This window comes from Bradyrhizobium sp. 153, from assembly GCF_023073835.1.
In the GTDB taxonomy this organism is placed as follows: domain Bacteria; phylum Pseudomonadota; class Alphaproteobacteria; order Rhizobiales; family Xanthobacteraceae; genus Bradyrhizobium.
The window spans coordinates 1-51,871 of sequence record NZ_JADPKH010000005.1; the positions used below are offsets into that span (position 1 = coordinate 1).

The following is a 51,871-nucleotide window of genomic DNA, read 5'->3' on the forward strand; positions in this document are numbered from 1 at the left end:
CTTTTGGGCCGTCAAAGCCCGAAAGTTTGCAATCCCCAAGACCTTCTCGCCCCGAAAACTGATTCTTGATCAACCGCTTGGAGGTTCTTCACGGACGACTATTTTGACCATGCGCTGGCCGCAGCGAGAACATCGCTGCGGCCTTCGTCTTTTCTAGACGACTTCACAGAGCGCTTGCCGCATGGGCTTGAAGGCATGATCTCCAAACATCGCGATCGGCCGCTCGCGGCGGGCGTCAGAAACATTGGCGAAGGTGAAGAACCCGAGCCACCCCGCGATGGAACGCGAGCTATGAAAGCAAAAGACCCCAGCCCGGGGCTGGACCGGCTGAGGCCTTGCGAGGAGCGCACTCAGCACGGCGCCTCATTGTCATCTCAGCGTCGCAAGACAACGCGTCTTAATTTAGAGGAGCAGGTGTCCTGCGACCGCACCCCCAAACTGATATCGCTTATAATTCGGACCTTGCCGCTTTCAACGCGGATTCGAGCGAACCGCCCGGTCGAGTTCCAGATTTCTCAAGTGGCAGACCACCCCAATTTGCGATTCAGAATTGAGGCATTCCCCGCCCCGCTGCGTGAGCCTGCGCCATGATGGATTGTTGGACAGTAGCCCACAAAAGGGCGGCCTCAGCGCTGGGCGTAGCTGAGGCCGCTAGGGTCTGCTCCGGAGCTCTTGGGGGCACCGGAGCAGAGACCCCAATTTGCGAAATTGCCACTTGTTCCCGACTCGTAAAAAGCTCCGAAATTCCTTATCTTTCGCCCATGCGGATGACTTACGAGCTCTGCCTGGCGACCGCTGGCAAGCAGGTCCCCTCAGGGCCGGACTGGTTCCACGAAGTAAAGCACGATGGCTACCGAATGCTGGTCATTCGGGAGGACAAGCGCGTTCGTCTACTCTCCCGCAACGGGACCGACTGGACCAAGCGCTATCCTTGGATTGCCGAGGCGGCGCTGAAGAACCGAGAGAAGCACTTCGTCGTCGATGGTGAAGCCATGATCCTCGGCATCGACGGCATCTCTGATTTCAATGCCCTGCACTCGCGCAAGCACAACCATGAAGTCCAGCTCTACGCTTTCGAAGTGCTGGCTGTAGGTGGCGACGACCTACGCGATTTGCCGCTGCATTTGCGGAAGACAAAACTGGAGCGGCTACTGGCGCGACGACCGGACGGCATCACCGGGGCGCCTTTCGAGCGTGGCGAGATCGGACCTGACTTGTACCGCGCCGCGTGCCGTATGGGCCTTGAGGGGCTAGTCTCCAAGCACCGCGATCGGCCCTACCGTGGCGGTCGGCAGAAGCACTGGATCAAGGTGAAGAACAAGCAGCATCCAGCTATCGACCGGGAGCTATGAGCCGCCTAGAGCCGTCCGCGAACTTTCGCTGTTCTTCTGACTGATCCTCTCCGCCGTCGGTGCGCCGTGGCAATCCTTCGTTGCTCAGCTTCGAGCACGCGGTTGCGAAGGACTTCGAGTTCGGAAAGTTCACAAATGAGTGCGTCGAGATACTGGCGCAGGACATCGGCGCGAGCATAGTTACGCATGGAACGCCCCTGAAATAATCACACATAAAAACAAGGCCGCTAACACGGTAGAATGTGACCAGTACAGCGTTTGCATTTTATGGCGTCAAGATGCTTCTATCGGTTGCCGCGGGCGACTTTTCGCTCAAATGAAAGCCCGCCAGCGCGAACCGGCACGTCGCGATTCATTTTGCGATATTTTGGACCAAAGCAGAGTTAGCTCAACGGCTTAGGCCGCGATTCCGCGACGCTCAACGCGGGGGCGTGCCCACGCAGAGGCGGCCTTTATCGTGTGTTATGGTGCGCACTTAGAAACTGGTCGACGTTGTGAGCGTTCAGAGAACTCCCATGGACGATTCCAAACGACAGCCCCGGCAAGATGTGAAGGCCGCCATTCTCAAGACTAGGGCGGAAGTCGAACTGCTGAAGTCCACCATTGACTGTCATTCGGCGCACTGTTTGACCCCGATCGGCGCCGAAGGTTGACCCCGGTCAACGTCGACCTATTCCTTGAACCGTCACCAGAATGTTCGTCACGCATGGGGTCAGTGTTGGAAGCCGATGGGGGTCAAAGTTCGGCGCTTATTTACACACCACGGCATCGAGCGCCTTGCGGATCTGCGCCGAGGTGGTTCGATCCCAGCTCGTGCCGACCTTGCCCATATAGACGAGATCCTTGCCTTCCCTCTTGCCCAGATACAGCGCGGCGACGCCGGAATCCTTGACGAAGCCGACCACCTGAAACTTGCCCTTCTGAACGACCTTGATCTTTTGCCAGGCTTCGACCCGGTCCGATCTGTATGGCGCATCCACGCGCTTGGAGACGATGCCCTCATAGTTCAGCTTGCTGGCAGCGACGAACAGCGCTTGGCCGAGGGCGCGAAGGTCAGCTACGAGATTGTCAGTGATCGCGGCAAGCAGTCAGCCGGCAATCTGCGGATTGGTTAGGTCTTCCGCGAGGGCTGGCGTGCCCTCGTGCTATGATCCGCCCGGCCCGGTCGATGAGCCGATCGTAATCTACAGTCCAAACTTTCCCGCCGGCTCTGAGCTCATGCCGATGGACTATGTAGCTGCTATGATACGCAATTTGCTGCTCGTGGCGGCTTGGACTGCACTCATCGCGATCATTTTTATGAGCTTGTCGCCTATCGGTCTCCGACCAGAGACTGGCCATGCGGGGCCCGAACGGTTTGTGGCCTACAGCGTGTTAGGCACACTCTTTATGAGCGCTTACCCTCGACACTTTACGGGGATCATGATCTTCGTCTTAACTGTCGCCGTTTCGCTCGAACTTGCGCAACACCTAACCCCCGATCGGCATGGCCACCTTGCCGACGTCTTGGAAAAGTTCGGCGGCGGAGTAGCAGGCTGTAGCCTCACTCGGCTTGTCCAGATCCTGCGACGCCCCTGATAAGAAGCGGACAGAAGCCCGTGAGGGGCTGGACGTAGTTCAATACCGATCGACTATGTAGCTGCTGCTTGGTGTGGCGGCTTGGACCTGCGGGGGGCTTTCACAACCGCCTTGGTGGCGCGCTGGGTGGTTTTTTGCTCATGATCAACGTCAAAGTAGCCGTAGGCTCGCCGGATGATCTTCGTTCACCGGTTTTAAGGCGAGGAAGTCTATTTTGGAGCATTGAGGTGGCTCAATACTCTCAAAGTTAGCTTAAGCCCTTTCAATGCCGCGAGATATCCGACGCAAAGAACTCGTTTCGCAAGTGTCGCTTGATGTTCTCGGGTTGACGCTCCCCCTGGGCAGCGAGCTTAAGCACGCGCTCGGCGACCTCTATGGCGGATCGCTGCCGCTGAAGGGTGAATGACGGGCTGGAGAGAACTTCGTCGAGAACGTCGCGAAGCATCTGTACGGTGGCTGCGTCGTAAGCCATGAGCCAAGTCCCAATATACTAAAAAAAGGTCCACGCCCGAATATGCGTCGGGAGCGCCTATTTTCCACCTGAGCACTGAAATCTCAGTTGGCAGTTATGATGCAACGCCTAGGCCACAGCCTTATGACGGCTCGATCGTTCTGCCTGTGGCGCGCGGCTAGTGGCTCAGCTTGAGCTTATTTCCCTTCCGCCTTCAGCCCGATCTCGCGAGGCGGCGGATGGCTTCGGGTCGGCCGGGAGGGTCTTCCTGCTGGCGACGCCAATCATCTAATATTTTCAGCGCGTCAGCCGTCATGCGGACGTTCACCGCCTCGCTGTCTATTGGCGGCCGCCCATCCTTTTCGGCTTTTTAGCAGAAAGAGCCGGATGAACACTTCGGGCAGGGTCCGTTGCTCGATTATCTGAGGAATCTGCGCGAGTCGATTGCCAGGTTCAAAGCCCCCTGACAACTGGCCTCCGGGATCGGGGACCGGCAGGGACAAGATTGCCAAAGCCCGGTCTAGTGGCCCGGGCATTTCTCCATGGGCGCCGACAACGCAAGCCGGTTCTGCATGCACTGGAGGCCCACGTTCGTGAGGATGGTGAGCGAATCGCCCAAACCGCCCGTAGAGCGGAGATCGACGCCGCCGCGTGATGAGAGGCGGGATTGCGACGGGAGCCCGCCGGTTCACGCTGCCGGGCATTCTTTTGAGTTGTGCACACTAGTGAACATTAAACGCAGTGATAATTCTGTCACGATATCTCGCGTACTTTAAATCGTTTTATTGGGTTGAGGGATAATGTTGAGTACCTTTGATCAAGTTGTTTTCCATCGCGCCATTTCACTGCAGAAGCGATTTGCGTTTCTCGAAGGTCAGATGGCCGAATTGGCCAACCTGCGGAATCGACTGGCGCACGCTGAGTTGCGGCGCTTTCGGTTGAGGGCGAGCCGGTCGGCTTTCAAGAAGGTGGCCCGACGCCGCACCTGTAGATAACCTTCCTGCTCAACCTACGAGGAATTGCCAGGCTCCCGCTTCTAAGCCCAAGCTATTGGAAAGCGTGGGTCGGGTGATTCATGGAGCGGAAGCCGTTTGAGAGCATGTCTCTCGAAGAGCTGTGGCAACTGCACACGATCGTCAATGATATTCTCGCCGAAAGACTCGTCGCGAAGAAAGCAGAGCTCGAACGACGACTGGAGCTGCTTAACCGGCAAGACAAGGCTCCCCATTAAGCTGCCTCGGTGGTCGACCGGTTCACGCTGGCAGGCCCTTTGCTGCCGACCATGACGTAGAAGCCCATCACTGCGACGACAAGGAAGGCTCTATCCTGTCCATGGATTTCGCGTCCCTCGCGAACGTCTGAACGGCCGCCTCATACTGGTGGCGCTCAAAGACGAATTCCATGAAGGCGCCGGCGTTGCCCGTGACGTCTTCAACGATTTTGCCATTGCCTTGCTGCTCCTCGCTGAGGATGTCCTGAAGTGGTCGGTGCATGTTCCGAACATTATGAGCGTATCGGTTCCTCACTCTGGCGACGCCTTCGATAAATCGGACCTGATCCGGTCGGAGCAAGCCCAACCCTTTCGCTAGTGCCACTTTGCCAGTACGTCCTTCCACCGGGGGGCTTACCTCTCATCGGCTGTTACACGGGAACAGGATTGCTCCCGTGGAACTCATCGAGGCATTCGGGCAGTAACGTAATTGCCCAGGATCCGCTGCCTGGTCATCAATGCCGCCGCAGAACAACGAGAGTAATCGTAAGCGGGTCTGGGCCTAACCTGGAGCGCTACGCTCCTGCTTTTCTAGCTTTAGGAAGTTAGGGATGACGGCTTCATCCGGTTGGCAGTGCTCACCGCGCCTCAGATCGCTCGTCAACATCCTTGCAATTCGCAGAATTCGATCTGCTCCGCTGCTTGTCTCCGGCCGGTGCGCCACATTTATCCGAGTCATTTGCAAGCTTTTAAGGCTCTCGTTGATACGCTTTTCGTTATCCACGTCCAAATGGGCCGTGCCCTCGTCCAGAAACAGAATGCTAGGCTGTCGATAAAGCGCCCGCGCGAGCATTAGTCGTTGTTTTTGTCCACCTGATAATGAGCTACCCATGTCTCCGATTAGACTGTTGTAGGTCATCGCCATCGCCATGATTTCTTCGTGTATACCCGCCAGCTGCGCGCATTGAATCATCCGCTCTTCGTCGAAAGTGGCGTCAAAAAAGCAAATATTATCGGCAATAGAGCCTGAGAGTAGTTGATCCTCCTGCATCACTGCGGCGACGTGCTCACGATAGGCTCTTCCACCAATCGTCGAGAGAGGAACATTGTCGATCAGCACTTCCCCGCCTGTCGGTTCCAGCAACCCGAGCATGACCTTGACTAGGGTCGTCTTGCCTCCGCCTGAAGGACCCATAATCGTGATAAATTCCCCTGGTTCAATGATAAAGCTGATGTCTTCAAGTACAAAAGGATCCGTTTCAGCATATCGAAAAGAGACCTTTCGCAATTCGATCCGGCCCTGAACGCGCGGGGTATAGGCCAACGGCCGATCATGGCCCCGCTCAAGGGGGTTTAGGGCAATATCAGCCAAGCGCTCCAGATGCAGTTCGATAATTCGGAAATCAAGAACCTTTTCGACGAACTGAACGGCCTTCTCGATAAACTGCTGTTTATAGCTAATGAAGGCGAAGATCATGCCGATCGTCAAGTGATTGCCTAGAGCCAGTTGGACGGCGAGGTAAATGCTGAGAATGTTCTCAAGTCCAAACAGCGTGTCGTTGATACCTGTGAAAGTTATTCTGATGTGACCCAGCCGAACATTGGCGCTTACTACATCCGCATAACGGTTAAGCCACTGGGTCTCGCGGTCTGTCTCACGATTGAAAATCTTCAGGCTTTGGATCGCGCGCAGGGTCTCGATGAACGTCGAGTTTTCATGAGCCTTGGCTTCTATCACGGCTAAGTTGCGCTCTCGCAGCACGCGATAGAGACTTAGACGCACTGCCGCATAACTTGCAAATGTAACAAGAACGACGACCGCGAGTTGAGTGCTATAGACAAAAATCATTGCCAGCGTTGCAACCGCCATTACGCCATCAATGGCGGCAGTTATCACGCCTTCTGCGAGTGCCGTGCGAATTGGCTCAATGGACGTGAAACGCGAGAGGACATCGCCGATGTGCCGCTTTTCGAAATAGGCGATCGGTAATCTGATCAGGTGGTGAAACAGACGAGCGCCGATTTGGAAGTGCAACGCGTTCTGGACAACTAGAATGATCGAGGAGCGGATAATAGTGGAAACAACTTTGATGGCAGTTAGGAGAGCAAATCCAAGAGCCAGGACCGTCATCAGATCGGCATCGCCCCTGGCGCTGACCTCATCGACACTGAGCTGAAGGTAGAAAGGGCTTGCAATCACAAATGCTTCAAGAACTATTGAAAGCACCAAAACCTGAGCCAGTGCATGTGCGTTACCGCGCAGCTGGCTCCAGAAGGTTGAAAATGGAAGGCACGCTCGCTCGTCTTTAGGAAGAAATGCCTCGGTTGGGGATAGCTCAAGAGCAACGCCGGTCAGATGCTTGGAGGCTTCGACAGTCGGAAAGAACCTCTCTCCCAAAGCCGGGTCATGCACCACAATACCTCGCCTCGTGGTCGACTTCAGGACTACGAAATGGTTCATGTCCCAGTGCACGATCGCGGGCAGGTGCAGGTCCCTGATCTTATCAAGCTCATAGCGCAGAGGACGACTAGCTAGTTGCATCTGGCAGGCCACCTGAATTACGGCTCTTAGCGTCACACCCTTTAGCGAGACGGGATAGCGTCGCCGCAACGTGTTCAGATCAATTTGGTGGCCATGATATGAACTTATCATAGCAATGCACGCGAGACCGCATTCCGCTGCTTCTGTTTGTCGGATTACCGGTAGGTGATGCCTACGGTTTAGTACATGCACCATGATTGCATCCTGAGATTGACATTCTGACGCTGAGCAATGGATCGAGCAACCATCTGATCAGAGATCGTCTTTCAAGAATGATGTCTGCTTTCAAAAGCATGTCGGCCTGAAGCCGTATACGCTTGCCATACGCGTCAATGTCTGGGCGATCGAGTCTCGCCGTGACCCTGTAGGCAGGCTCCTTGAGCTCAATGGGTGCGGAGGTCTCAGCGCGCGTCAACATCGTCTGTGAGACTTCACTTACGCGGCCGCGATATGTACCGAACTGCTGATAGGGGAACGGCTCGTATAGTATTCTGACGTCCTGCCCCGGCTGAACAAAGCCTATGGCCTTGGCCGGAACAAACAGGTTTGCTTGCAGCTCACTGTGGTCAGGGACGATCTGCATTTGCGGTCTTTGCGGATCTGCGAATTGACCAACAGTCGCTTGCAGAATTGAGATGCGTCCCGCCGCTGGCGCTCGCACCTCGTACGCCCGGCGTCCACTAATTTCGGCTATGCGCTGTTCTGTCGTGGCAAGTGCGCTGCGCAGGTTCTGGATCTTTCCTTCCGTGATAGTCGGCAGCTGTTCGAGGGAAGAACGGGCTTCGGTAAGCTCATTCTGCCGAGCGGCTGCCTGCTGCTTCAAGGAGTCGAGCTTCTGCTTCTGCTCGAGCGCGGCGATTTCCCGCTTTTTATATTCCACGTCTGAGACTATCCCTCTGGCCGCCAGGCTCGTTACAGACGAAACGAGTTCGCTGGACAACCGAATTTGTTCGCGCTGGTTCTCTATCTGAGCGTCGAACCGCGATACTTCAGTTTCGAGACTTGCAATTTTGGCTGATAGGCGCGCTTCCTCGGAGTTAATGCGGTCCTGTTCCGCACAGATTTGATTTCTTAGTGATACTTGCTCCGCCCCGAGTGTGCCGAGCATCACATCGTTCACGTCCTGCCCATTTGCCGCAATCTGAGTAGTTTCGATGGTTAAAAGCCTCTGCCCTCTTTTGACCTCCTGACCCTCTTTGACATGGACCTCTTTGATTGTTCCCGACTTGGAGGCGAAAATCTTCGCCGTGCCGGCGACCGGCGTCAGGTAGCCCGCCACGGTCTCCTTTCGAGCATATTGTCCGAGAAATAGGAATGCGGCCGTAAGTGCGACTACCGCCGCAATCAGCCAGCTTATAACCTTCGTCGATCTCGTCTGGAGCAACGCGACCCGGCCCCACTGCCGATGGTCGTGTTGGAACTCAACTGCTTCCTGGCGAAATAACAGAAGCTGCGATGACACGGCTCCAGAACCCAATTGCTATGTACCTCGGGACACGTCTCCGTCCATCAGAGGCTATGTTGGTGAACTGAAACCCACTACCTACTGGGCTTGCCGATCGACATAGCGTCAATGATGGTCCTGTTATTCGTTATTACGTCGAGTTGGCTCCCGCCAGTTTGGGTGATGGTTCGATCTGACGATCTCACAACGATCGCGATGTGGATGCTCTGACCCGCAGAGACCATGTCAATGTCGCGCTCGTCCAACTCATAAAGCGCGCGCTTATAAGCCATTGGGATTCTCCTGTTGAAGAGCCCGCTCCTCCGCAAGTTCGATCGGGACGAGCGGGCAATCACTTACCCGACTTGAATACCAGTATTGTTGTTGTTGGACTGGTAGATCAAGACGTCCTTGCTCTTGTTCACCACAGCAACGTTTTTCTGGAAGGCCCAAATGTCTCCCGTTCTGAAGCCGCCCCCGCCACACACTGCATCCAGTTCCTTGTCGGCCAACTCACGCATTCCATTGTTGCTAGTCATGGTCATTGCAGCCTCCTGTTTCAGTCGGTCTGACGCAATAGATTGCCCGTGTCGGCAGTCTTCTTGCGACACAAAATTGTACGTAGATTTCAGTGTTGCGCAACGCTGCATGAGGCGTACGACATTTGAATCGTCCAATGGGCAATATCGTCGTGTACGACCGTTGCCCCGAGAACGGCGATACGACCTTTGACTTAAAACCATTTTCCTTCTGTTGCGATGCGCGTTCGGATGATGACCCTCCGAGCAATTGGACGCTGGCCGCCGCGCTGCGCCGCATCGTGCGATCGATGGCTCCGATGCGCATCGACCTGAACGCGCCCGCCGTTCGCTGGCCTCATACCTGATCTGGCTCCCCTGATACGTGATCTGAGGGCGCGTCTCGCCTCGCGGCCGCGTTCACCATTCTATTGATGGGAGCTTCATGTCTGATGGGGCTTCATATCCCATCCCCCTCTGAGGTGATGGACTCTACCCATTTTGAAGGGGATTGCGGGACTCGGGCCAACTGAGTTATCTGAATTACAAATCGCAATGTAAGTGTGTGGGGCGCAGACGCATGAGTTGCGGAATGTCTATCCCTCACGGGAAACCGCTAGTTGCGATTATAGACTCAAAAAGCCTGCGACGCGCGAGCTTGATAAGCTTCTTTCAGCATTGGGCAAACTCGGAAGATCTGAGGTTGACATCTTTCGATGTCGATCAGGCCTGCGAAGCACTTCACGCACAAACAGACATTCGGATGCTGATTGTCAACGTGGGCGGCGACTCCGTCGCTGAGCCGGGAAACTTGCAAACATTTATGATGCTGCGTGGGCAATCAGGTGATGTACCCTTAATCATTATCTCGGATAGAGATGATCCTCAAGAGATCGCTGCCGCAGTCGCCGCTGAGATAACAGGCTTTGTCCCTACCGGTATAGACGCCAATCTCGCATGCGAGGCATTATCATTTATCCTACATGGTGGTTCGTATTATCCACAAGCCGCTATTCGTCAGCTTCAGCGGCAATCAGCGCAAAACCAATCACAGGAAGAGAGACCGCGATCACACTACTGCAGCGCTGGCTCCGCACTGAAATCCGATCAGAATGGGCGCAGGAGGAAAAGCAAGCTGACGGGACGAGAAGGAGAGGTGCTTGAGCGTGTCCGCCTCGGAGACTCTAACAAGATGATCGCGCGGGAGCTCGGGATGACGGAAGCAACTGTGAAGGTATACGTAGGCCAATTGATGAGGAAATTTGGTGCAGCAAACAGGACGCAATTGGCTCTCGTTGGAAATCAGGGTATCGCGCTTGATTGTACTGGGTTGGCTGAAGTCCCGGTCGCAGAGGACTGTGCTAACGCGGCTGACGTCGAAGAACGGAGTGTCGAACCAATGTTGTGTTTTGATAACATCCTGACGAGGTAGACGAAACGAGCTGATCGACGAACGACAGGCTGTAGTCGATATCGCATTCGAGCGGCTTCCTCGCTGTATGGCCGCAACGCTTGAGGGACGCCGAGAAGAGCGGCCAACATGGTCTAAGTGGGCGCAACAAGGTACCTATTGCGCATTCCAGCGAAGCAAGGCCTTTCGTTCGCAGAAGCGGAGCTCCCGTTGGGGCGGCGCAACGACTAGGCACCTTCTGTAACCTGGTGTCGCATTGCCGACGATCGTTTCGCCGTTAGGACTTTTGAGCGGATCGCTCGCGATCTCCGGATGATGTGTGTGATGGAGTAGGTCCTGCCCTGAGCCATCCCGAACCATGAGCACATCACCTTCAATCGCCAACGGATGCATCCCGGCTCAACGGTCTATCGTGCACGACCCTAACCCAAAAGGATAGACAAGGGTCGGCCATCCGAGGAACAGAAAAGGTGCTGCCCCTCCTCCATGCGAGGAATGGCGGCGCAAAGCTGCGAAGAGTATCGTTGGGCATCGCAGTTGGGGCGGTTCGCCATGCGGAAGTTGATTAGGTATGCTCCGGAAAAAGAGCAGAATGATCTTCTTAAAGACGCAAACGCTTGCGCAGCATCGCGTGACTCCGCCGAGTCACATATTCTTCTTGCACAACCGCCGGCGCGCCAGGTTTTCCCTCATGGGCGAGCGGTGGTCCTCATTGCTGTAAGCGTCCTGGCGGCCACATCAGGGGCGGAAACGCGCGCGTCTTCGGAGTCCCCGCAGGTACAAGGGCCCGCCTCCGCCGGTTCGCGATCGTCCAATGTCGGCAACGCTTCGACCCGGCTTATGCAAGCGGCGGCAAACAATCCAATCTCGCGACAGGCGCCGGAAGAACACCACGGAGCAGAGCTCCTGCCGCCTGAGTTGGTCACCGCAAAGGACTCTTATCTCTCCAGTCGGGCCAGCAGCGAAAAAGTAATGCATATTTCGCAAGCGGCCGTCGGCGATATAGGACAATCTCCGGAACGCCGCTCGGCGGAGAGACGGTCCTGCGAACTCACCGTTGGAACGCGCGCTCTTGGATTGCTGCAGCCTCTCGAGCCGAAGCATCAGCGGGCTGATTCGCTGGACCAGGAGTTCACCGGAAATCTGCGCGAAAGTGAGGCCCAAACAGCACTAGCAGCCAAGAGAGAAGAGAGCGCGGCGCCACCGCACGTCACGGACAGTGGCGCGGCCGAGTTGCGAAAGTTGCTGCAGCAGGAACGCGAACGAGCGTCGCAGCTCGAACAGGATTTGGCATCGGCCAAGCGCGATGTCGAGACGCAAGCGGCCTTGGCAACTAAGGCAAACGAGGAAACCAGCCGATTAAGGCACGCTGCAGAGAGTGATGCGACGCAGGTGAAGCGATCGCTACAGCAGGAGCATGACAAAGCGGAGGCGCTGGCAAAAGAGCTTTCAACCGCGCGCACGCGGACATACGCATACGAGGCGCAGGCCCGTAAAACCGATGAGCAACTGCAAGACCTCAAGAAGAGGGTATCGGACAGTGGCGCAGCCGGGTTGCGAGCATCCCTGCAGCAGGAACGCGAACGAGCCTCGCGGCTCGAACAGGATCTGGCATCGGCCAAGCTCGCCCTCGAGACGCAAACGGCGTTGGTAACTAAGGCTCAGGACGAAACCAGCCGACTGAAGCATGCAGAGAGTGACGCGGCGCAGTTGAAGCAATCGCTCCAGCAGGAGCATGACAAGGCGGAGGCGCTGGCGAAGGAGCTTTCAACCGCGCGCACCCAGACATATGCCTACGAGGCGCAGGCACGTAAAACCGATGAGCAATTGGAGGACCTCAAGAAGAGGGCAGCGGACAATGGCGCAGCCGAGTTGCGAACATCCCTGCAGCAGGAACGCGAACGAGCCTCGTGGCTCGAACAGGAGCTGACATCGGCCAAGCGCGACGTCGAGACGCAAACGGCCTTGGTAACTAAGGCTCAGGACGAAACCAGCCGACTGAAGCATGCAGAGAGTGACGCGGCGCAGTTGAAGCAATCGCTCCAGCAGGAGCATGACAAGGCGGAGGCGCTGGCGAAGGAGCTTTCAACAGCGCGCACCCAGACATATGCCTACGAGGCGCAGGCACGTAAAATCGATGAGCAATTGGAAGACCTCAAGAAGAGGGCAGCGGACAATGGCGCAGCCGAGTTGCGAGCATCCCTGCAGCAGGAACGCGAACGAGCCTCGCGGCTCGAACAGGAGCTGGCATCGGCCAAGCGCGACGTCGAGACGCAAACGGCCTTGCTAACTAAGGCACAGGACGAAACCAGCCGACTGAAGCAGGCTGCAGAGAGTGATGCGACGCAGTTGAAGCGATCGCTACAGCAGGAGCATGACAAGGCGGAGGCGCTGGCGAAAGAGTTCCAGGCGGCGCACGCCGCGAGAGATGAATACGACTCCCGAGCTCGCAATGAGAGCGGGCAAGTTGAGCAGCTAAAGAAAGTGGCGGAAACGGAGACTACGGAGCCGCACAAGTCGCTGCAACAAGAACAAGCAAGCGTGAAGCAAGTCGATCCTGCGTCCGAGCGCAGGAACAACCACGCGCTTACAGCCGCAGTGGTCGCCAGCGCGCGGCCGATTCCAAGCGCTAGTAATGAGCTTGAGGCTGACAGGGCAAAACCCCTCGAAGCAGACCAGATCAAGTCAGCACGTGTCGGAAACGAGCGGCCCCACAGCGCCGATGAGGGCGCGGCCGCGGGAAGATTGGTCGCACGCGCGAGGATGTTGCTTGAGCAGGGCGATATAGGCGCCGCTCGGATTGTGCTTGAGCGCGCGGCTGAAATAGGAAACGCACAGGCAGCCTTCGCACTAGCGGAGACCTACGACCCCCACGTTCTTCCCAAATGGTCAACAGTTGGCACCCTTGGGGACGTGTCAAAGGCGCGAGAGCTTTACGCAAGGGCGGAGGCGGTCGGCAACACGCAAGCGAAACAGCGATTGGAAGCGCTTCGGTAGAGGAGCTGCGGCGCTGGTCATTCTCTCACGAAAAGGAGTACCACATGCTAAAGTTCTTTCGACCACAATTATTGCTCGCTGCTCTCGCTCCTTTGTTCCTGCTGCAGCCCTCCGGCCTGGATGCGCGAACGAAAGGTGCCAAGATGGACACTGCTGCGTCAGCGCAGACACCCACTCGTCCGGAACCGAGAGTGACGATGAATGCCTGGACCGTCGGCCTTGCCGGAGGCCTCCTCGAGGGCGCGCCTATCCGTCTTGCTGCAGAGATCGCTCGTGTTGCTGACGACGGCGACAATCTTCATGTATTGCCTATCGTGACGCGAGGAGCCGCCGAAAACGTCAACTCACTGCTCTATTTGCATGGCATCGATGCGGCCATCATCAATGCCGACGTGCTCGACGAGTACAAGAGGCAAGTGCCGGACATTCAGCATCGCCTCGCCTACGTGCTGAATCTCTTTCCCTCCGAACTGCATATTTTCGTTCGGCCGGAGATTCACAGTCTGACAGACCTGGTCGGGAAGAAGGTAAATTTCAACAATCAAGGTACTGCCGCAGCCTATTCTGGGCCGCTGATCTTCAGCCGTCTCGGACTTGACGTGCAACAGACCTTCATTCCGCATCAGGTCGCGTTGGAACAAATGCGCAAGGGTGATATTGTTGCGGTCGTGTTCATCACGTCCAAGCCGGTCGAGCCCTTCGTGCGTGGACGCTGGGACCCTGGATTCAAGTTCCTGCCGGTACCGTACGAAAGCAGGCTGGAAGATTACTATCTTCCTGCATCTCTCGAAGCATCCGATTATCCCGGCCTTATTAAAGAAGGCGAACACGTCGACACGATCGCCGTGCCGACTGCGTTGGTCGCCTACAATTGGCGAAATAACACGTATCGCTATGAGCGTGTCGCTCGCTTTGTCGATCATCTGTTCTCCCGCGTCGACAGACTGCAGGAGCCCGGATTTGATCGAAAATGGAAATCGATCAATCTAGGTGCGACGGTGCCCGGGCTTACCCGCTTTCCAGCGGCGCAGGTGTGGCTGGATAACCATTCTCGCGCTACGCAGGCATCGAAATGAATCGCGCGATCTTTACCGCGGCTTCCGCGCTCGCTTTCGTTACAGGAGTGGCACCCGCGCAGAGCGCCGAGAATCCGCTGGCGCAACTTCGTACCTGTAGTCTGATGCAGCGCGAGGAGCGGGTGGAATGTCTGGACAAGCTCGCGCGAAGCATCGGGCCGCCGGCCGGGCCCACAGTGGCGGTAAGCGAGTGGGTCGTCAGTCAGACGATTTCGCCTGTGGATTACACGCCCATCGCCACCGCGACGACCTCGTCGCGCGAGGTCGCAGGCGGCTCACCGCTGCAGCTGACCATGCGTTGCCGGGGTGAACGGAGCGAACTCGCTGTCTCCGGCCCCGCGATCTCCGGGCGGGCTGAGGATTACGTCGTCTCCTACAGCACCAAGGGTGGCCAGCCCGTCCAAATCGCTGCGGCCACTCCTGCATTCGGGACCGGTATTGCGTTCAAGGCCGATCCGAGGGCCTTATTTCAGTCGCTCCCAAACGATGGCGAACTGGTCGTGTACATTGCTTCCCGCCTGGGGGCCTCTCAACATGGAACGTTCTCCTTGGTCGGACTTGAGGCGGTGCGCACCAAGATTGCCACGGCATGCAAATGGCCTGCCGCCATCGCAAAGCCGAACAGCTAATATTGGCACAAGGAAAGCTAATGGGAGGTGGTTATGTTACCGCAAATTGCGCTAAATGGAACAACAAGCCTGGCGATGCTTCTTGTGGCGGTATCTTTGTCTACGGCGCAGGAAGCTGCGCGACCTGGCGACCGGGCGCCGGAGCCCCTTCTGCGAAAACAAAAAGCGGTGGTTGCGACGAAAAATGACGTGCGCCGCTTATCGAGCTCAGAGAATCGATCGACGGCTAAGAACAAAGAACATCGCCTCATCTTGCAGGTGAATAGTAACGATGCGGCGGCGATGAATCTGACCCTGAACAACGCTACAAACGTTGTGCAACATTATAAAGACATGGGCGAGAAGGTTAAGATCGAAGTGATCACCTTCGGGCCCGGCTTGCACATGCTCCGCACCGATACCTCGCCGGTGAAGGACCGAATTGAAACGATGTCGTTGAGCACGCCGGATGTGATGTTCAAAGCGTGCGGCAACACGCGGGAGAACATGCGCAAGCATGAGAACAAGGAGATACAGCTCATTCCACAGGCTCAAGTCGTCAACTCCGGCGTGGTACGCATTATGGAGCGGGAGGAGCAGGGCTGGACTTACGTCAAGCCCTGACCGTGTTACCGCCAAGGCTTCGCGAGCCCAGCTGCGTAGATACATAAAATTCACGGCCGCAGGATCAGATTATGGTCCAGCGACGTATAAAATCGGCGCGCGTGCTGCCGAGACCCGGCGAACCGGGTGGCAAGTTTGTTCGGAGCTGCTTAGGGATGCTCTCGCGGCGCTGAGTCAGTGTTAGCGCTCGCTCGCAACTCCGTCGCGATGGCCTCACGCATACGTCAGGGGTAGCAGTCTCCGATATGTCGCTCGGATGACCCCGTAGCACTCGCAACTCGCATTCTCGAGCCCCGAACGATCCAGCACTCGGATCCTCCCGTAGGACGTCTCGATGAGCCCATCGTTTTGAAGCTTCTTGAGAGCCAACGACACGGTCGGTCGTACCGTACCAAGCATTTCTCCCAAGAATTCGTGCGTGAGATGGACAACGTCACCCTCAGTTCGGTCAAGGCCCATAAGGATCCAGCGCGCGCATCGCGAGAGCACATCATGGGCTGCATTACACGCAACTTGCTGCAGAACGTGTGCGGCGAAGGCCTGTTGAAAGCGACCGACGAGCATATGGATTCCTTCGCTTTCGGAAACCGCCTTCTTCATCCGATTGAGTTTGACCACGGAACAACGTCCCGGAATCTGCACAATCGACCGCGTCAGAGCAATGCCATCGCCATGAATCGCAAACGACCCAACGATCCCTTCACAACCGATTGTACCCGTTTCAATCGTCCCGCCCTCTTTCAGGTGGGTCAAAAGCGATACAAGCGCTGTATGAGGAAAGTAAATCCGGTCCACCCGACTATGCCAGTCGAACAGGACATCACCGCGCGAGAACTCGGCTTCCTCCGGTTTGAGAAGCTCAATCTCGGCTGGCGACATGGCGGCAAGCACTCTATTCTTAGCCAGCTGCCTTATCATCGTAAGTCTATCCTTGGAAAACGAATATCAGTATTGGCATTCGCCGCCGAAAGATCCGATGGCAAATACCTCGGCCGGTCGGCTTGCACAAGCTTTGAGCAGCGAGCGCATCCGTGCAAGTACATCCTTTGGACTACTCCATAACGATCAGCGATCCTAACATCGTTCAAGAAGTCGATTGGGCCGCGTAAGAGCGTCCTGCCGTAGAGAGCTAATTGATTGTGAACTGCACGCCCGCCCAATCCTCGTATTTCGAACAGGTGCGCCCGGGAGCTTGCCGCCGATTTCGGTTCCACTTTGGTTCAGCGCGAAATAAAGTGGTAAAGTGTATTGAGCAATACAGACTCTCACATGGTTTCTATGCGACTGCCTCTGCAATAGCGGCTGCATATACAGAGCGCGTGCTCGGCCTACTATGTAGTCGCGCTACGTCACATGAGCGCAGTGCTGCGGGCCTAAGCTGCGGCGATTTCCCGTTTCATCGGTATCTTGCCGGTAATGGCGCTTGTCTATCGTAGGCAAAGGAGCCTCCGATTCGCGAGATGCAGGTTCAGCCAGCCCGCCTGGAATATAAATATACCAATAACTGCCACCGACCGGCATCCTGTCGTTTGCGACATTTGAATTGCCTGCAGGAGATCAATTATGAGCAGGAGATCTATCAGGAGGAAACGCTCTCTAACGACCATAGTCATTGGAGGAAACAGCTTACGAAAAGACGCTCTTACTGAATTCCTACGCTCTGCGGATTTTGGCACTGTGAGTTCAGTGACATGTGCTGATCGATTGTACGTAAGGAAATTCGAACAGGGCCAAAAGTTGTTTGTCCTTGTACATACCGGCGACGATTTCCAGATTGTCCGCGAGCAAATCGAGCCTCTCAGACGCGGTCACCCAGATGGGCGCGTAGTTGTGGTTGCCGATCGATACCGGCCAGATGAAGTGGCTGCAACATTTCAGTCCGGTGCTAATGGGTATTTCGTTGACGTCATGAGCCGTGACGTATTCACCAGATCGATCGAACTCGTGATCATGGGCGAAACAGTGTTTCCTCCGGCATTCCTGCCCTTATCCCTCGATCTCAAGGGCGGACACAATGATCGCGCAACCGCGCGCAAGGACCTGACAGTCACGCCAGATGAACGCAGTGCACAACAGCTTTCTCCGCGGCAAAAATCGATTTTGCGCTGCGTCATCGAAGGCGATTCGAATAAATGCATCGCACGGAAGATCGACATCGCGGAATCGACGGTTAAGGTTCATGTAAAGGCGATCCTTCGCAAAATCGGCGTGCACAATCGGACGCAAGCCGCCATTTGGGGCATTAGCAACGAGCTTAGCGAAAACGCCAACTCACCGCCCGTCGCGCCAAACTTGCTGGTCCCGCACTCTGTCCAAGCAAGGGCCGCAGTCAAACGAAGCGACGCATCTCTGATAGCAAACAGCAGCTTGGACGCGAGAGCTGTAGAAGGGGCCGCTCAACTTCACGGCCGTTCGCTTCTCAAAGCACGGTTATAAGCTTCGGAGGCACATCGAGAATGCCTTCTTGAAGGACTTCCACGGCGAGGGGCAGTGACATTTGCGGTGAAGGCGATGAACTTGCTCGCTCGTTGCGAACAGGTTTGCGAAGATCGACGCGGGGTGCGCCACCGCCGAGGCCACACGATGCAGGGGAATTACATCCTCAAGCGTGTCAATCGGCTTGCAAATTTGGCGCCTCGTATTGCCGCATCCGCGAATGTTACCCTAATGGCACCATTGCCGATGACGGTCGGATGTCGATTGATCGGCCGCGCCAGATGGTTTCCCGGCTTGCTCGACGAGAGGGGCTGTAGGCGGGCCGGGCCCTACATAGCCCGAGCCGTCCACAACCCCGGGCAATGGGGCAGCGGTCATGGCGTCGCCGAGCGGGCCTTGGGCGACAAACCGTTCGGCAGCCGTCCGTCTGAGCACCCTCAGCAGATGTTGCACAATCGAATGCTGTCTCTTTCCGAACTCCTCGGGGTATTTCTCGCTCAGCCGGCCGACAATTGCGAGCGCCGTGAGCTGCGGCTGCTCTGCGAGCCAGGCTTCGATCGCAGCAAGATGCGGGTCGAGCTTGGACGGCATGCGACCTCTGGTCTTATAGGGCCGACGAGTTCGCCAGTGCGTTCCACGCGGCTCGCCGACCGTCACCGTCTTGCCGAGCGGCTTCGCGAACGTCGCCGCGGTCGCTGTCAGGGCGCTAGTGTGAGCGGGTTGCAGGCCGCGCGCCTGTCCGGCACGATGATCGACGCGATTGCTAGCTCCTCTTGGGTTGCGCGAATCTCCGCCAACAGTGCGACCAGATCAAGCGAGCGATACTGATCGCGGAGCCGTTTCTTCACGGCTGCGGTCACCCTGGGATGCGCCAATGCACGGTCGTAGGGCGTCGATGGGAGATGATACCGCTTGATCACTTTAGCCCCTTCGCTACGCTTCTCCTTCAGCTTGAACGACGGCTGGAAGAAGTTGACATAGAGCCCGTGCCGCCGCATAGAGGCGGCCCATCATACGCGCCGTCTCGACGCCATCGAACCGGCCATAGCCCATGAGGCGGCGGACGACCGCACCATTCTTCTGCTCGACAAACGTCGTCTCGGCTCTTGAACCGCCAGCTATCGTTGCCGGTCTCGACAATGTCGCAGTGATAGGTCAATCGGTCGAGCAGCGCGGTGGTCATCTTGGCATCGCCGAACACACTCGGCCATTCGCCGAAGGCGAGATTGGTGGTCACGATGACGGAGGCGCGCTCATAGAGCCGGCTGACGAGCTGGAAGAGAAGCTGGCCCCCGGACTGAGAGAAGGGCAAATAACCGAGTTCATCCAGCACGATGAAGTCGATCCGGGCCAGATGCTCGGCGGAGCCGTCCTTGCCTTCCGTTGCGGGTTTCGCTCTCAACGCGATTGACGAGATCGACGACGTTGTAGAAGCGGCCTCGGGCACCAGATCGGATGCAGCTTCTGGCGATGGCGATGGCCAGGTGGGTTTTACCGGAGCCGGTGCCGCCGACCAGAACGACGTTGCGCTGCCGTGCGATGAAGCCGCCGCCGGCGAGATCATTGACGAGCGTCTGGTTGATCGGCGTGCCGTCGAACTGGAAGTCGGCGATCTCCTTGGCTACCCTCGCGATCAAAACTACGGTGTTTACTTGGCGTTCGCGCCGGGGCGGTCGTGCGGATTCCCTGCGAAGACGTCTACCTTGTGGTCACCTTCATTCTTGCCGCTTCCCTGGGCCGGCGGTGCGCCACCGTGGACAAAATCCAACTCGGTTTCGGCGATCTCTCTCAAATCGTCCATCTTTTTCAACGGAGTATCCATGACATTCTCCTTGGATCTGTATTGGACGAATTCTTGATCGGCGTTCGATCCCGCCGACTACTGGAGTCCCGGGGGCAGGTCTTTATTTTGGCCCGGAGGGGCATTACCATTCCCTGAAGTAGTGGTGATCTGCGATGCACCGTGGGGCTGCCCGCCCGGGTTCGCAGTTGTTAATTTTCCACCACAGACCTGCTCTAGTTCTTTCTCACTGAGTTCTCTCCGCGTGCGTCTGTCTTGCATGATGTTCTCCTTGCTTTGCTTGGAAGCGAACTGCTCTCGCGCGTTCAGCCCCGCAATACTCTCGCCAGAAACAGGCGCCTGCAATTCAGCGTTGGCTTTATGTCTTTCGATTTACGTCGTTCGGTAATCGGGACTCTAGCCCCACCAACGTGCGTTATAGCCTGCACTCGGGATGGGAACGCCGCAATCCGAACGCGCGCGCTCGCGCCATGAAACAAGAGGAGAAGTCGGGCAATCAGGCCACAGATTTAACAGCCGTAAGTAAGTAGCCAAGTCCCATTCCTTGATTATGACGTCCGCTTTTGATGCTGTGGACGGCTCCTCCACGGGCACGAGAGTGCCAAGGATTGGGCGCCGTTTGAGGCTCCTACGATTCGGAGGAGCAGCCTATGCAGTCAATTTCGACGATCGGTCTGGATATCTCGAAGTCGGTCTTCAAGTGCATGGCGTCGATGCAGCCGGCCAGGTGGTGATCCGGCGCCAACTCAGGCGCCGGATCATGCTGTCGTTTTTTGAGAAGTTGCCGCCATGCCTGGTGGGGATCGAGGCTTGCGCGTCATCCCACTATTGGTCCCGCGAACTGCAGGCGTTGGGGCATACGGTGCGGTTGATGCCTCCGGCCTATGTGAGGCCCTACGTCAAGCGGCAGAAGAACGACACCACGGACGCAGAGGCCATTTGCGAGGCGGTCACGAGACCCAACATGCGGTTCGTGCCGACCAAGACGGTCGAGCAACAGAGCTGTCTGATGCTTCATCGCGCGCGCCGTCTCTTTATCCGCCAGCAGACTGCCGTCATCAATTCAATCCGGCCTATCTTGCCGAGTTCGGGATTGTCGCCCCGGTCGGTCGCCGAGGTGTCGAGCAACTGCTGGAAGTCGTCGCCGATACAGCTGACCGCCGGCTCCCGGAGGTGGCCCGCGCGTGTCTTGAGGCTCTCGGCAGTCAGTTGCGGGCACTGAAGGCCAAACTCCTGGAGTTCGACAGACGCATCATCGCCTGGCACAGATCAAGCGCGACGAGCAAACGGCTGGACGCGATTCCTGGTGTCGGTCCGGCGCTGGCAACGGCGCTGGTCGCGAGCGTTGCTGATGCCAAGGCCTTCCGATCAGGTCGGGACTTCTCGGCCTGGGTTGGACTCGTGCTGAAGCAGAACTCGAGCGGAGGCAAGCACAAGCTTGGCAGTATCAGCAAGCAGGGCGATCGCTATTTGCGCAGCCTGTTCACGGCAGGCGCACTCGCCGTGATACGCTATGCCAACATCCATGGAACGGGGCATCGACCCTGGCTCTCCGCATTGCTGGCCCGGCGAGCAACCAAGGTCGCCGCCATCGCGCTCGCCAACAAACTCGCCAGGATAGCCTGGGCGATAATGGCGAGGAACGAACGCTACAAGGAACCCGCCGCTCTCATGGCGTAAAACGAGATCACGCCGGACATGCCGGTGTGACTTAACGGTTGGAAGGGCGAACAGCACTTAAATGCAGCGCCGGTCGATCCGGCGATCAGGACAACCCACACGGGCCACGGCATCGTTGAAATGCGTGCTTTTGATCGGGACCTGATCCGCGGAGGGCAGTATGGCCAGCGGTCACGTGAACCGCGCAAACAGGCCGAACACATGGCCGCACCGACCAACGCCGCAAAGTGAAGATTCTCCTTGCCAACCCGAAGCCGTCCACACATGGCGCCGGAGGCGAAGATCCCGATGGGAATCAGCGAGTCAGCTATTCCTCAAACCCCAGATCGTCGTCGGCTCAATCCAATATGACTTCCGCGCTTGAGAAAGAGCTTGAGCGTGGGGAACGAGGCGCATCACACAAGGTACGTGCCGGCCATGACACGGAAGGTCGGGCAAATACCTCGAAAGAGGTATTATTCGGCTGATGAGCCCACGTTAGAGTGTCGGACCACGTATGGGCGTCCAAATTTTGACCTTGCCTGATCGAGGGTGGAATCACACAGGCGCGAGCGCAGATCGAGGCAACGATAAGCGTCATGAAATATCGGGGAGGCGCGACGTGCAGGCTCGATTGGTCTAAGGCAGCTTGGCCGACCTAAAGGCACATGCGACGCGACAGGGCTAGGCGGAGACCCTACGATGAAAATAGGATCAAGAGGCATCTTCATTGCCATTGTCGAGGACCGCCAGAAAGCTTGTAGATCGCATCGCAAGCTTCTGCCTGTGCGAATGGCGATCGTTGTTTTCTTGCTATTGGCCTGCGTGTTTCATCAGGCTATGCCATCGATCGCGCGAACGAGTGAGCCTGAAGCTGAACCACAGATACAGCCCTATCCAATGCAGGCCATGCCTCGCCTGGCACAAGCCAAGCGCTCCCCTAACTCAAATACGGTTGGGATCGTGACGGGTCGCCCAAACGCGACCGACTTTGCAATCGCTCATGAGATCTCGACGGTTCTCGCGACCGGACAGGAGACTGGTCCGAGAGGGGAGGTCGCACTGCGGATTCTGCCGATGGTCGGCAAGGGCGGCATTCAGAACGTTCGTGACGTGCTAACCCTACCGGGCGCCGACATGGGCATTACGCCCACAATTCTGCTCGAGCGCCTGCGCGCCAGCAAGGAGTTGGGTGATATCTCGAAGAGCTTGGTCTACATCGCCCCCCTCTTCCACGAAGAACTCCACATCCTTGCGCGCCCAGAGATCCGCACTGTTGCTGACCTCGCTGGAACACGCGTCAACCTTGGGGAGGAGGATGGCGGTACGGAAGTCTTGGCGCGGGACATCCTCAGTCGACTGGGCGTGAAAGTGACAGAAATTAATGTTGATCAGAATGCAGCTGCGGAAGGCATGCGGAGCGGCGACATTGCGGCCACCTTGTTCATCACGGGCAAACCCGCCCGTTGGCTCGAACGATACGGGCGCGAGGACGGCTTCCATCTCGTTCCGGTGCCATACACTTCATCCTTGGAAGGGGATTATCTGCCGGGGACTTTCACCCACCAGGATTATCCGAACCTGATCGCTTCTGACGGGCGCATCGAGACGCTTGCGGTTGGTTCGGTCCTCATTGCTTCCAACTCGCCTCGGACAAGCGAGCGATACCAACGCTTGGAGACGTTCGTTTACGCGTTCTTCTCGCGCATTTCGGAGTTTGAGGGTCCAGCGCGGCACCCGAAATGGAAACAGATCAATCTTGCGGCGGTGTGGCCCGGGTGGAGCCGCTTCGCTCCCGCGGAACGCTGGCTGAAGCAGCACCACTTGGCAACACCCGATGCCGACTCGCGGGCGGAGTTTGAGCGGTATTTGGATCAGTCGGGCATTGTTCCTTCCGCCACCGAGCGCGAACGCTTGTTTCAGGGTTTCCTGCGCTGGTGGCGGGAGCGGAGAGGCCGCTGACCGATCTCATATCCGTTACAGGGTGGCCTTCGAGCAGCAATGGTAGGGGCATAACAATGATGAAGTGTGTATGTGCCATAGGCTTTCTGGCCCTGGCCATCCTCGCCGTGCCTCTGGCGGCGAACGCGCAGACAGCACGCAAAACCGAGACGCTCACGCCCAGTCCGCCGAATCGATTGGCGGTGCACATAAGCGACCGTGCTTTCGACCTTAGGGGCAGATTGAGCAGCACGATCTACATGCACAGGCGCAAGCCTAAACGAGTGGCGGTGCACATCAGCGACAGACGGAAGAGCGAGCGCATAGGATATAAGCAGGTGAGCTCGCTCGTAGATTTTCCGCCCTTCTTCCCCGGTATCGGCGCGCTTTACGTTCAGCCCAACACGCTCCCGAACGGACCATACCGTGCTTTCGACCGCAACGGCAGATTGAGCAGCACGATCTACATGCTCCCTATCGAGGACCTTGAGAATCGAAAACGATTCGATCTTGAAGGCCTCGCCGGAAAGGGGGACCACGTAACCGCCTACTTCAATTCCGGTCATCCTGGACTCGATAAGCCCCATTATCACATCCACATTTGGCACGTGAGCAAGAAGGGGGAAGAGCAGGTTAAATAGCGAGTAGCAGGATCTTAGGCATTGAAAGGATCGTGTGTGTCCGCAGACATTTGGTGAAGCAACTTCGGACTCCGCAGACGCCGAGATGGTGCAGGCGAAGTGTTGGACAAAAACATCCTGCCGCAGATTCCCGTCAAGCGCCTCGCGAACCGGAGGAGATCGCGCGCAGGGGTTTTCCTCGCCACCGACGAGGCTGGTTTCATCATCATGTGGCGCCCTCTCGTGGCTCCTGAGTTGAGGATCCTCGCGGACCAATGCTGATGTCGGGCATCGCCTTTGGCGCAAGGACCGGTCGGTCACTGCAGCGCTGTGGCACGCGATGCCCGCGCCCGACTTGCTTCACATCGACGACGCGCCCGGTCCGGACGATGGGTGCCTTGTAGTCCGGGAATACGCCTAGCATCGGCGCTAAATTACCGCCGTGTTGATTGATCACGCGAAACAGCGCGCTGATGGCGGCTTGGTTGGTGGTGATCGAATATAGATTGCAGATGGTTCCACCTAACCCGATTTGCAACTCGACCTAACGTTCTTCAGTTGGATGCACCCACTTGTAAGGCGTGATTTGCCGCGCCTCGATCAACTTGATCATGCGCGCGGGCGGCGCGTATCGCGGTGTGCGGCACGATCGGCACTTCAGCGAGGCTTCCAGCTTCCAGAGCGGCGTATCTTTAGGCCGGCGGATGGCGTCGAGAGGCAGGCTCGCGCGCGTCCTTGCAGCGGACGCACTCGACCTCCAGCCAACCAAGGCCGCCGTTGAGGCACTGACCGACCGTTGGGGAGGGCTGGGCAGGTCCGCCGTAGCCCTCCATGCGCACAGACCAGGCTGCTCCCTCCGCACGATCTGCCTCACGTTCGGCCTCCTGGGCACGCTTGCGGGCACCCTGCGCATGGATCTTCGCGCCCATGATCCGGCCGCCCCAGTTGAGTTCGCGCGACTTGGTGCCCATGCGACATAGATTCCGGCGAACGGGCTGGGAGGCAAGCCGCTAGGCCTAGCGGCGTCCCCTGGCATGACGCCAAAAGGTTGGTCAACGACCAAAGAGCCGGCCTGAGAAATATTTTTGAAATACCGAAATTTTTCGGTTGATCCGTCGGGCAAAACAGTGGTTCATAAGGCGCTGGTTCAGTAACGAGGGTCAGCGCATATGGCCGATGAAATCGAGACAACTTCCGAGCTGTCAAAGATTGCAAAGCTCAATGGAGACTTCAGGAGGAACTATGGCACACTACTAGGGGCATTCCTGTACTTGCGGTCGATCAGTGCTGCGCGCAGTCGCTCCGCGTTTTGGGCCGCGTTCGCGTCCGTGGTCTCTTCTGCTGGCTTAGCGTTGTTGTGGAAGCACGGTTTTGAATGGCTGACCGGCGGCTGACCTCGCGTTCATGCAACTCAAAGCCGCACTGAGGTCCATCCAGCCGCTGATGCAGGGCGCTGATGACAGTCGCAAATGTGGGGCACCTACTTTGACCAAAGACCCGCGTCGAAATTCGCACGCGTCCGTCTCTTGTCTTGGGCAGATTAGCTGTGGGGAGCAGGAAGAAATCCTGGATCCGCTCATTGGCGGCATCAAGTCTAACGATCAGGACGAGATCAGATTTCTTGTACTTGAGCCTTAGTACCTCCCATCGAGGAGTAGGTCCGGAATATTGTTCTCCGTCAGATACCGCCCGCGCCAAGGTGACCGATACAGTCACATTGCTGCTTATAGTCAGCAGGCGGAGCTCTTGAAGAAAAGTGATGCTGCGCCGGCGTTTTTCCACCTCGCCGATGATGTCGCGGGCGATGGAGGCGATCAGTCGGTCCACCTTTGCCGCGGTCTCGCGAAAGCAATAGCGGGGATTGGGTTCGAAGCCGACCAGCCTGAATGCCTCCGCCAGCGATCCGAAACGTTGAGCGTAGGTCTTATTGTGGGGGATACTCTTTGTGGTCATCATCAATTTCAGCGACAAGCGGCCCTTCCGGCGGAACAGGGTGCGTAGGCGCTCGAGCATCTGTGCGTTGGACAGGACGCGTCCATGCTCGACCTGCGCAAGTCGACGCTGCGCCTTAGCGAAGAGACGTGGCGCAATGAGAGGCTTGAAGGCATTGTCCCGGCGAACCCACATCTCAGGCGGGTTGGCCACCTGCTTTTCGCCGAGCTTCTGAGAGCGACGGTTATAAACCAGATGCCCGGCATAGGCCTCGTTCTTGAGGGTGTTGCTGATGGTCAGCGAGGTCCACGGCTTGCCGCGTGCGTTGGGAATGCTGTTCGCATTCAAGTCGATCGCGATCTGTGTTCGGCTCTTTTTCCGGTCGACGAACGCCTTGAAGATGCGGCGCACGACCTTCTGCTCCGGCGCGGGACCGGGCACTAGCACGGTGCGCTGAGCTTTTAGGCTCTTGTGTTCCCCGTACTCCAGGACCCCTTTAGGCTTACCATGCTCGTCAAGCAGCATGCGGCGCAACCCATAGCCGGCCGGACCGCCGCGCCAGTAGCCGAGGCTTACGACCTGACACTGTCCGAGGAAGACTTTCTTTGACAGCTGCTTGCTGTAGTCGGCAGCCGCGACCCGCTTGATGTTCTTGAGAACAATGGAGGCCAAGCTCCCGTCGTTCTCGAACTCATCGGCGCAGTAGTGGACACGGACGCCCGCGCGTTTGCAAATAAACTCATAATAGGCGCTTTCATCCACGTCCTGAAACCGTCCCCATCGTGTGATGTCATACACCAGCACGCAATCGTAGTCGGCGCGGCCAAGCTGGACGTCCCGAATAAGATCCTGGAGCCCGGCGCGTCCCTGGATGCGAAGCCCACTGCGGCCGGCATCGGCATAAGTGCGGACAATTTTGATGTGCCGCCGCGCGGCGTGCGCGGCTATCGCCGCCATTTGGTTCTCGATCGAGTATTTCTGGGCATCCGTTGACATGCGGACGTATTGCGCGGCTTTCAATCCACGCAAAGCGGCATCGGCGGGAGGTGCTGTTGTCTGCATGGAACCGGCCCCGCTTGACTTTGACAGGCAAGACTGGCCTGGAGAGGTGCACGGTCCGTTTCCGGCACCGGTCCGAGTTGAGACGAATACGATCAGTCTTTACGTGCTGGTGGGCCTCGAACTCGATAGGGAAGCACACCAGGGCAGGCGGAGGTTGGCAAGTATTCCTGGTGCCACTCACAAATGCTTTCCGGCCCGCTGCGTTTAATGAGCATTTTTATAGGCTCGGCCTTGCTTACAACGATGTGCAAGGCAATCAGCGTCGCGCCTACTGGGAACGTTGCCCGATGGGAGCGCACAAAGTCGATCCGGGCCATCAGCAGCATTCCGGCGATGATGATCAAGGGATCAGTGAATACGAAGTACTCAACCTTTAGACCGCGACGAACGCCGAGTGCATCAATTGTGAGTGCAGCAAACATCAAAAGGCTGGCCTTACAAGCAAGCTGCCTGTGGCCCCGGCGCCACGCGTAGATGACACCCGGCACAATGAGCCACGTCAGGAAGACTATGGGGCGCGGGGAGGTAAAGAATCGGCGGCCTTTTGGCGGACTACCAAGTCCCGACGGCCCGAGTTAGGCTGCTCGCCGGTAAGAAAACAGGACCTCCGAAATAGTGGGTTTAGCGATGTAGCGGACCCCCGCTACCAGAAGTCTGCACGATATCAATGCGTTAAAAGGGTCGCGTCGCATCGAATCCCGGTCCGTAGCGCATCGGTAGCGCCTCAGCTTTCGCCTTAGTAACCGAATCCTTGATGGCTTCGTGGTGAATCCTTGATTGGCAATCTCTTGAGGCGTCGTTGCTGCTCGCTCATTCGCTTGAACCTGACTCCTCGATCGTTGTCGTGGGCCCCACCCATCAAGTGGAACTGGCCACGCAATCTGACAAAAGCCCGGGCCAACAATCTAATCCTTGGTAGATCGAGGCCGGACGCGCCTCCGGGTCGCTCGGGGACTCGGGCGACAATGTCGGCCGCGAACTCGCTTCTGCGGTTCAGCCCTCTCAAGGCTGAAACAGGGGTTCGATTCCCCTAGGGAGCGCCAAATGCACGATATTCCGCGATATTTTGGGATGGGAGTCCCGATCGGGAGTGCCAGCCTCTTGAGCGACTGATCTTGCAAGCGGTGGCGGCAGGAGTCTTGCCCTGGCTCGGAGACCTGTTTGCCAGTTCTTCGGGGTTTCTCAGACGCCTGTCGACTGCAAACGCGATTTGTCGTTGCCGCACACGATCTATTCCCGCTCCATCATGTTGGCGATCGCCTTGATGCGGCTTCTGGCGTATTTCGGCAGGCCGGCGCTCAGCGAATCGCCGCTGTTGAAGGAGCTCTTGCCCATGAGCAGTTGCGCGGGAACGAGGTTTCGCAGAACGGGTGTATTGCTGTATTCCCTTTGCTTGTTCAGCACGTCGTTCCTGACCGCAATCAGGATGTAGACCGTTGCGATGGCGGCTTCCCGCTCGGTCGGATGCTGTTGCAGAACCGCAAGCAGCTTGCCGAACTGGATGACCTGGTTCACCCAAAAGATGTTCTGCTCGAGCGCGCTGGTGACTGTGGAGTCGAGCCCTGTCAGGCTCGGCAACTCGGCAAGGCGCGGCTGCGTGACCAGCATGATCTCACTCTGGAACTCGATGAAATCCGGAATCGGTTTTTTGCTCTCCTCGCGCAGCTTGTTGGCAAGCTGAATGCCCGCCGGAATTTTCCCTTCGAACATGTAGCGGGACCGCACGCAGATCGCGTTCGCGTCCTCGCACCAGCGGCGATCCGGCGGACGGTTATGCGCGGCGCCCGCGTCTTTGTTGGGAGCATCATCGCCCGCCGTGATGGGCCAGTGCTTGACGGCCGGATCGATCTGCTCAAGGAACGCGACATTTGCATACCGCGACAGATCCAATGCCGCTGCCGGTCTTGAAAGTCGAAACCGCGCCTCCGCCTGGTAGACCGAGAGCTTCAGCTTCGTTTGCTGGTTGAGCGTGGGCTCAACGAAGCTCGGGAAGAGCGAGAGGAAGCGCCGCTGAACCGGACGTGAGCGGGCCCAATCGTCGAAAGGAATGAGCTCGGTCGAGGGATCGGCGAGCTTGTCGTTGCGTTGGTCGGCGAAGATGACGGTGCGCGGTTTGATCTGATCGATCGGGACGCTGGCGGGTGCGGGCACGTCCTCCAGCTGGAATTCCTGCGCGGCCGCACCTGTGCAAGCGGCCACGCAGGCAGCGATGAGGACAGCGGCACGGTGGAGTCTCATGGGTCAATGCTCAATTCAGCCGCCGCCAGAAATAATCGGGGTCGACTCGGAGCGGCGGTCGCGGGAGGCGGTCCTCGTCATCGGGAGGTCCGCGCCAGGAGGGATATTCGCGAGGACCAAGACGCCAGGTCGGGAATGGAAAGGGCAACCGGTTATCGCCGTAATGGGGGCTCTCGTCGGACCACGGCTGGAATGGCCCGTCGTCTTCATCACGACCGCCACGATAGGCGTAGCTTTCTGCACGCGAGACGATCCGAAATTGCGTATCATCGATTCTGCCCGACGGATCCCTCTTGAGATACTCGGTAAAAGCGCGGCCGGAGCCGGCCGGTGAAGGATCGCCGGTATAGGGATCGATCGACAGAGTAGCGAGCTGATGCATTGCTTCGCGCGAAGGGCCGTTCAATGCCGTCTTGGGAGCGTGCAGCTCCCAGGTTGCCTGCACGATCGGCTCGAACATCGGCAGCGCCACTTTTGATCCGGTCTGGCCGCGGCCAAGGGAGCGGCGCCCGCCATCGCTGTTGTCGTAGCCGACCCAGATGGCGATGGTAACGTCATTTGTGAAACCGACGAACCAGGCGTCGACCGCATTATCAGTGGTACCCGTCTTGCCGCCGACAAAGGGCGAAAGATGCTTCACGACGCGCGCGGTTCCGCGCGCGAGCACGCCCTGCAGCATTGATTTCAACTGGTAAAACGATGCGCGGTCGGCCGAGCCGATCCAGTCCACCGCACGCGGATCGTGCTGGTAGATTGGTCGGCCGTCCTGTTCGATCGTTTCGATCGCATGGGGCCGGGGTCGGGCGCCCTCGTTGGCGATCGCTGCATAGAAAGCCGCAAGGTCGATGAGCCGCACGGTTTGGGCACCGAGCACGAACGGGTAGTAGCGCATGCAGTCCTTGTAGAGCTGCGCTTCCATCGCGAGCTCGCAGACCCGGTCGAGGCCTCGCTCGGCACCGTCGTCGAGGCCGGACGCGAGCAGTTGCACGGTGGCGAGATTGCGGGAGTTTTCCAGCGCACGCCGCAGTGTAATGGCGCCCAAAGCGCCGCCGTCATAGTTCTTCGGCGACCAGAAATCGCCCCGGCGCGCGTGGACCGTCGCGCCGATCGGTGTCAGCGTAATGGGTTCGTCCATCACCAGCGTGTTGGGCTGCAATCCCTTGCGAAGGGCGGCGAGATAGGTCAGCGGCTTCAAGGTTGAGCCGGGTTGCCGCAGGCTCTGGACGACGCGGTTAAGCTGGCTTGCCGGATATGAAAAGCCGCCCGCCATCGCGAGAATGCGGCCGGTTTCGTTCCCAAGTACGAGCGCCGCTCCCTGCACCGTCGGTCGAATACGCAGATCGGCACGCGCCGCTTCCTTGCCCTTGGCTTCGCGCAGTTGCACGTAGACCACATCGTACGGCTTGAGGCCGCGCTGGATGGCGGCGCTCCAGGTGTTCAGCGGCAGGATTCTTCCGTCGGTCAGGCCGACGTTGATGGCGTGGCCACGCTTGCCACGCGCATTCTCCAGGACGACCGCCGATTCCCAGTGAACGTCGTAGAGAGGTAGCCGCGTCGCCTTCAACGCCGCGAGCCAAGCCGGTTCCGCGGTCTTCAGGTCTGCCGCAATACGACGGACGTCATCGGAAATGTTCGCCTCGGGTCCCTCAAATTTGTAACGGCCGGTGTTCAGCTCGTACCGCGCGAGGCCCTCCTGCAATGTCGCTTCGACGACGCGCTGCAAGGCCGAGTTGACGGTCGAGCGCACCGTGTAGGAGGAGTTGGTGAGAGTATCGAGGCCCGCCACCAACTTTGCCTCGCGGGCGATGTGATCGACGAAGTGAAAGCCGAAATCCCGTCGCGTCGGCCGGTACTCGACCAGCTGCGGCAATACTGCGTTCGCCGCGGCGGCGTCGATCATGGCGTCGTCCCGCATGCGGCCGAGCACGTAGGCAAGGCGCTCGCGCGCGCGCTCGGGGTGATGGTCGGGGTTGAAGTAGTTCGGTCCCTTGGCGAGCGCGGCGAGAAGGGCGCCCTCGAGGGCGGAGAGCGCCTTGGCCGGCTTGCCGAAATAGCTGCGCGCCGCCATCTCGATGCCCCAGGTTCCGCGACCGAGATAAATCGAGTTGAGATAGAGCTCGAGGATTTCCGCCTTGGTCAGGGCGCGCTCCATCCGCGAGGCAACGATCATTTCGCGCAGTTTTCTTTCGTAAGTGATGTCGCTGCCTACCAGCAAGTTCTTGGCGACCTGCTGCGTAATGGTCGAGCCACCCTGCGGCCGGCCCGGGTGCGTGAAGTTGCCGATGAAAGCGCGGACCAGTCCGCGCTCGTCAATGCCGGCGTGTTGGAAGAAGCGCTTGTCCTCGGCGGCGATGAATGCGTTACGCACCGCTTCCGGGATATCCGCAAGCTTGACCCAGATGCGGCGATTGTTCGGCACGTAAATCTCGGCCAGGCGCTCGCCCTTGTTGTCGAGGACTATGCTGGTGCCAGGAAGCCTGAGGTGCTTAAGCTGCACCGCGTCGGGCAGATCCTTGACCGCGCTGTTGTAGAAGGCGATGACCTGACCAAGATCGACCGGAGATTCTTCCACGTTTTCGACCTTGCAGAACTGCTTATAGGCCACCTGGAGGTCGGCCAAATTCAGTCCTTTGAGCGCCTTGATCTCGTTGTTCAACGCCTGCTTGTCATCCATGGCAGTGGCAATCAGATCGTCCAGGTTGATGTCCTCGATGTCGAAAGCCTTGCGCATGTGGGCGCAGCCGGCACTCAAAAGCTGCGCCACCTCGAAGCGGTCGCGCACCGCATCGAACTCCGTCTTGACCCCATCCGGCCGCGTCGTGACCTGGCTGAAGGCAAGCGCCGTGGCGAAGATCTTGATGAGTATCGAGTCCATGACCGGCCGACGGTCGAAAAAGCCGCCTCCGTAAGGTCGTAGAACAATAACAAACAAGACTGTGTTGAGGAAAAAGTTCCTGAGCTGCCGCCGCCCGCTTCTCAGGGCCTTCATGATTGCTCCACCCTGGCCTCGCCGCGGAACCAATGCGAGGCCCGTGCGTTTTAGAAAGACCGAATTGGCAGCGCACTCATGAATGCCCCTCTTCCAGTCGTGCTTGCCGTGGCGCTCCTCAGCGCCACCCTCGCCACGATGCCTGCGGATGCTGCTCCTCGAAAAAAGAAACTTGCCGCAGTCTCCCCTGCAGCTAGCGTTGCTCAGCCGCCCACGGACAGATTTTTGGCCTGCGACGTCCGGGTGCGAGACTATCTTCGCGAAGGCGGAGCGGTGACACGGGTGACCAAGATCGAAGTGGACGATGCCCGACTGCAGTTGAACATTCATCATGAGTACGGGGAGGCGGGAAAGTCGTCTCGAAAATACCTCCGCGGGGACACTGAAGAAGAAATGCGCAAAAATCTGCGCGGGATATTGGATGAGTTCGCTGCGGCTGCGAAGGCGGCAACTGCCGGTCGCGCTTGGTATGTGGTCGCTGCTCGCAAGGTCATGCCGGACCCCCGCGACGGTTCGGGCGAGACCACGAGCCCGTGGACGGCGGTCGTCCTCGCCGATTTCGAAGGAAAATGCAGACCTATCACGTTCTATCAGTCTGTCGACCGGACCAAGCTCGATCCTGAACTGAACAAGAAATTGGATGAGTGAAGCTTTGCGCTTGAATTGATTTTCGCAATGCCGCCAATCAAGCGCGCCGTTGCAGCGCTTTTCGTGGCTTACCGATCCTTGTCATCACGTCGGGTTGGTTTTTCTCAAGCCAGGCCACGGCCTCCGGTCCGTCGACGACGCACTCGAAGGTTTCCCAGGTGGGGTCCTCCAGGGATTCTGATTGCAGTCGCTTCGCCGCATACTCAACGAGGTCGTGCAGCCGTTCGTATCCGCGTCGGCCCTCGAGGGAATCTGCAATCGCGGTACTGGCCCATCCTCGTTGGGCCAAGTCGATAATGCTCGGAGCGTCAGCCTCGTTGAACCAGGGTGTGGCATCGAACTCGATGCAGCGGACATTATCGGCGGTATGGCAAGTGGCGTGGATCATTGGATTCCTCCGTCCGCCGGCGACAACCGGCGCTGGCATTGCACGTGTTGCATCGCTGCCTCGCAACGTCCTCAGGCTTTGACCAAGTCCCCCAGCAGGTTCGCCGCCACCGTCAGCTTGGCGAGCGTCAGGCCGCTGGCAGCAATCTCCTCGACCGAGCGGCGGATACGCGTCGCTTCGGGGTGAGCCGCGAGCCAGGTCTCGACAGCCTGCCGGCCGGATTGGCCGGTCGCCAGCATATCCGCGGCCAGTCTTCTTTCGGCGCCGGCGATCTGCTCAACGGCGCGATCGATGGCCATGCGCTCGAAATAATCGTTTGCCGGCACGTGGCGCGCGGCGGCGATGATGCGGTCGAGACGGAAATTCGCCTCGGCGGCAAAGAAGGTCGCAGCGGCGTCGCCAATGAGGCGCGTGGTGCGCTCGGCAACCGCCACGATGTCAGGTGCCGAGACCAGAGCGTCGAGATCGGCGAGCTCGCCGGCAAGGCCGGCCGGAACGCCAGCGTCGGTCAGGTCCTGCCGACGCTTGGCGCGTGCGGCCTGCAAGTCCGGCGGCAGCGTGGTATCGAGCGCGCCGACAATCTGGCGGATAGCCGGGCCGAAGCGCGCGACTACGGCCTCCAGCCCGCCCTTGAAATCGAGATTGCGCACGTACCAGACCATGCGGGAGAGCAGGAGGTCCTGCACGGAAGCGTACAGGGACAGCTGCACCTGCCCGTCGATGCAGGCGTCGAGTGCATCGATCGCGTCATTGAGCCCCTTCAGACCGTAGCATTCATCGACCGCCACGTAGGCCATGACGATGGTCGGGATATCGGCGTCCGTCTGGTCGATCAGGCGTACGATACAGGCAGGGCCGCCGCGGTTGATCACCGCATTGGCGAGGCTGGTCGCGATGATCTCCCGGCGCAGGCGATGGAATTCGACCGCTGTCGGGAACTTGTCCTGAATCTCGCGCGGAAAATACTGAGACAGCTCGCGGGCAAGATAGGGGTCATCGGGCACGCTGGTGACGAGCAGGTCATCGTAGAGGGTCAGCTTGGCGTAGGCGAGCAACACGGCAAGCTCGGGCCGCGTCAGGAACTGGCCGCGCCGTGTGCGCTCAGTGAGCGCTGCGTCGTCGGGCAAGAACTCCACCGCCCGGCTGAGCAAGCCGCGCTGCTCGAGCGACTGCATCAGGCGGGCGAGGAAGCCGGTCTCAGCCACACCCTTGCGCTCGGCCAGCGAGAGCGCCAGCGTTTGCAAATAGTTGTTGCGCAGCACCAGCGCGCCGACCTCGTCGGTCATCGCGGCAAGCAGGCTGTTGCGGTCAGTGGGACTGAGGCGTCCCTCGCGCTCGGGGCGCGCCAGCGCGATCTTGATATTGACCTCGACGTCGGACGTGTTCACGCCGGCCGAATTGTCGATGGCGTCGGTGTTGAGCTTGACGCCCTTCTGCGCCGCTTCGATGCGGCCGCGCTGGGTGACGCCGAGATTGGCTCCTTCGCCGATCACCCGGGCGCGCACGTCACCACCCGCGATGCGGATCGGATCGTTGGAGCGGTCCCCGACCTGATCGTCGCTTTCCCCGGAGGAGCGGACATAGGTGCCGATGCCGCCAAACCACAAGAGATCGGCGCGAGCCTTCAGGATCGCCGTCATCACCTCGAAAGGCGTGGCTTGCGGCTTGTCGAGATCGAGCAGGGTGCGCACTTCCGGAGCGAGCGGGATCGCCTTGAGCTGGCGCGAGAACACGCCGCCGCCCTGCGAGATCAGCGACTTGTTGTAGTCCTGCCAGCTCGATCGCGGCGCATCGAACAAGCGCTTGCGCTCAGCGAAGCTGATGGCGGGATCAGGCGAGGGATCGATGAAGATGTCGCGATGATCGAAAGCCGCCACAAGCTTTGTCGCCGGCGAGAGCAGCATGCCATTGCCGAAAACGTCGCCGGACATGTCGCCCACACCGACCGCGGTGAATGCGGTGGTCTGAATGTCGGTGCCGAGCTCGCGGAAGTGGCGCTTGACCGCCTCCCAAGCGCCGCGCGCCGTGATCCCCATCTTCTTGTGATCGTAGCCCTGGCTGCCGCCGGATGCGAAGGCATCGCCGAGCCAATGGTTCTTCTCGGCCGAGATCGCGTTGGCGACGTCGGAGAAGGTGGCAGTGCCCTTGTCGGCGGCGACGACGAGGTAGGGGTCGTCGCCGTCGTGGCGCACGGTCGATTCGGGCGGCACGACGACGTCGCCGTCGAGATTGTCGGTGAGTTCGAGCAGCGAGCGAACGAAGATGCGATAGGCTTCGGTGCCCTCCGCGAGCCAGGCGTCGCGATTGGAAGGCGACGGCAGGCGCTTGGGCACGAAGCCGCCTTTGGCGCCGACCGGCACGATCACGGCGTTCTTGACCTGCTGCGCTTTTACCAAGCCTAGGATCTCGGTGCGGAAATCCTGCGGCCGGTCGGACCAGCGTAAGCCACCGCGCGCAACCTTGCCGAAGCGCAGGTGAATACCTTCGACACGAGGTGAATAGACGAAGATCTCGTAGAGCGGTCGTGGTGCCGGCAGGTCATCGATCCTGCGCGCGTCGAACTTGAAGGAGATCACCGGACGCGGATGTCCATCCTCGCCGATCTGCCACAGATTGGTGCGAATGGTTGCCTGCACCAGATTGGTGAAGCGGCGCAGGATGCGGTCTTCATCGAGCGAGGCGACGGATTTGAGCTGCTCCTCGATCTCGGCAAGGAGGGCTGTCTCTCGTGCCGAACGCTCGGCGTCCGTGGCGGCGAGGCGTGGATCGAGGCGGGCCTGGAACAGCGCGACGAGGGTGGCCGTAATAGCGGCGTTCTTGCGCAGCGTCGCCCACATATAATCCTGGGTGAACGGCGCGCGAATCTGGTGCAGGTAGCGCGACAGCGCCCGGATGGTCGAGACTTCCCGCCAGCCAAGGGCCGTGCGCAGGATCAAGCCGTTGTATCCATCGGATTCGGCGCGATCGCGGACCACCGCCATGATCGAGGCTTCCAGGCGGTGGCTGAAGTCCGGGTTGATCTCGATCGGCTCGCCGTCGCTGGTCTCGATCGTCATGTCGTGCAGCCAGACCGGCTCCGGCCTGGTACCCGGCACGATCTGATAGGTGCGTTCGTTGACCACGCGCAGACCATGATGTTCGATCACCGGCACGCGATAAGACAGCGACAGCGGTGCGGCGTCCGAAAACACTTTGAGGCCGAAGCGCCTGGGATCGTCCTCGCCTTCGAGGCGGTGAACCGAGATCATCACCGGGCGGGCTGGCGTGAGCTTTTCGATTGTCGTGATGTCGGTGATCGCCTGCTCCGCGCCGAACACCTCGGTATAGCCGCCGCTAAAGGCCCGGGCATATCGGTTGGTGAGCATGCGCGCCCGCATGCCGTCGGTCGAGGCGGTGAGCGCTGCCTTCAGCTTGTCGGCCCAGGTCGCGGCGATGGCGCTGATCCCGGCTTCGAGCGTGGCGCGTTCGATGACGGGCGTTTTGCCTTCATAGCGCCCGACGATGTAGTGGACGCGCGCAAGCGATCCTTCGGGGAAGGACACGTAGGATGCCGCTAGCGTTCCCTTGTAGACCTGCGCGAGGAAGTTGGCGACGCGCGTGCGCACGTCGGTATCGTATTTGTCGCGCGGAATGAAGACGAGGATGGAGACGAAGCGATCAAACTTGTCGATCCGTGCCAGCGCGCGGACGCGGGGGCGCTCATAGAGGATCAGGATCTCCATGACGAAATTGTAGAGGGTATCGATGTCGACCTGGAACAGTTCGTCGCGCGGATAGTCTTCGAGAATGTGTGCCAGCGCCTTGCCCGAATGGCTGTTCGGGTCGAAGCCGGCGCGCTGGAGCACCTGTGAAACTTTGTGGCGGACATAAGGAATCTGTCGTGCCGAGCGGGTGTAGGCGCCCGAGGTGAACAGGCCGACGACGCGCAATTCGCCCTCGAGCCGGCCGTCGGGCGTATAGAGTTTGATGCCGATGTAATCCATCCGGATGCGGCGATGGACGCGGCTGGAGACATTGGCCTTGATGACGATCAGCAGCGTCGGCTCGCGCATGAACTCGCGGATTTCCGAGGTCATCACCACCATTTCGCTGCCGCGGCGCAGCACCTTCACATCGGGATCGCGGAGGATGCCGAGGCCTTCGCCGGTCGTGATGTCGTCGGACGCATCGCTGTCCGGCGAGAAGCGATATTCGCGCACCCCGAGAAAGGTGAAATTGTCCGCGCACAGCCATTGCAGGAACTGATTGGCCTCGGCGACCTCGTCGATCGGCAGCGGCGGCGGATTGGAGGAGAACGTCTTGATTGCCGCCTCAACGCGCTCGCGCATGGCGCGCCAGTCGGTGACGCAGGCGCTGACGTCGTTCAACGTGCCGGCGAGGCCGTCGATCAGCTTCTGACGATCCGCATCGGCGTCCAGGCGAGTGATGTGGAGATGAATCAGGCTCTCGCGCGCGCCCTTTGCTCCCGCCGGCAGTGATTCGCCGTAAAAGCGCAGGAGCTTGCCTTGGTCATCGCGCTCCACCGCGATGATCGGGTGAGCGACGAGGGTGACTTCGATGCCCTGCTCGGCGAGCTCCGCCATCGTGGAATCGAACAGGAAGGGCATGTTGTCGTTGAGAATTTCGAGCACGGAAATCTCGCGCCCGTCCGGCATCATCGGATTGACGACGCGGATATCGGCGCTGCCGGCCGTGCGCTGCTGCACGTGCTCCCAGGCCTGTTCCGCCAGGAAGGCCAGCGACGAGGCATCGTGATTGGCGAGATCCTCGACATTGGTGTAGCCGAACAGAAGCTCGGCAAAGGCCCGGGGGCTCCGGCCCGGCTGCACGCTGCCCGCTGCCTCGCGGATGAGAGTTGCCCGTGCCCTGTCGTCACGCCACGCCATAATGTCCTCCGTTTGTCGTGCCGTCCGACCGCTGCCGCGATCATCAGCTTGATCTGGAGTGCATCTCTTTGAGCGCCGCGATCGAGTGCTGCGCGAAATCCTCGGTCTCGAAGCTTCGACGGCTTCCGACGACAATACTACGATCCCGGAGCAAAAGGCGCTCGCCGTCGTGAGGCGGGCTGAAATCCCCTACGACAGCGGGCCGACCGGCGTCGAATGATTGACGACAAGAAAAATCACAAGCAATTTCAATTGTGTATGAGTTCGCGGTTTTGTTCTGGACGGCGCGCCAGCAAACTCAGGCACTTAGGTAGCCATCAGCCGCGTTCGTTGAATAATGGTTGAATAAGACGCTGGTGAACAGCGGCGAACGCTTGGGGAATTTGCTGCCGACACTAGCAGACTAGCCTTGGCGCGATGCCTCACTGTGGCTGGCGCATTCGCGAAGAATTTCCTCGTCACCCTTTGGTGTCCGGAAACATTCAAAGCGCCGCTGACATGCGCTGTCGTACGCGAGCGCCCTCGGATGTTCGCATTGACGTTGCTCGTCGCACCATCAACTCTTGCCCAGTCGAGCTTTGTGCGAATGGAGGGCCACGTGAGATACAATCGACGAGAGGAAACTGGCGGACAACAGTCACAAGTCAGTCTATCCGCTCCGAAAGCAGCAGAACCGAGCACGATGCCATTCGCCCAGCGGCTCACCTGCACGATTGACCATGCATGCGAAGTGACCGGCTTGGGACGCACGAAGCTTTACGATTGATAGGGGCTGGGCGTATCGTCACGACAACGGGTCGGACGTCGGCGACGCCGAAATGCCAGACCCGTGGAGGACAGAACCAAGAAGAATTCCTGTGCTTTCAGGGGGTCTGTTGAGCCGTCGACCTCAAGCTTGGCAGGTTGCAGAGGCATCGACAAGAGTGCAGCTTCGTCGCCACGTCCCATCGACACCCATGATGCTGACCGTATGCTTGTGTTCAAAGCGAACACGGTGCGTTTTTCGGTTGTTCTCCATCATCTGCAATCCCCAATTTCAAATCAGTTTCTCCAAATAAATGCGCCGCCTCCCTGAGCGTCTCTGCAATAAGCAAATCGATCTTCGTCGACTGAGCCAGTAGAGTCGTTCTCGTCGCTTCATTCAGTTGTGTCTGCCCCACGATCAATCGGATGCAGCTATTTGCGAGCTCAAGAATGAAAACAGCCCGACGGATGTCATCTGCTGTTTGAATGTCGAGAGCTTGAACCTGCGACAACAGAGCGGCGACATTCGCCACAATGCCGGGCAGTCTCTGGGGACTTGTCTCAGATTTCGCCTTGTATGGCTGCCGGAATTTTAGCACTGAAGACATGGTCGCAATTCTCAATTACGGATCGGCGTCGCTTTGCCGAACATGAAAAACACGAGACTATGAAAAATAGAGCTGTACGCGAAATACAACGGGGCAGGCCAACTTGGACTAGTCTTGCCATAATGACGACCACCACGCCGGCTATCTGTAGATTGTCGTGTCCGAGAATTTACGCCGAAGCAGTTTACAAACAGTTATGAGGTTGCGAGCAGTCGGTGTTGCAGTATGCAAGTTGCGTCACGAACGCTATCGAAGTTCGGCAACATTGGCCTAGGACAATTCGTTTTCTGCTCTTGCGCCACTTATTTGCAGAGTAAGGCCCGGGTATCGCGGAGCCTGTGCTTAGAACGAGCAAGTCACGCCTCCCATTGCGATAGACATCAAACACTTTTCGCCCCCGCTAATCCAATCGAAGTAAACACAAAATACGTTTCGGTCATTCTAATCGACCAGCTTACAACCTCGAACCGCGGTGCGGGTTGTAAATGTGCAACGCTCCGCGACTTCTGCTACACGACGTGCCAGGCACGAAAACGCCGTCGACCATCTTGAGGCGCACCAGCGACCGCGGCGCCGTTCCGATAAGAGAGGGAAACCGATTTTTGGCCCGCGAGTATGAGAAGAGCGAATCGCGCCTCGATCGATGAGAGCATGCACTAACTCCGCGGAGGCTAGACCGGCCATCTATTCAGGAGAGCGGCCGCCCTTCGTGTCGGCCGACGTGGCACTTCGAAATACAGCAACGAGCCGATCGGCTTCCCAAAGCTCAACGTCGTGCTCGCCGCACATTTGCTCGGCTCGACGTCTCGCAGCTTGTTCGTCAATGCAGTCGAGCTTTGCGGCGCAAATGACTCGCCTGCCGCTCTCCACCACGAAGACTTTGTACCGCATGGCCAGTCCCCCAACGGGACCGCAATCGTAATCCGACGTGGGTGTGAGGCAGTGCCAAAAGTGAGTGCACGTACGCGGAACCTTTGTACGTGTGGCAATTCGGCTATACCAGCGCTCTAGAACTCATCGATGGCTCAGCCGCGTAATCTCGCGGCGTGCCGAACCGTGCGGCTCGAGCTTAAGATTGAGAAGCCCCCAGCGTCATCAGCAGCGAAAGCCCAACCGGTCAGGGCGTTAAGTTTGTGGATGTCACGATATCGGTCTGCGAGCCGCTAGCGAGAGTTACCCCTCGCACCATTAAAAGCTTCGCCACGATATTACCGCCGTGGTGCCTTTCTCCCTGCTACCTCCGCATTTAAATGTGGATTGTACGGCTAATATTTAGCTGGTGGCTTGTCTGCTCCTTCATTCCCGACTTGTCTGCCTGGGCCTTCTCCCAAGAATTTGGATCGAGCCATGGACACCGCGCATTTAAATTCGCTCTCCCTTGACGAGCTCTGGATACTTCACGAACAGGTCACCGCCAGCCTCACTCAAAAAATGTTGGTGCAAAAAGCGAAGTTGGAGGAACGGCTCCACAGGATGGGACTGGCCGGCGAGGCCACACGGCTCGATCGTAAGCGCCGTCCATACCCGCCCGTTCGTCCCAAATATCGCAATCCGAAGAACCCGGCGGAGACATGGTCCGGTCGCGGCAGGCTGCCTCGGTGGCTGCGGCCGCAGCTTCGAGGCGGCGGGAAGTTGGATGAGTTCCTAATCGACCAGGCTTCGGTTCAAAAGTCGGCAGTCAATTGAGCGCTGCGGGGGCATCCGGTAGATCACTCCTTTGGTCTTCTGCGCGATGCACCACTGTCTTATTCGTGCCGAGATGCATCGGCTGTTAAGGGTTGGTTTAGTTCCCAGCATGATCATTGGGGGCCACAAGGGACCCGAGCATGCCACTGCATCATGCGAATACCTTGGAGAGGTTCGAGACGGTCGTGGATCAAGGCAGTTGCGAGCTCGCGACCTGGCCCGTCACTCTCGACCAATCAGATTTCTCGACCTCGAATCGAGATGAGATCCTGGCGCTATTGGCGCCAAGCGGCCATCCAAATCGCACCATTTGGCTCGTCGTCGCCGCATTGGCTGGGGGCTTCGGGTTGGGATGGGCTGGGGCTTGGTACGGTCCTGCAACTATCTCGGTTCTCCACCCAATTGCTCAGGTAGAAACGGTTTCGCGCCGCATGCCGGACACGAAGTCAGGCGGTAGGATCGAAAGCGCCCGAAAGATAGCATTAGCATCAGCCTCGCGAACACCGCCTGGTGTAGGTCAGCCCTCCACAATAAGCGCGGGCCTTGCTCCGAAGCCCCTGCCCAAAGCGTCGAGTGGGGCGCAATCGGCGGAAGCTTCGAACCAAGCTTCTTCGGCTGTCGAGGCGGACGTGTCTGTGACCGGCTCGCTCGGGTCTACGGGGCAGCTCCTGTCGGTCCCCGAGACAAGACCAACACTATTGGAGGTTGGGCAGTCCTTGACGTTCGCGGCGGAACGGCAGTGCTCGAAGGGCCCGATGGGATTCGAATGGCTGCACGGGGCGACGTGATCCCCGGCATCGGGCGGATCGACTCTATCGTGCGTTGGGGTAACCGTTGGATAGTTGCGACTGCGAGCGGATTGATTGCCACGCGGTAAGAGGCTCGCATAGCGCGACGAAAAAAGTGCGCTAGCCTATCAAGGGACAAGCGGGCGCGGAGAAGATAGGCGGTCATCCTGTCGCGCGATTCCGCGCGATTCCCAAGAGAGGGTTACCGAGACCTCCTCCTGCAACCATCGCCATAGGCGGCTGGGTAGAACTTGTCCCGCTGCCAGCCCGAGACGCTATGGTGCGAGCCTATTTAAATTGTCAAATTAAATACCGTTCTCCGCTGCGAAGGGAACTAGCGCCTCTCTTCACCCGGCGCGGCACCAAAAATGCAAGATAATACAAAGGGGTGGCGTCGGGCATTCGAGCCTGCGTTAATCCATCCATTATTATCTTTATTATCCAATTAAAACATCATATATTATCTCAGATTTAATTACGACATTTAATGTTCCAGCGCCATTTCAGCTCCGGCAGTCTTCCTTTTAGGAAAAGCCTGAGGACCGTTTGCATTGGAGGAGAGGACAATGCCTCAACGTAACATCCGGCCTCCGACTGAAAACGACATAGGCAAACTTGAAACCTCGGCCGTGAAAGTGCCGAGCGCAGAGATTGCTGCTCAGTTCGGGGGAAGTCCCGCAGCACCGGCGGTGGAGTTTCTAAAATTGTTATTGACGAAGCCGGAAAGTTTAAAGCGCAAACATCCCGGTCCGGACCCTGGCCCGCGCAATGATTAGAGCTGCGAAAAGAACGGAATCGGCGGATCGCCGGAGAGGGGCGTCAGGGGCGCCGGTCGGCTCGAAGCAGCGCGCGCAAATCGATTTCACTGCCGCGGCAGCACTAAAAAAATGGCCTTCAATTGGAAATCAACGCGCAGCGGCATCGCTTAGTCCATATCTCGTAATCGAGGGCACTTTGGACGCATGCATCCGGGGTCTCCTAGCGAAGCCCGCCAGCCAGCGTCATCTCTATGAGATACATACTGCTCCGCAAACGCAACTTATTACGGCCGTACTGACCGCAGAAGAGATATCCGAAATCGCTCGGCTGCGGGATTTTCTTTGAGGCAAGCAAGCCCTGCCGCTGCCGACGGGGCGTTGTTGGACTGACTGGCACAACTGTGAACCAACTCTTCGGTGACACTGGAAGGCATGCACCATCACCGCCGATTCATTGCCATGCGTAATTTGCGCTCCTCGGAAATTGGAGGACACTATGGATGACAACAGCCCTCGTTCGAAAGAAGTTGCAAGAGTCGGCTTGATCAGCTTCGGCCGTTCGAAAACCGATTGCACTATTCGCAGCATATCTGCCTTCGGCGCAGCCCTCGATCTTGCCGCAGATGAAAAAATTCCCGACGAATTCGCGCTGACTGTTATTCCCGACGGTGACTTGCGCCGCTGCGCTGTTGTCTGGCGCAAAGAGAAACGTGTTGCTGTCGCGTTCTATTAATTGATACGTCGGTATCAATCGCGGGCCAGGAATGCCGCCCCAGATCTTCTAATATGGCGCGCGGCTATGAGGCCATCTTCCGCTGTTGCTCTGGCCCCAGAGCGTCAGACCGTTCCGGGACCCAGAGGAAACGATCGCGTTCTCGAGGAGTGATTCCGAGCGAGACCGTTGGTGCAATCTAGGCAAGGGGAGGCTCTGGCGAACCCTGCCACACCGCGAGACAGAGGCTGGTTCGAATAGATCAGGGCTTAGCCACGGAGAAGAACCAGCTGAGCCGCCAGCCAGGAACTATTCTCCCGATCCCGAGTCAGAATTGCGCCGTTTTACTCGCGGGCATTCCGCCGGGTTCGAGAGACCGTTCCAATGCGCTACGTAGCGTACGCAGTAGATTTGTCCGGAGTGGCGCTGGCCATTTACGAACTGGAATGTGCGGGCGATGACGAAGCAAGGCACCGAGCCGAGAAGTTTCTCGAAGCCCATCCGATTATAGAAGTTTGGGATAGAGTGCGGCGCGTTGCGCGGCTCACCCGTGCAGCAGCCGTAAGCGGCGACTGATTACGATCCAGGCCCGTGCATCTGTGCTCATTTCGAATAGGGGCCTATCATGAGTAATCCCTGTGCGGCCTGGTAACACAGTCCCCGGCATTGAGCGCGTCGACTCTAGCGTGCGTTGGCGCAGCCGCTGGACAGTTGCACTGCCAGTGGATCGATCTCGCCCCCCCAGCATTCGAACGCGACCCACCAACCAGATACGCGCGCGCGAATCCGCACAAGTCGTTCACAAGCTGAGAGGCAGGAAAGTCCTGGCAAGAGATCGTCGAAGCTCTTGGAACGAGCCGCATGTCTGTAGAAGTGCGCGCTGCCGAGATGAAGCGGAAACCTTTAGAAACCCGCTAACGGCAAGCGGCGTTTTTCCAACAATAGACGCGTGCCATACCGATGGTGAATAGTTGAAGCCTACAGATGCCGAGCGGCTGCGAAAGGAGGCGCAGGAATGCCGCCAATCGGCCCGCCTGGCGGAGAATGAGGCCGATCGGGAATCATGGCTTAGGTTCGCATCAGAATGGGAGATTCTTGCACAGGCTAGTGACAGAGGCGCAGTATTTTTCCTGAAAGGTGAGCACTAGCCGCTCTCCGCAATGTACCGTTAAACAAGACCACTTGTCGCATTGAACGGTAGTTACGGCCGCCGAAGAACTCTCCTTCTGCGGGCCGACTTCCGGATACGCCGACCACTGCCAATCCGTCTCGCGTTAGCGGCGCGTAGGCGCCCTCGGAGCGTCTGCAGTTCCCCGAAAAATGCGAGCAGCCCCTCGACCCGTTCGCGCAGAATAGCCGAAAAGTTGAAAACCTGACCTCGATTACTCATCACCGCCTCGAACAATTCTATTGAAACGATGTGCAGGCGATAACGGGAAAGTATGCAATTAGAGGTAGGAACATGCAAGCCTCAAAAGACGACCGGTAGCGTGAACGTGGAAAGGCGGACACCATACTGTCGTTGCTCGTCTGTTTCGTTGCCTTTCGGGTCGGCTGTCGTTCGAAAGTCCGGCAGCGGATCTTATGCCGCAGCGCACGGAAGCGGCGCCCTGCTTACTTCCGCACTGCTGGTCGCCCCGCTCCGCGATCGAGAGGCCGCCGAGGGCTGGCGAAGCCTGTGGTGCCGGAGAGAGTCTTGGCATCATGTGTGGTGCTCCCAACCCGCTCAAACGTGGTGACGAATGCTGCGAAGGCTGTGATTGTCACTGCGATCGCGAACAATAGGATCACGGTGCGGTCGGGATTCGGCTCAGTACTCATGAGCAACTCCACTCAGGCGGCTTGGCGGCTGAGCTGTCTGCGCAAATAGATGGATTAACTTCGCTTCGAGTGCTTCGGTCGGCCGCGCGTGAAGAACTGCGGCAAGTTCGCCGTCGTGACCCCGCCGGCGCTGACGGCGTTGCTTTCGACGTCGTTGACGTCAACCGCCATCGCGAAGTCTGGAGGGGCCTCATCCATCATCATGAGCATCACCACCGCGACCGCGGCTGAGCAAGACAGCCGATCCGAGTGAGAGCTCAGATTGAACCAAAGCGCGCCCCCTTTAAAGCGAGCATCCCCCAACAATGGGTGCCGAGTAGACCAGCTAGCCCCAGTCTCGAGTCAGCCCCGGACTGGGGCCTTTCTTTGCCTGCGGCGAACTATCGTGGCATCGGTGGCGCAACAGCACACCGGTCGAGCTTAAGACAGGCAACAACCCAGGACAATCGGAGTCCCGCCCCCAGGGTGCCATGTACGTACTGGGGCTTCCAGTCTGCCTTTATGCGGCTTGGGCTACCATTCGGGATCGTCGAAGCTGCCATACTCCCGCACGATGTACTCCCGCGTGAAGCGCTCCACCGGACGCCAGTGCTCGCGAATGACAATTGTCGGAGTTGGGGGCCTCCAATAGTCAGGATGGATGACTATTGTCGAAGACGGCGGGTAGAGATAGGGCGTATGAACACGCCAGCAAACGTCTCCCCTACACGCAATGGCAGCCGAGGCGCCCGTACCGGAGAGCGCAAGAAGACCAGCAGCGACGCTGCCAGCTATAACTGCGCTCCTGCTCAATGGCCGATTTAGCTGGTTCATGTTTTCCTCCTCCGCGACGGTGTTTCTTCTGGCTGAAACAAACCCCAGCAGAAACCAGCAAGTTTCAAGCCTCCAACATTAAAACTCACCTTCGAAGGCAGCCGTCTTCAGCCACCAGATGCGTTCGCCTCCACTCTATTCCGCATCGCGGTAGCGCAATGACCGCGGCCGGCGGCATTCGATCAACTTCGGCGTAGGGACGATCGGCATAAGCTTGCTTGCGGTTGCAGAAGGGCTAGGATGCATCCGCATTCATACTGTCCTTTTTTCCGATGGAGCATTCCCATGATTGATATCCATGTCCTACGAATACCGTCCGCCTTTATCTGCTTCGTGCTTGCTTTCCTTGCCGCAAACGAAGTTGCCGTGGCAGATCCAGTTGGTCGTTACGAGTGCAGCGTTATTGGTGCGCCAATCCAGGATCAAATAGGCGACCGCGACGGTCATGCGCTTAGCAGCGTGCAATACGCGTGTTCAGGCGTGGACGGACTGCTGAAGGGCGCTGTTTATACGTCTATGAACGTGAGTGAAGCCGACGGACCTCAGAGGCTCTCAGTTGGTGGCCTTTTGCATGATGCAATTCCAGCCATGGTGGCACGGCCGACAATCGGTTGGCTGTGCTGGCCGTGAGAGGCAAAGCGGTCATTACTGTCCCGCGCGGTGCCCCTATATTTAGTTAAATTTGGGACGTTCGCGTGCGGACTACCCTTTTAGTTCTTGGGCTATGGCTACTGATCAACGTTTTGTTTGTTGTGATCACGATGCCCCCTCGCAAGCCACGCTTGCCACCTCGACCAGTGCGGCCGTCCTTGATCGAAGCATTGGATGCAATCAAGCGCTTTCTGAAAATACTACGCCGCTGAAAAGTCAGACGATTGCGCTGTCATTTAAACCGGTCAAACACCGGACTATCACCCGTCATTTTAATCTGCGAGACTTTCCATCCGAGACCAACAATGTTTTGGAAAAAACCTGAAGGAGGTTCGCAGTGGAGAAGGTGCGACGCTTGCGCGCGATGGGTTCGCTGTGCCGTCAACAGGCCGCGTACAACAGCATGAACAAATGGAAACTCCTCGCGGACGCGGAATGCTGGGAACACTTGGCTGAGCTTGAGCTGTCGTCCCACTTCCGGGAATGCAACGTCGGTAGCTCGACCAGCTCGCTTGATCTGGCCGGGTGAGAAAACCCTTGCAATACGGGGATGAGAACCGACCCAAGGAGCCAACTCTTCAAACATCGGGGGCGTGCAATGAGTAACCGTAATCGGGCGTACAACCGCGTTGTCCTGTGCCTGCGCGCTCAGGCGCTTCTTTCTCAGCTTGCCGAACTTGAGACCCTTCGAGGCCGAGTGCGAGAGGCCGAGGAGAATACAGCTCTCGATCAATCGGCAGACCCGGTGAAGTCAACCATTCACTGACTGATCGCAGGTCGTCGAGCGCGCGCTGCTGGGAGGGTAACGCTGCCACCGGGCGCACGGCCGATCAGCCCTCAATGTGTTTCATCGTCGAAACCGGCCAGCGACCTTCATGTCCCGCGACCGAGATGCGAAGTCCGTGCTCATCATCGAGGAAGACGCGATCAATTGTGCCAGCCTTGCCGTCAGCCAAGACGACGGTCTTGCCGACCAGCTCCGTCTCGGCCTCGTGCAGTTCGCGCAAGATGTTCATCGCTCGCGCGTCGCCGGTACTTGCAGCACTCACGAATGCACTCTGTTTGGTGCGAATTCTTGCGGTCTATTCTACCACTCTGGCATTTTGACGCGAGTGTGCAATCGGCGGGCGTTCGAGGGCACATGGACTTTTTGAAAGCGATAGACATCAAGCGTGAACTCCCCAACTCAGATTTCCGTGGTTTTCCTTTGCGTCACTGGAGTAATGTTGCTCTCGGCGTTGGGGAGCGTGGGGATGGCGCACTACCGAGCTTACCTTCTGGATCAGCACCGCCACGTTATAAGCGTGGCCAGTTTGCAGTGTGCCGACGAGCAGGACGCAAGAGAACGCGCTCAGCAGCTAGTTGATGCCAACGACATCGAGCTATGGCAATTCGATCGGCGTATCGCCGTGTTTGAAGCGACCACAAACCGAACCTCGCAGACAGCGGGACATAGCACGCCGGAGCAGACGCAGCGCCATCCGGACAAATGAAGCGTACGAACTTCAGCGACTTCTCGGTCCCCGGCATCTGTGTTGCGGATCATGGGCGCGGGATAGTACGGGAAGACACCGGCATCGGCTGCAAGGCGCCAACGCATCGGTTGACCATGCGGAAGACGCGAGAATGAAGGCTTGATGGTGGGTGATGCTGTAGAGGTAGCACACCGAGAAACCGCCGGCCTGCTCGACCTAGATCATCCGCTCCTTGGTGACCCGCAAGCTGCGAACGTAATAGCCCTGTCTTTGAACGGCTGACTTGATCTCGTCGCTGACTTTGAGAACTCGTTTTCTGCTCTTGCGCCACTTATTCCGAGAGCAAACTACGGGTATTGCAGCGCCTGTGCTTAGAACGAGAAAGTCGCGCTTATCATTGCGATAGACATCAAACACTTTCCGTCCCCGCTATTCGTATGAAGTAAGCTATGAGAGTATGTTTCGGCCCGTCTCGATTGATGAGCTTAGTATCTCCAATGGCTGTGCGGGTTGTAAATGTGCAACGCTCGGGACTTTTGCTTCGCCGCGTTCCCGAATTTGGAACGAACTGATGCAAAGCCCGGATCATCGTCTAATTGAGGCGCGCCTTAGCGCAAGTAGTAAGAGCTTGCCGAATTCCGCCATAGGTGCATGAGCAAATGCGCGGATGATCAAAATTAACTGCTGTGCGCTACTTGGCCGCCAATCAGGACAGCATCGGGCATGAGCGTTAAATCAAGACGAACCTGCTTTTCGAACCATGTTCTGAAGTTCAGCGCGAACGCAGCCGTTGCAACGATTGCGGCGTAAACAGCTACACACCAAAGCGGAACATACGGTTACTACGCTCCGCGCACCTAAGGCTCAGGCGTGTTCGTCGGATCGTTGAAGCCAGCAAGTAATCCGAGGAGGCGCGCTCCTGCAGGAGGAGCAGACTACCGGCTCGTCGGGCACATGCATTCCGAGTTCACGCGGTGCGGACCAGCGAAGCGGTTCACCTCCGTAGAATTCATTGGCAATCAAGGCATTCAGGTCCGTTGCACTAGAGCGATGATAACAGCGTCGATATAGCGTGCACACATGCTTAGGATGGCGACACATCACGCAGCTCGAATCGTAGTAAGGAACCGCTGACACCACTTCGCGCCGCGCGCCCATACTGATCTTTCCCGCCATAGCGGCCACCGAACCAATTCGGTGGCACCGACCCAATCATCGGCGAGAAGTTTTCCAGAACATTCTAGATGCGGCAATGCGCTCTGACGCAAGTTTGGTGCAGCGCGGATTAGTCGGCACCGATTAGTCTGGCTTGAAGCAGATCGATTTTCCCGCGACCGTACCGAGCGACGCAGTAGCCGAGGTTGCGGCGCAGTCGACGCGCTCACCTCGTGAGCGCGACCGGCTTGAACGCGGTCACCAGCGCCTTCTCCAGCTTTCCGGCCATGCCGCGCAGTATATCGTAGGCTTCCGCGCGCGAGCTCGGGATGGTCAAGTTCGACTACACGCCGGACGGGCGGATCGTCTGCGTCAGAGACACGTTTTCCGCCTTCAACGAGCCGTCCGCGCCGATCCCGGCGGAGGTGACGTGGATCACCGGCATCACCGACGAAATGGTGGCTGGCCACAAGATCGACGAGGCCGCTGTGAACGCCTTCGTCGACGATTCGGTGGTCGTGGTCATCGCGCACAACAGCGGGTTCGATCGGAAATTTTTCGAACGCTACTGGCCCGTGTTCGAGCAGAAGGCGTGGGGCTGCAGCATGAGCGAGATCGACTGCCGCAAACACGGCTTCGCGGGCTCGCAGCTCGGATATCTGCTGAACGGCGCCGGCTTCTTCCACCAGGCGCACCGGGCCGTCGACGATTGTCATGCTCTGCTGGAAGTTCTCGGGTTGGAGCTACCGGCCATCCGGGCGCCGGCGCTCGCGCTCTTGCTCGAGAACGCCCGCAAGCCGACGCTGCGGGTCTGGGCGGAGCAGACCGCGTTCGAGCTCGCGCTTCGCCGCCTAAAATCCCGACACAGAACTCAATTCTCGGGGTCGGGCTAACGGCTCGAATGGCCTGAATAGTCCGCGAGTCCTTGATCGCTGATTCAGAAAGGGAGAACGCCGACGGGGCGGTTAGGGCGCCCTTGGATCCTAGAATACGTCCCGGCAGCCGGTGGGAATGGAAGGCCGCTACCATGTCGTATGTCCCCGCGGTGACCCTCGAACCACGACTTCAGCGGGGAGTTCGCATAGCGCCCGTCATCTCGCGCAAGTATCGCGGTCGTGAACAGCAGCAGTGCACAGAATGGAACCGCAACGTACTTCATCGCATTGGATCGCCAGCATTTTATCACCTCGGCCATCTTGGACAGTCAGTTTCGAATCAGCGCCGCTGGCGCCATGGGCAAGGAGCGCAGGAACACGAAGCGGGAGGTCACAGGTATCTCCGCATCGAGGCGACCATCGTGGCCGATGAGAATGAGGCCCGCTCCGCCATTTGCCACGGGCAGGATGACTTCTTCACCAGTCCATGTCCGGATCGGGTTCATCCCGATCACCAGAAACTCACCTACAGGCTGGTCCAGATATTGAAGTCTAAGCTGCGGGGCGATTTCGGGCGGTGCAAGCCCGAAGCCCAGTTGCTGCGCGAGTTCGTAGATTTGCCGCAACGGCACCGTCTCGCCCTTGAAGCCCAGGTCGGCCGCTGTAACTGTCACAAGTGTAACCGCCGTTCTGGTGGTGCTTAGGGTAAACGCGGGTCGAGCAAGAGCCTCCGCGGCCGAGTAACCGACGCCGCAACCAATCGCACTTGACCTTGCCCCCTGGACTTAATCCAGATTGAAGTTCGCTCTGGCCCATATGAGGACCAGAGCATGAAGCACAGCCGCTTTACGGAAGAGCAGATCATCGGGATTTTGAAGGAGCACGAGGCTGGCGTGTCGGTTGTCGATCTGTGCCGGAAGCACGGCGTCAGCGATGCCAGCATCTACAAATGGAAAGCCAAATTTGGCGGGATGGAGGTCTCGGAGGCCAAGCGGCTGAGGACGCTGGAGGATGAGAACACGCGGCTGAAGCGGCTTTTGGCCGACGCCATGCTGGACAATGCGGCGTTAAAGGACCTCCTGGGAAAGAAGTGGTGACGCCCGCGGGGAAGCGGAAAGCTGTCGCCCATCTCGTGGACGCCCACGGGATGAGCGAACGGCGGGCGTGTAAAGCCATCGGCTGTTGCCGCATGACCATCAGATATCGGACGACCCGGGCGGACGACGCGGCCCTACGCCAACGCATGAGAGCGATTGCCGAGGTGCGCCGTCGCTTCGGCTATCGGCGCCTGCATGTTCTGCTCAGGCGGGAGGGCTATCTGGTCAACCACAAGAAACTGTTCCGGCTCTACCAGGAAGAGAGGCTCGCGGTCCG

Annotated in this window: 38 protein-coding genes, 1 tRNA gene and 7 pseudogenes; 25 read left to right on the forward strand and 21 right to left on the reverse strand. The window is 58.4% G+C overall.

Going from position 1 to position 51,871, the window contains the following annotated elements:
* Positions 1-761: 761 nt before the first annotated feature.
* Both IVA91_RS00485 and IVA91_RS00490 read left to right on the forward strand, forming a co-directional pair.
* Positions 762-1,352 carry an RNA ligase family protein gene (locus tag IVA91_RS00485; protein ID WP_247458261.1) on the forward strand — a complete coding sequence of 197 codons (591 nt, stop codon included), beginning with the start codon at positions 762-764 and terminating at the stop codon, positions 1,350-1,352.
* 515 nt (positions 1,353-1,867) lie between these two features.
* Positions 1,868-2,005: a hypothetical protein gene (locus IVA91_RS00490; protein WP_247276766.1), complete on the forward strand. Its 138-nt coding sequence runs from the start codon at positions 1,868-1,870 to the stop codon at positions 2,003-2,005.
* Between the two features lie 96 nt (positions 2,006-2,101).
* On the opposite strand, the gene IVA91_RS00495 is transcribed toward IVA91_RS00490, so the two are convergent.
* Together IVA91_RS00495 and IVA91_RS00500 are read right to left on the reverse strand one after the other, a co-directional pair.
* On the reverse strand, positions 2,102-2,332 hold the full coding sequence (locus IVA91_RS00495) for a hypothetical protein (RefSeq protein WP_247418946.1): 231 nt from the start codon (positions 2,330-2,332) through the stop codon (positions 2,102-2,104).
* 860 nt (positions 2,333-3,192) lie between these two features.
* Entirely contained in the window at positions 3,193-3,402 is a 210-nt protein-coding gene (locus tag IVA91_RS00500; RefSeq protein ID WP_247418944.1) for a hypothetical protein, read from the reverse strand.
* Between the two features lie 1,358 nt (positions 3,403-4,760).
* Here IVA91_RS00500 and IVA91_RS00505 point away from each other — a divergent pair.
* Positions 4,761-4,970 (forward strand): hypothetical protein, encoded by a 210-nt coding sequence (locus IVA91_RS00505; RefSeq protein WP_247418943.1) that lies wholly within the window; start codon positions 4,761-4,763, stop codon positions 4,968-4,970.
* Positions 4,971-5,153: 183 nt separating this feature from the next.
* On the opposite strand, the gene IVA91_RS00510 is transcribed toward IVA91_RS00505, so the two are convergent.
* The 3 genes from IVA91_RS00510 to IVA91_RS00520 form a co-directional block, all read right to left on the reverse strand.
* A complete protein-coding gene (locus tag IVA91_RS00510) occupies positions 5,154-7,328 on the reverse strand; it encodes a peptidase domain-containing ABC transporter (RefSeq protein WP_247278615.1) in 2,175 nt (724 codons plus the stop codon).
* Positions 7,306-8,412, reverse strand: coding sequence for an HlyD family efflux transporter periplasmic adaptor subunit (locus IVA91_RS00515; protein ID WP_247278616.1), 1,107 nt, complete (start codon positions 8,410-8,412; stop codon positions 7,306-7,308). Before IVA91_RS00515 ends, IVA91_RS00510 begins: the two co-directional genes overlap by 23 nt.
* A gap of 521 nt (positions 8,413-8,933) precedes the next feature.
* A complete protein-coding gene (locus IVA91_RS00520; protein WP_247278617.1) occupies positions 8,934-9,122 on the reverse strand; it encodes a hypothetical protein in 189 nt (62 codons plus the stop codon).
* A gap of 131 nt (positions 9,123-9,253) precedes the next feature.
* Here IVA91_RS00520 and IVA91_RS00525 point away from each other — a divergent pair, with 131 nt between their 5' ends.
* The 8 genes from IVA91_RS00525 to IVA91_RS00560 all read left to right on the forward strand — a co-directional run bounded on the left by IVA91_RS00525 (position 9,254) and on the right by IVA91_RS00560 (position 18,247).
* Positions 9,254-9,463, forward strand: a complete 210-nt coding sequence (locus IVA91_RS00525; protein ID WP_247278618.1) for a hypothetical protein — start codon at positions 9,254-9,256, stop codon at positions 9,461-9,463.
* 335 nt (positions 9,464-9,798) lie between these two features.
* Positions 9,799-10,527 carry a response regulator transcription factor gene (locus tag IVA91_RS00530; RefSeq protein WP_247278619.1) on the forward strand — a complete coding sequence of 243 codons (729 nt, stop codon included), beginning with the start codon at positions 9,799-9,801 and terminating at the stop codon, positions 10,525-10,527.
* A 531-nt stretch (positions 10,528-11,058) separates the two neighbouring features.
* Positions 11,059-13,503, forward strand: a complete 2,445-nt coding sequence (locus IVA91_RS00535; protein ID WP_247278620.1) for a hypothetical protein — start codon at positions 11,059-11,061, stop codon at positions 13,501-13,503.
* Positions 13,504-13,547: 44 nt separating this feature from the next.
* Complete coding sequence (locus tag IVA91_RS00540; protein ID WP_247418940.1) at positions 13,548-14,579, forward strand: TAXI family TRAP transporter solute-binding subunit; 1,032 nt, start codon at positions 13,548-13,550, stop codon at positions 14,577-14,579.
* Positions 14,576-15,208: a hypothetical protein gene (locus IVA91_RS00545; protein WP_247278622.1), complete on the forward strand. Its 633-nt coding sequence runs from the start codon at positions 14,576-14,578 to the stop codon at positions 15,206-15,208. The genes IVA91_RS00540 and IVA91_RS00545 overlap by 4 nt, the downstream gene beginning before the upstream one ends.
* A gap of 33 nt (positions 15,209-15,241) precedes the next feature.
* Positions 15,242-15,811: a hypothetical protein gene (locus tag IVA91_RS00550; protein WP_247278623.1), complete on the forward strand. Its 570-nt coding sequence runs from the start codon at positions 15,242-15,244 to the stop codon at positions 15,809-15,811.
* A 423-nt stretch (positions 15,812-16,234) separates the two neighbouring features.
* Positions 16,235-16,873, forward strand: coding sequence for a hypothetical protein (locus IVA91_RS00555; protein ID WP_247418939.1), 639 nt, complete (start codon positions 16,235-16,237; stop codon positions 16,871-16,873).
* A 675-nt stretch (positions 16,874-17,548) separates the two neighbouring features.
* The gene (locus IVA91_RS00560; RefSeq protein ID WP_247418938.1) at positions 17,549-18,247 is read left to right on the forward strand and encodes a response regulator transcription factor; all 699 of its coding nucleotides are present in this window, start codon (positions 17,549-17,551) and stop codon (positions 18,245-18,247) included.
* A 228-nt stretch (positions 18,248-18,475) separates the two neighbouring features.
* Here the strand turns inward: IVA91_RS00560 and IVA91_RS00565 are convergent, their stop codons facing one another.
* From IVA91_RS00565 to IVA91_RS00575, 3 genes and pseudogenes are all read right to left on the reverse strand, one after another.
* Positions 18,476-18,838, reverse strand: a complete 363-nt coding sequence (locus tag IVA91_RS00565) for a hypothetical protein (RefSeq protein WP_247418937.1) — start codon at positions 18,836-18,838, stop codon at positions 18,476-18,478.
* Between the two features lie 355 nt (positions 18,839-19,193).
* Positions 19,194-19,872 (reverse strand): annotated as a pseudogene (istB, locus tag IVA91_RS00570) (IS21-like element helper ATPase IstB); the annotation flags it as partial.
* Positions 19,873-19,895: 23 nt separating this feature from the next.
* Positions 19,896-20,069 (reverse strand): hypothetical protein, encoded by a 174-nt coding sequence (locus tag IVA91_RS00575; RefSeq protein WP_247278627.1) that lies wholly within the window; start codon positions 20,067-20,069, stop codon positions 19,896-19,898.
* Positions 20,070-20,698: 629 nt separating this feature from the next.
* On the opposite strand from IVA91_RS00575, the pseudogene IVA91_RS00580 reads away from it, so the two are divergent.
* The 3 genes and pseudogenes from IVA91_RS00580 (at position 20,699) to IVA91_RS00590 (ending at position 24,289) form a co-directional block, all read left to right on the forward strand.
* A pseudogene (locus IVA91_RS00580) lies at positions 20,699-21,728 on the forward strand (IS110 family transposase).
* A gap of 681 nt (positions 21,729-22,409) precedes the next feature.
* Positions 22,410-23,669, forward strand: coding sequence for a TAXI family TRAP transporter solute-binding subunit (locus tag IVA91_RS00585; RefSeq protein ID WP_247278628.1), 1,260 nt, complete (start codon positions 22,410-22,412; stop codon positions 23,667-23,669).
* A 56-nt stretch (positions 23,670-23,725) separates the two neighbouring features.
* Entirely contained in the window at positions 23,726-24,289 is a 564-nt protein-coding gene (locus tag IVA91_RS00590; RefSeq protein WP_247333814.1) for a hypothetical protein, read from the forward strand.
* A gap of 355 nt (positions 24,290-24,644) precedes the next feature.
* On the opposite strand, the pseudogene IVA91_RS37030 reads toward IVA91_RS00590, so the two are convergent.
* The 4 genes and pseudogenes from IVA91_RS37030 to IVA91_RS00610 form a co-directional block, all read right to left on the reverse strand.
* Positions 24,645-24,782: pseudogene (locus tag IVA91_RS37030) on the reverse strand (SOS response-associated peptidase); the annotation flags it as partial.
* 30 nt (positions 24,783-24,812) lie between these two features.
* Positions 24,813-25,239: pseudogene (locus IVA91_RS00600) on the reverse strand (hypothetical protein).
* A gap of 310 nt (positions 25,240-25,549) precedes the next feature.
* Positions 25,550-27,262, reverse strand: coding sequence for a recombinase family protein (locus IVA91_RS00605; RefSeq protein WP_247418936.1), 1,713 nt, complete (start codon positions 27,260-27,262; stop codon positions 25,550-25,552).
* Between the two features lie 92 nt (positions 27,263-27,354).
* Positions 27,355-27,684: a hypothetical protein gene (locus IVA91_RS00610; RefSeq protein ID WP_346015455.1), complete on the reverse strand. Its 330-nt coding sequence runs from the start codon at positions 27,682-27,684 to the stop codon at positions 27,355-27,357.
* Between the two features lie 530 nt (positions 27,685-28,214).
* Here IVA91_RS00610 and IVA91_RS00615 point away from each other — a divergent pair.
* Positions 28,215-28,305: transfer RNA gene (locus IVA91_RS00615), tRNA-OTHER, on the forward strand.
* A gap of 187 nt (positions 28,306-28,492) precedes the next feature.
* Here the strand turns inward: IVA91_RS00615 and IVA91_RS00620 are convergent.
* Entirely contained in the window at positions 28,493-29,500 is a 1,008-nt protein-coding gene (locus tag IVA91_RS00620; RefSeq protein WP_247278631.1) for a hypothetical protein, read from the reverse strand.
* A 10-nt stretch (positions 29,501-29,510) separates the two neighbouring features.
* On the reverse strand, positions 29,511-32,822 hold the full coding sequence (locus tag IVA91_RS00625) for a transglycosylase domain-containing protein (RefSeq protein ID WP_346015456.1): 3,312 nt from the start codon (positions 32,820-32,822) through the stop codon (positions 29,511-29,513).
* On the opposite strand from IVA91_RS00625, the gene IVA91_RS00630 reads away from it, so the two are divergent.
* Complete coding sequence (locus tag IVA91_RS00630; protein WP_247418935.1) at positions 32,772-33,137, forward strand: hypothetical protein; 366 nt, start codon at positions 32,772-32,774, stop codon at positions 33,135-33,137. The genes IVA91_RS00625 and IVA91_RS00630 overlap by 51 nt on opposite strands.
* A gap of 37 nt (positions 33,138-33,174) precedes the next feature.
* On the opposite strand, the gene IVA91_RS00635 is transcribed toward IVA91_RS00630, so the two are convergent.
* Together IVA91_RS00635 and IVA91_RS00640 are read right to left on the reverse strand one after the other, a co-directional pair.
* Positions 33,175-33,525: a hypothetical protein gene (locus IVA91_RS00635; RefSeq protein WP_247418934.1), complete on the reverse strand. Its 351-nt coding sequence runs from the start codon at positions 33,523-33,525 to the stop codon at positions 33,175-33,177.
* Positions 33,526-33,596: 71 nt separating this feature from the next.
* The gene (locus IVA91_RS00640; protein WP_247458263.1) at positions 33,597-38,411 is read right to left on the reverse strand and encodes an NAD-glutamate dehydrogenase; all 4,815 of its coding nucleotides are present in this window, start codon (positions 38,409-38,411) and stop codon (positions 33,597-33,599) included.
* Between the two features lie 85 nt (positions 38,412-38,496).
* Between IVA91_RS00640 and IVA91_RS36750 the strand changes: the two genes are divergently transcribed.
* Positions 38,497-38,631: a hypothetical protein gene (locus IVA91_RS36750; protein WP_256464590.1), complete on the forward strand. Its 135-nt coding sequence runs from the start codon at positions 38,497-38,499 to the stop codon at positions 38,629-38,631.
* A 760-nt stretch (positions 38,632-39,391) separates the two neighbouring features.
* Here the strand turns inward: IVA91_RS36750 and IVA91_RS00645 are convergent.
* Positions 39,392-39,763 (reverse strand): hypothetical protein, encoded by a 372-nt coding sequence (locus tag IVA91_RS00645; protein WP_247278635.1) that lies wholly within the window; start codon positions 39,761-39,763, stop codon positions 39,392-39,394.
* A 184-nt stretch (positions 39,764-39,947) separates the two neighbouring features.
* Complete coding sequence (locus IVA91_RS37035; protein WP_247278636.1) at positions 39,948-40,151, reverse strand: hypothetical protein; 204 nt, start codon at positions 40,149-40,151, stop codon at positions 39,948-39,950.
* 959 nt (positions 40,152-41,110) lie between these two features.
* On the opposite strand from IVA91_RS37035, the gene IVA91_RS00655 reads away from it, so the two are divergent.
* The 5 genes from IVA91_RS00655 (at position 41,111) to IVA91_RS37040 (ending at position 47,521) form a co-directional block, all read left to right on the forward strand.
* On the forward strand, positions 41,111-41,449 hold the full coding sequence (locus IVA91_RS00655; RefSeq protein WP_247278637.1) for an H-NS histone family protein: 339 nt from the start codon (positions 41,111-41,113) through the stop codon (positions 41,447-41,449).
* Positions 41,450-42,803: 1,354 nt separating this feature from the next.
* On the forward strand, positions 42,804-43,013 hold the full coding sequence (locus IVA91_RS00660; protein ID WP_247418932.1) for a hypothetical protein: 210 nt from the start codon (positions 42,804-42,806) through the stop codon (positions 43,011-43,013).
* 478 nt (positions 43,014-43,491) lie between these two features.
* Positions 43,492-43,728, forward strand: a complete 237-nt coding sequence (locus tag IVA91_RS00665; protein WP_247278639.1) for a PilZ domain-containing protein — start codon at positions 43,492-43,494, stop codon at positions 43,726-43,728.
* 2,898 nt (positions 43,729-46,626) lie between these two features.
* The gene (locus IVA91_RS00670) at positions 46,627-46,971 is read left to right on the forward strand and encodes a hypothetical protein (protein ID WP_247278641.1); all 345 of its coding nucleotides are present in this window, start codon (positions 46,627-46,629) and stop codon (positions 46,969-46,971) included.
* A 358-nt stretch (positions 46,972-47,329) separates the two neighbouring features.
* Positions 47,330-47,521, forward strand: coding sequence for a hypothetical protein (locus IVA91_RS37040; RefSeq protein ID WP_122406599.1), 192 nt, complete (start codon positions 47,330-47,332; stop codon positions 47,519-47,521).
* Between the two features lie 301 nt (positions 47,522-47,822).
* On the opposite strand, the gene IVA91_RS00680 is transcribed toward IVA91_RS37040, so the two are convergent.
* Positions 47,823-48,008 (reverse strand): PRC-barrel domain containing protein, encoded by a 186-nt coding sequence (locus tag IVA91_RS00680; RefSeq protein ID WP_247278642.1) that lies wholly within the window; start codon positions 48,006-48,008, stop codon positions 47,823-47,825.
* A 237-nt stretch (positions 48,009-48,245) separates the two neighbouring features.
* Between IVA91_RS00680 and IVA91_RS00685 the strand changes: the two genes are divergently transcribed.
* Complete coding sequence (locus IVA91_RS00685) at positions 48,246-48,485, forward strand: hypothetical protein (protein WP_247278643.1); 240 nt, start codon at positions 48,246-48,248, stop codon at positions 48,483-48,485.
* Between the two features lie 198 nt (positions 48,486-48,683).
* Here IVA91_RS00685 and IVA91_RS00690 read toward each other — a convergent pair whose 3' ends face one another.
* Positions 48,684-48,884 (reverse strand): hypothetical protein, encoded by a 201-nt coding sequence (locus tag IVA91_RS00690; RefSeq protein ID WP_247278644.1) that lies wholly within the window; start codon positions 48,882-48,884, stop codon positions 48,684-48,686.
* Positions 48,885-49,942: 1,058 nt separating this feature from the next.
* On the opposite strand from IVA91_RS00690, the pseudogene IVA91_RS00695 reads away from it, so the two are divergent.
* A pseudogene (locus IVA91_RS00695) lies at positions 49,943-50,461 on the forward strand (3'-5' exonuclease); the annotation flags it as partial.
* A gap of 365 nt (positions 50,462-50,826) precedes the next feature.
* On the opposite strand, the pseudogene IVA91_RS00700 reads toward IVA91_RS00695, so the two are convergent.
* Positions 50,827-51,261: pseudogene (locus IVA91_RS00700) on the reverse strand (hypothetical protein); the annotation flags it as partial.
* A gap of 66 nt (positions 51,262-51,327) precedes the next feature.
* Here IVA91_RS00700 and IVA91_RS00705 point away from each other — a divergent pair.
* Positions 51,328-51,871: pseudogene (locus IVA91_RS00705) on the forward strand (transposase); the annotation flags it as partial.

Excerpts from the sequence above, each read along its gene's own strand:
- IVA91_RS00485 (WP_247458261.1), top strand. The coding sequence starts at position 762 with ATGCGGATGACTTACGAGCTCTGCCTGGCGACCGCTGGCAAGCAGGTC.
- IVA91_RS00490 (WP_247276766.1), top strand. The coding sequence starts at position 1,868 with ATGGACGATTCCAAACGACAGCCCCGGCAAGATGTGAAGGCCGCCATT.
- IVA91_RS00500 (WP_247418944.1), bottom strand. The coding sequence starts at position 3,402 with ATGGCTTACGACGCAGCCACCGTACAGATGCTTCGCGACGTTCTCGAC.
- IVA91_RS00510 (WP_247278615.1), bottom strand. The coding sequence starts at position 7,328 with ATGGTGCATGTACTAAACCGTAGGCATCACCTACCGGTAATCCGACAA.
- IVA91_RS00520 (WP_247278617.1), bottom strand. The coding sequence starts at position 9,122 with ATGACCATGACTAGCAACAATGGAATGCGTGAGTTGGCCGACAAGGAA.
- IVA91_RS00525 (WP_247278618.1), top strand. The coding sequence starts at position 9,254 with ATGGGCAATATCGTCGTGTACGACCGTTGCCCCGAGAACGGCGATACG.
- IVA91_RS00535 (WP_247278620.1), top strand. The coding sequence starts at position 11,059 with ATGCGGAAGTTGATTAGGTATGCTCCGGAAAAAGAGCAGAATGATCTT.
- IVA91_RS00540 (WP_247418940.1), top strand. The coding sequence starts at position 13,548 with ATGCTAAAGTTCTTTCGACCACAATTATTGCTCGCTGCTCTCGCTCCT.
- IVA91_RS00545 (WP_247278622.1), top strand. The coding sequence starts at position 14,576 with ATGAATCGCGCGATCTTTACCGCGGCTTCCGCGCTCGCTTTCGTTACA.
- IVA91_RS00550 (WP_247278623.1), top strand. The coding sequence starts at position 15,242 with ATGTTACCGCAAATTGCGCTAAATGGAACAACAAGCCTGGCGATGCTT.
- IVA91_RS00555 (WP_247418939.1), top strand. The coding sequence starts at position 16,235 with ATGGACAACGTCACCCTCAGTTCGGTCAAGGCCCATAAGGATCCAGCG.
- IVA91_RS00565 (WP_247418937.1), bottom strand. The coding sequence starts at position 18,838 with ATGCCGTCCAAGCTCGACCCGCATCTTGCTGCGATCGAAGCCTGGCTC.
- IVA91_RS00575 (WP_247278627.1), bottom strand. The coding sequence starts at position 20,069 with ATGGATACTCCGTTGAAAAAGATGGACGATTTGAGAGAGATCGCCGAA.
- IVA91_RS00585 (WP_247278628.1), top strand. The coding sequence starts at position 22,410 with ATGAAAATAGGATCAAGAGGCATCTTCATTGCCATTGTCGAGGACCGC.
- IVA91_RS00590 (WP_247333814.1), top strand. The coding sequence starts at position 23,726 with ATGATGAAGTGTGTATGTGCCATAGGCTTTCTGGCCCTGGCCATCCTC.
- IVA91_RS00605 (WP_247418936.1), bottom strand. The coding sequence starts at position 27,262 with ATGCAGACAACAGCACCTCCCGCCGATGCCGCTTTGCGTGGATTGAAA.
- IVA91_RS00610 (WP_346015455.1), bottom strand. The coding sequence starts at position 27,684 with ATGTTTGCTGCACTCACAATTGATGCACTCGGCGTTCGTCGCGGTCTA.
- IVA91_RS00620 (WP_247278631.1), bottom strand. The coding sequence starts at position 29,500 with ATGAGACTCCACCGTGCCGCTGTCCTCATCGCTGCCTGCGTGGCCGCT.
- IVA91_RS00625 (WP_346015456.1), bottom strand. The coding sequence starts at position 32,822 with ATGATGAATGTTCAACTGCAGTCGGGCATCGTCCACTTCGATCTTGGT.
- IVA91_RS00635 (WP_247418934.1), bottom strand. The coding sequence starts at position 33,525 with ATGATCCACGCCACTTGCCATACCGCCGATAATGTCCGCTGCATCGAG.
- IVA91_RS00640 (WP_247458263.1), bottom strand. The coding sequence starts at position 38,411 with ATGGCGTGGCGTGACGACAGGGCACGGGCAACTCTCATCCGCGAGGCA.
- IVA91_RS00645 (WP_247278635.1), bottom strand. The coding sequence starts at position 39,763 with ATGTCTTCAGTGCTAAAATTCCGGCAGCCATACAAGGCGAAATCTGAG.
- IVA91_RS00655 (WP_247278637.1), top strand. The coding sequence starts at position 41,111 with ATGGACACCGCGCATTTAAATTCGCTCTCCCTTGACGAGCTCTGGATA.
- IVA91_RS00660 (WP_247418932.1), top strand. The coding sequence starts at position 42,804 with ATGCCTCAACGTAACATCCGGCCTCCGACTGAAAACGACATAGGCAAA.
- IVA91_RS00665 (WP_247278639.1), top strand. The coding sequence starts at position 43,492 with ATGGATGACAACAGCCCTCGTTCGAAAGAAGTTGCAAGAGTCGGCTTG.
- IVA91_RS00670 (WP_247278641.1), top strand. The coding sequence starts at position 46,627 with ATGATTGATATCCATGTCCTACGAATACCGTCCGCCTTTATCTGCTTC.
- IVA91_RS00680 (WP_247278642.1), bottom strand. The coding sequence starts at position 48,008 with ATGAACATCTTGCGCGAACTGCACGAGGCCGAGACGGAGCTGGTCGGC.
- IVA91_RS00685 (WP_247278643.1), top strand. The coding sequence starts at position 48,246 with ATGGCGCACTACCGAGCTTACCTTCTGGATCAGCACCGCCACGTTATA.